Origin of the sequence: Porphyromonas uenonis 60-3 (assembly GCF_000174775.1) — a bacterium.
Classification (GTDB): domain Bacteria; phylum Bacteroidota; class Bacteroidia; order Bacteroidales; family Porphyromonadaceae; genus Porphyromonas; species Porphyromonas uenonis_A.
Genome location: NZ_ACLR01000170.1, coordinates 1 through 57,671 on the forward strand (window position 1 = coordinate 1; position 57,671 = coordinate 57,671).

General features: G+C 53.8%; 45 protein-coding genes and 2 pseudogenes (1 of these 47 running past the window's edge). 13 read left to right on the plus strand and 34 right to left on the minus strand.

Translation table 11 applies throughout. From position 1 onward, the window contains the following. The 4 genes and pseudogenes from PORUE0001_RS05345 to PORUE0001_RS05360 form a co-directional block, all read right to left on the minus strand. A pseudogene (locus PORUE0001_RS05345) lies at window positions 1-197 on the minus strand (IS110 family transposase); the annotation flags it as partial. A gap of 393 nt (window positions 198-590) precedes the next feature. Next, window positions 591-1,934 (minus strand): ABC transporter permease, encoded by a 1,344-nt coding sequence (locus PORUE0001_RS05350; RefSeq protein ID WP_007365479.1) that lies wholly within the window; start codon window positions 1,932-1,934, stop codon window positions 591-593. A 14-nt stretch (window positions 1,935-1,948) separates the two neighbouring features. Continuing rightward, complete coding sequence (locus tag PORUE0001_RS05355) at window positions 1,949-2,899, minus strand: ABC transporter ATP-binding protein (RefSeq protein WP_007365481.1); 951 nt, start codon at window positions 2,897-2,899, stop codon at window positions 1,949-1,951. 34 nt (window positions 2,900-2,933) lie between these two features. Further along, window positions 2,934-3,410, minus strand: a complete 477-nt coding sequence (locus PORUE0001_RS05360) for a type I restriction enzyme HsdR N-terminal domain-containing protein (RefSeq protein ID WP_007365500.1) — start codon at window positions 3,408-3,410, stop codon at window positions 2,934-2,936. 54 nt (window positions 3,411-3,464) lie between these two features. Between PORUE0001_RS05360 and PORUE0001_RS05365 the strand changes: the two genes are divergently transcribed. Next, complete coding sequence (locus PORUE0001_RS05365; RefSeq protein WP_007365478.1) at window positions 3,465-4,241, plus strand: AMP nucleosidase; 777 nt, start codon at window positions 3,465-3,467, stop codon at window positions 4,239-4,241. Between the two features lie 18 nt (window positions 4,242-4,259). Further along, window positions 4,260-5,309 carry a DNA polymerase III subunit delta gene (gene holA, locus PORUE0001_RS05370; protein WP_007365491.1) on the plus strand — a complete coding sequence of 350 codons (1,050 nt, stop codon included), beginning with the start codon at window positions 4,260-4,262 and terminating at the stop codon, window positions 5,307-5,309. A 420-nt stretch (window positions 5,310-5,729) separates the two neighbouring features. Here the strand turns inward: holA and mutL are convergent, their stop codons facing one another. The 13 genes and pseudogenes from mutL to PORUE0001_RS05435 form a co-directional block, all read right to left on the minus strand. Beyond that, on the minus strand, window positions 5,730-7,670 hold the full coding sequence (mutL, locus tag PORUE0001_RS05375) for a DNA mismatch repair endonuclease MutL (protein ID WP_007365511.1): 1,941 nt from the start codon (window positions 7,668-7,670) through the stop codon (window positions 5,730-5,732). 208 nt (window positions 7,671-7,878) lie between these two features. Then, a complete protein-coding gene (locus PORUE0001_RS05380) occupies window positions 7,879-10,005 on the minus strand; it encodes an OstA-like protein (protein WP_007365484.1) in 2,127 nt (708 codons plus the stop codon). A gap of 66 nt (window positions 10,006-10,071) precedes the next feature. Beyond that, a complete protein-coding gene (locus PORUE0001_RS05385) occupies window positions 10,072-11,490 on the minus strand; it encodes a peptidylprolyl isomerase (protein ID WP_007365490.1) in 1,419 nt (472 codons plus the stop codon). A gap of 25 nt (window positions 11,491-11,515) precedes the next feature. Beyond that, window positions 11,516-13,720, minus strand: coding sequence for a DNA helicase RecQ (recQ, locus tag PORUE0001_RS05390; protein ID WP_007365463.1), 2,205 nt, complete (start codon window positions 13,718-13,720; stop codon window positions 11,516-11,518). A gap of 100 nt (window positions 13,721-13,820) precedes the next feature. Continuing rightward, the gene (gene clpX, locus PORUE0001_RS05395) at window positions 13,821-15,140 is read right to left on the minus strand and encodes an ATP-dependent Clp protease ATP-binding subunit ClpX (protein WP_007365448.1); all 1,320 of its coding nucleotides are present in this window, start codon (window positions 15,138-15,140) and stop codon (window positions 13,821-13,823) included. Continuing rightward, a complete protein-coding gene (gene clpP / locus PORUE0001_RS05400) occupies window positions 15,124-15,840 on the minus strand; it encodes an ATP-dependent Clp endopeptidase proteolytic subunit ClpP (protein WP_039865680.1) in 717 nt (238 codons plus the stop codon). Before clpP ends, clpX begins: the two co-directional genes overlap by 17 nt. Before the next feature lie 143 nt (window positions 15,841-15,983). Further along, window positions 15,984-16,187 (minus strand): hypothetical protein, encoded by a 204-nt coding sequence (locus PORUE0001_RS10735; protein ID WP_007365504.1) that lies wholly within the window; start codon window positions 16,185-16,187, stop codon window positions 15,984-15,986. Between the two features lie 356 nt (window positions 16,188-16,543). Beyond that, the gene (locus PORUE0001_RS05410; protein ID WP_007365453.1) at window positions 16,544-17,236 is read right to left on the minus strand and encodes a hypothetical protein; all 693 of its coding nucleotides are present in this window, start codon (window positions 17,234-17,236) and stop codon (window positions 16,544-16,546) included. A gap of 865 nt (window positions 17,237-18,101) precedes the next feature. Then, window positions 18,102-20,201: pseudogene (gene recG / locus PORUE0001_RS05415) on the minus strand (ATP-dependent DNA helicase RecG); the annotation flags it as partial. A 23-nt stretch (window positions 20,202-20,224) separates the two neighbouring features. Further along, entirely contained in the window at window positions 20,225-20,977 is a 753-nt protein-coding gene (locus PORUE0001_RS05420; protein WP_007365461.1) for a 2-C-methyl-D-erythritol 4-phosphate cytidylyltransferase, read from the minus strand. Window positions 20,978-21,004: 27 nt separating this feature from the next. Further along, entirely contained in the window at window positions 21,005-22,315 is a 1,311-nt protein-coding gene (der, locus tag PORUE0001_RS05425; RefSeq protein WP_007365517.1) for a ribosome biogenesis GTPase Der, read from the minus strand. 76 nt (window positions 22,316-22,391) lie between these two features. Then, a complete protein-coding gene (gene era, locus PORUE0001_RS05430; RefSeq protein ID WP_039865682.1) occupies window positions 22,392-23,312 on the minus strand; it encodes a GTPase Era in 921 nt (306 codons plus the stop codon). Beyond that, complete coding sequence (locus tag PORUE0001_RS05435; protein WP_007365458.1) at window positions 23,284-24,306, minus strand: beta-ketoacyl-ACP synthase III; 1,023 nt, start codon at window positions 24,304-24,306, stop codon at window positions 23,284-23,286. Before PORUE0001_RS05435 ends, era begins: the two co-directional genes overlap by 29 nt. A 591-nt stretch (window positions 24,307-24,897) precedes the next feature. Between PORUE0001_RS05435 and PORUE0001_RS05440 the strand changes: the two genes are divergently transcribed. From PORUE0001_RS05440 to PORUE0001_RS05450, 3 genes are read left to right on the plus strand one after another with little or no spacing between them, the layout of a single operon-like run. After that, complete coding sequence (locus tag PORUE0001_RS05440; protein ID WP_039865695.1) at window positions 24,898-26,220, plus strand: PhoH family protein; 1,323 nt, start codon at window positions 24,898-24,900, stop codon at window positions 26,218-26,220. A gap of 34 nt (window positions 26,221-26,254) precedes the next feature. Beyond that, on the plus strand, window positions 26,255-26,746 hold the full coding sequence (gene queF / locus PORUE0001_RS05445) for a preQ(1) synthase (RefSeq protein WP_007365465.1): 492 nt from the start codon (window positions 26,255-26,257) through the stop codon (window positions 26,744-26,746). 12 nt (window positions 26,747-26,758) lie between these two features. Continuing rightward, window positions 26,759-27,655 carry a diacylglycerol/lipid kinase family protein gene (locus PORUE0001_RS05450; RefSeq protein WP_007365495.1) on the plus strand — a complete coding sequence of 299 codons (897 nt, stop codon included), beginning with the start codon at window positions 26,759-26,761 and terminating at the stop codon, window positions 27,653-27,655. Between the two features lie 127 nt (window positions 27,656-27,782). On the opposite strand, the gene PORUE0001_RS10890 is transcribed toward PORUE0001_RS05450, so the two are convergent. The 7 genes from PORUE0001_RS10890 to PORUE0001_RS05475 form a co-directional block, all read right to left on the minus strand. After that, window positions 27,783-28,550: a hypothetical protein gene (locus PORUE0001_RS10890; protein WP_007365485.1), complete on the minus strand. Its 768-nt coding sequence runs from the start codon at window positions 28,548-28,550 to the stop codon at window positions 27,783-27,785. Window positions 28,551-28,768: 218 nt separating this feature from the next. Beyond that, entirely contained in the window at window positions 28,769-29,179 is a 411-nt protein-coding gene (locus PORUE0001_RS10895; RefSeq protein ID WP_007365496.1) for a hypothetical protein, read from the minus strand. Beyond that, window positions 29,158-29,439, minus strand: coding sequence for a hypothetical protein (locus PORUE0001_RS10900; RefSeq protein WP_007365466.1), 282 nt, complete (start codon window positions 29,437-29,439; stop codon window positions 29,158-29,160). The genes PORUE0001_RS10895 and PORUE0001_RS10900 overlap by 22 nt, the downstream gene beginning before the upstream one ends. A gap of 377 nt (window positions 29,440-29,816) precedes the next feature. Then, window positions 29,817-31,049, minus strand: a complete 1,233-nt coding sequence (gene pepT, locus PORUE0001_RS05460; RefSeq protein ID WP_007365477.1) for a peptidase T — start codon at window positions 31,047-31,049, stop codon at window positions 29,817-29,819. Between the two features lie 15 nt (window positions 31,050-31,064). Then, window positions 31,065-32,327 carry an HAD hydrolase family protein gene (locus tag PORUE0001_RS05465; protein WP_007365519.1) on the minus strand — a complete coding sequence of 421 codons (1,263 nt, stop codon included), beginning with the start codon at window positions 32,325-32,327 and terminating at the stop codon, window positions 31,065-31,067. Window positions 32,328-32,338: 11 nt separating this feature from the next. Then, entirely contained in the window at window positions 32,339-34,147 is a 1,809-nt protein-coding gene (locus tag PORUE0001_RS05470; protein WP_007365476.1) for a hypothetical protein, read from the minus strand. A 43-nt stretch (window positions 34,148-34,190) separates the two neighbouring features. Further along, window positions 34,191-37,202, minus strand: a complete 3,012-nt coding sequence (locus PORUE0001_RS05475) for a tetratricopeptide repeat protein (RefSeq protein WP_007365510.1) — start codon at window positions 37,200-37,202, stop codon at window positions 34,191-34,193. Between the two features lie 622 nt (window positions 37,203-37,824). On the opposite strand from PORUE0001_RS05475, the gene PORUE0001_RS10085 reads away from it, so the two are divergent. From PORUE0001_RS10085 to truA, 6 genes are all read left to right on the plus strand, one after another. Beyond that, on the plus strand, window positions 37,825-38,052 hold the full coding sequence (locus tag PORUE0001_RS10085; RefSeq protein ID WP_004331567.1) for a 4Fe-4S binding protein: 228 nt from the start codon (window positions 37,825-37,827) through the stop codon (window positions 38,050-38,052). A 14-nt stretch (window positions 38,053-38,066) separates the two neighbouring features. Next, complete coding sequence (locus tag PORUE0001_RS05480; RefSeq protein ID WP_007365497.1) at window positions 38,067-39,146, plus strand: 3-methyl-2-oxobutanoate dehydrogenase subunit VorB; 1,080 nt, start codon at window positions 38,067-38,069, stop codon at window positions 39,144-39,146. Window positions 39,147-39,188: 42 nt separating this feature from the next. Then, the gene (locus PORUE0001_RS05485) at window positions 39,189-39,992 is read left to right on the plus strand and encodes a thiamine pyrophosphate-dependent enzyme (RefSeq protein WP_007365492.1); all 804 of its coding nucleotides are present in this window, start codon (window positions 39,189-39,191) and stop codon (window positions 39,990-39,992) included. 19 nt (window positions 39,993-40,011) lie between these two features. Then, on the plus strand, window positions 40,012-40,557 hold the full coding sequence (locus PORUE0001_RS05490; protein WP_007365513.1) for a 2-oxoacid:acceptor oxidoreductase family protein: 546 nt from the start codon (window positions 40,012-40,014) through the stop codon (window positions 40,555-40,557). 168 nt (window positions 40,558-40,725) lie between these two features. After that, window positions 40,726-43,179, plus strand: a complete 2,454-nt coding sequence (gene topA, locus PORUE0001_RS05495) for a type I DNA topoisomerase (RefSeq protein WP_007365501.1) — start codon at window positions 40,726-40,728, stop codon at window positions 43,177-43,179. Window positions 43,180-43,201: 22 nt separating this feature from the next. Then, on the plus strand, window positions 43,202-43,990 hold the full coding sequence (gene truA / locus PORUE0001_RS05500; RefSeq protein WP_007365482.1) for a tRNA pseudouridine(38-40) synthase TruA: 789 nt from the start codon (window positions 43,202-43,204) through the stop codon (window positions 43,988-43,990). A 529-nt stretch (window positions 43,991-44,519) separates the two neighbouring features. Here the strand turns inward: truA and PORUE0001_RS05505 are convergent. From PORUE0001_RS05505 to PORUE0001_RS05550, 10 genes are read right to left on the minus strand one after another with little or no spacing between them, the layout of a single operon-like run. Next, window positions 44,520-44,987 (minus strand): nucleoside deaminase, encoded by a 468-nt coding sequence (locus tag PORUE0001_RS05505; RefSeq protein WP_007365452.1) that lies wholly within the window; start codon window positions 44,985-44,987, stop codon window positions 44,520-44,522. Between the two features lie 3 nt (window positions 44,988-44,990). Continuing rightward, a complete protein-coding gene (locus PORUE0001_RS05510) occupies window positions 44,991-46,100 on the minus strand; it encodes a TlpA family protein disulfide reductase (protein WP_007365505.1) in 1,110 nt (369 codons plus the stop codon). 18 nt (window positions 46,101-46,118) lie between these two features. Continuing rightward, window positions 46,119-46,838: an SIR2 family NAD-dependent protein deacylase gene (locus PORUE0001_RS05515; RefSeq protein ID WP_007365470.1), complete on the minus strand. Its 720-nt coding sequence runs from the start codon at window positions 46,836-46,838 to the stop codon at window positions 46,119-46,121. A 41-nt stretch (window positions 46,839-46,879) separates the two neighbouring features. Beyond that, window positions 46,880-47,494: a ribonuclease HII gene (locus PORUE0001_RS05520; protein ID WP_007365471.1), complete on the minus strand. Its 615-nt coding sequence runs from the start codon at window positions 47,492-47,494 to the stop codon at window positions 46,880-46,882. 8 nt (window positions 47,495-47,502) lie between these two features. Then, window positions 47,503-48,729, minus strand: coding sequence for an aminotransferase class V-fold PLP-dependent enzyme (locus tag PORUE0001_RS05525; protein ID WP_007365515.1), 1,227 nt, complete (start codon window positions 48,727-48,729; stop codon window positions 47,503-47,505). A gap of 22 nt (window positions 48,730-48,751) precedes the next feature. Continuing rightward, window positions 48,752-49,633: a 1,4-dihydroxy-2-naphthoate octaprenyltransferase gene (gene menA / locus PORUE0001_RS05530; protein ID WP_007365486.1), complete on the minus strand. Its 882-nt coding sequence runs from the start codon at window positions 49,631-49,633 to the stop codon at window positions 48,752-48,754. Between the two features lie 33 nt (window positions 49,634-49,666). After that, on the minus strand, window positions 49,667-51,043 hold the full coding sequence (locus PORUE0001_RS05535) for an aspartate kinase (protein ID WP_007365487.1): 1,377 nt from the start codon (window positions 51,041-51,043) through the stop codon (window positions 49,667-49,669). Beyond that, complete coding sequence (locus PORUE0001_RS05540) at window positions 51,040-51,789, minus strand: cell division ATP-binding protein FtsE (protein ID WP_007365472.1); 750 nt, start codon at window positions 51,787-51,789, stop codon at window positions 51,040-51,042. Before PORUE0001_RS05540 ends, PORUE0001_RS05535 begins: the two co-directional genes overlap by 4 nt. Before the next feature lie 26 nt (window positions 51,790-51,815). Continuing rightward, entirely contained in the window at window positions 51,816-52,343 is a 528-nt protein-coding gene (locus tag PORUE0001_RS05545) for an NAD(P)H-dependent oxidoreductase (RefSeq protein ID WP_007365474.1), read from the minus strand. A 6-nt stretch (window positions 52,344-52,349) separates the two neighbouring features. Further along, window positions 52,350-53,039, minus strand: coding sequence for an outer membrane beta-barrel protein (locus tag PORUE0001_RS05550; protein ID WP_007365468.1), 690 nt, complete (start codon window positions 53,037-53,039; stop codon window positions 52,350-52,352). Between the two features lie 681 nt (window positions 53,040-53,720). Here PORUE0001_RS05550 and PORUE0001_RS05560 point away from each other — a divergent pair. Both PORUE0001_RS05560 and PORUE0001_RS05565 read left to right on the plus strand, forming a co-directional pair. After that, window positions 53,721-54,779 carry a restriction endonuclease subunit M gene (locus tag PORUE0001_RS05560; protein WP_198400681.1) on the plus strand — a complete coding sequence of 353 codons (1,059 nt, stop codon included), beginning with the start codon at window positions 53,721-53,723 and terminating at the stop codon, window positions 54,777-54,779. Then, window positions 54,776-57,671 carry the 5' portion of an Eco57I restriction-modification methylase domain-containing protein gene (locus PORUE0001_RS05565; protein ID WP_007365488.1) on the plus strand. 1,034 nt of this gene lie beyond the right edge of the window, so 2,896 of the gene's 3,930 nt are visible here — the first part of the coding sequence; its start codon is at window positions 54,776-54,778; its stop codon lies beyond the right edge, outside the window. The genes PORUE0001_RS05560 and PORUE0001_RS05565 overlap by 4 nt, the downstream gene beginning before the upstream one ends.

The window sequence follows — 57,671 nt, forward strand, 5'->3', positions numbered from 1 at the left end:
AAGAGCATGGTGTCGGTCTTGACTCCTCGACCAGCGTTCTTCTTGCTCCAAGAGACGAGGCTCCGGAACCCCTTAGGGTTGTTTTCTACAGTGGTGTAGGCGAGCTGCTGCTCGCTGTCTGATTCTGATTCGTAGCGAATCAGGGTGGCGTCCAGTTTTTCTTTGGAAACGTCGATGCCGATAAAGTGATATTCCATAACTTTGTATCTGATTATTGATAAGGACCAGCTAGGCTACATTAGGCTATTACTTTAATTAGGCTATAGGCCTCACTTTCTAATGAGTCTCAAGTAGCTGAACTCCAGAGGGTCTATAACAGACCTTAGGCTCGAAGCCTCGTAGGGACGATAGATTACCCTCTGGTTGCTGTCCTTACCTCACTACAACAAAGGTAAGAACAACCCGTTCAACTGACCTAATCTCGGGTCGATTTCTTTTCACTCTGCAAAGTTAAAGTAGGGACGCACGATCTGTGCGTCCGTTGTAGAACGTTCTTGACGATGTAGCTTTTGACGGGACGGACGCACAGATCGTGCGTCCCTACAAAGGGCTACACGACTCGCTTTGACAGAACTACAAGCGTTACTCGTCTAGATGCGGAGCCAGCTCCAGAGGTCACGTAGGGAGGGTTTCTTGCCCGTGAAGAGGATTCCGACACGGTAGATACGTGCGGCTAGCCAGGCGATGCCAAAGGCGGTGAGGTAGAGGAGCCCGATGCTGAGGATAAGCTCCCACGTGGCGACTCCATAGGGTAGTCGAACCATCATCACGAAGGGCGAAGAGAAGGGGATGATACTGCCCCAGAAGGCCATCGTGCCGTCGGGATTGTCCATGCTGCCCATAGCGATGTAGAAGCCGAGCATCATGACGAGGACGAAGGGCATCATAAACTGGCTGGCATCTTCGTCGCTCGAGACGCTCGACCCGATCGCTGCAAAGAGCGAAGCGTAGAGGAGGTAGCCCCCGATGAAGTAGACGAGGAGCATGATGATGAGCTGTACGAAGTTGATACTCTGTAGCACCTCTAGGCTAGACTGCATCTCGGTGACGGAGTCCATACTCATACCGCCTGCAAGACCACCCATCTGTGCGGGGTCTAGCTGTGAGAGTGCCGAGAGGTCGTAGACACCACCGACGGCGACAAGAGAGCCGACGACAAAGATAATTCCTCCGAAGATCAACCAGATAGCGACCTGTGTTAGTCCAACGAGGAAGACACCGACCATCTTTGCGATCATCATCTCTATGGGGCGAACGGTGCTGACGATGACCTCCATGATGCGGTTCTTCTTTTCCTCTAGCACACCGCTCATCACCTGTCCCGAATAGTTGGACATGAAGGCGAGGATGATACCCGAGAGGACCATCCCGATGACACCAGCTAGCGAGCCACTAGACTTAGCCTCCTCGCCCTTGGAGTCCCACTGATAGGTGGGCACGGAGATGGTGGTCTCCACATCGTTGATGATTTCGGGGAGTCCCTCTATATCGTACTGAGCGATGCGTTGCTCTTTGAGCCGCTCGGTAAAAGCATCATTGATGTAGCGAACGATACCGTCGGGGAGCTTCTTGTAGGAGTAAAGGCTCCAGCCGTTGGGATTGTTCATCAGCGTGTCTTTTATATAGAGGACTGCTGTGATTCCCTCTTCCTCGAGCTTTGCCTTGTCGGTATAAGCCTTGAGTGGCTCGGAGCTTGGAATGAAAGTGTAGTACTCGTTGTCGGCCAGTACGTCGCTATAGAGTCCCGTCTCGTCAATGACGGCGACGCGCTCGTCACTGAGCGAACTCATACTGACGTAGATAACGATAAAGAAGATAGCCGCAATGAGGATCGGGACGAGGAGGGTGGTGACGATGAAGGACTTCTTCTTGACACGCACCATGTATTCTCGCTCGATGAGTATGGAGAGCTTGGAGGGTGATTTCTTGTTCATAAGAGTGGGGCTGGTTAAAGGGTGGTCGTAGCGGGCTGAGCTTGAGCCGTGGTGGTACGGATGAAGATGTCTTGCATGGAGGGTATCTCCTGCGCTACCTCTAGGAGGTGCAGGTCGGTGGGAACCAGCTCAGCGAGAGCGCGTACGTCACGCTGCTGCGGGTCTTTGAGGCGAACGCGCATATCGTGTCCCTCACGCTTGATCTCGAGTAGCTCAATCTGTTGCTCGGTCAGAGACTCGACCCAGTTGGGACGATACCCCTCGCCTGCGATGAGTAGCGAAGCGATGCCCTCGAAGTGGCTTCGCTTGACTTCGGTCACGTTGCCACGGAGCACTACCTTACTCTGGTTGATGAGGGCTATGTCATCGCAGATCTCCTCGACGGACTGCATGTTGTGCGTGGAGAAGATGACGGCACAGCCGTTGTCTCGTAGCTCTAGGATCTCACGCTTGAGGAGCTCTGCATTGACCGGGTCAAAACCGCTAAAGGGCTCGTCGAAGATGAGTAGCTTGGGACGGTGAATGACGGTGCAGATGAACTGGACCTTCTGCTGCATTCCCTTAGACAGCTCCTCAACCTTACGGCGCCACCAGGGCATGATATCAAACTTCTCAAACCAGTGCTTCAGCTCCTGCTGCGCCTCCTGTCGGGAGAGTCCGTGCAGACGAGCGAGGTAGATGGCTTGGTCGCCGACCTTCATCTTCTTATAGAGCCCGCGCTCCTCGGGAAGGTAGCCGATATGGCGTATATCTTCGTAGGTCATCTCCTTGCCGTTGAGCAGTACGGTTCCGCTGTCGGCGAGGAGGATTTTGTTGATGATCTTGATGAGGGTACTCTTGCCAGCACCGTTGGGACCGAGGAGTCCGAAGACGCTGTTGGGCTGGACTTGTATGGAGACATCGTCGAGGGCGAGGTGGTTCTTGTATCGCTTGACGATATGCTCTGCTTCTAGTAAGTATGGCATGAGACTTTAGAGGTTAGAGGTTAGACTTTAGAGGTTAGACCTTTGAGGTTTGGAGTATGTCGAGGGCTCGCTGGTAGGAGGGTATCTCGGCGAGCGGTTTTGCCGTGGCGGTGGCGTAGTCTATCTGCAGGACGAGGTGGAAGAGCCCATTGGTCATCATCAGGAGCGGTGCGTGATAGTGCGCGTTGTAGCGAGAGATCTGGTTGATCGTCTCCTGAGAGAGTGGCACTTCGGGCGCCTTGCACTCGATGAGGGCGAGGACTTGTCCGCCTGGGCCGTAGATCATCGCGTCAAAGCGGTCTTGACGTATGGAGCTGGCGACGAGGCTCTCCACCTGTATTGAGAGGCGCGGGTAGCCTAGATGATCCGAGAGATAGTGCAGGAAGTGCTGGCGCACCCACTCCTCAGGGGTTAGAGCGACCATACTCTGACGATAGACGTCGTATATGACCGAACGCCCTGACTGCTCCTCAATAAGAGCAGGGTAGGAGGGTAAGTGGAGGGGTTTCATTAACTTTGCTTCGCACTACAGCTATTAGACGGTGCAAAGTTACCATTTCCACCAATGAAAACAAAGAAAGAGATTGCTACCAATTGGTTAACGAGGTACACTACACGGAGCCTCGAGGCGTTTGCACCACACATACTCCTGACCAACTTCACGAGCTACCTGCAAGCTTTTGCCAAGAAGATCGGCGAGCCGATCCTAGGCGAGAGCGCCTCGATGCCAAACTGTGGCAATGCGGATATGACGATGATACACATTGGCATGGGCAGTCCGAATGCGGCGACGATCATGGATCTGCTCTCGGCCATTGAGCCGCGGGCGGTGGTCTTCCTCGGTAAGTGTGGTGGGCTTAAGTCGCAGCTGACGCTCGGGGACTACGTCCTCCCGATTGCGGCGATACGTGGCGAGGGGACGAGCGACGACTATATGCCTCGTGAGGTACCGTCGCTCCCTTCCTTTAATGTGCTCAAAGCTTGTAGCAATGCGCTCCTCGAGGCGGGCATAACGTATGCCCCAGGGACGGTCTACACGACGAATAGACGGCTCTGGGAGCATGACGAGCACTTCAAGGAGTACCTCCGCACGACTCATGCGGACGCCATCGATATGGAGACGGCTACGCTCTTTACGGTGGGCTATGCGAACCGCATCCCTACGGGCGCTCTCCTGATGGTGAGCGATATGCCGATGACACCCGAAGGGGTCAAGAGCGACGAGAGCGATAGCTACGTGACAGCACACTTCGCCGAGCAGCATCTCCAGCTCGGCATCCGCACCGTCGAGAGCCTCCTCCAATCTCCCGAGGAGATGAAGAGCATTGTCTTTGACTGGTAATAGAGACATCAAACCGCTATGACTGAACTCGTACAGATTAGTGACCAAATCCGGTCGGGGCAACCGCTCCCGCCTCTCGTGCTTGGCTACGGAGAGGAGAGCTACTATATCAATCGCCTAGAGGAGCTGGTCGTCGAGAACTATATCCCTAAGGAGGAGCGCACGACCCAGCTGGTCGTCTACTTCGGCTCCGAGACGACCGCTCCTGAGGTCCTTCAGCAGGCGCAGACCTTCTCCATGTTTGCGCCGAAGCGTCTGATCGTCTTGCGTGATGCGCAGGATCTTAAGAAGAGCTCTGTCCTCAAGAAGCCGTACGGCATTGCCGAGCTGATACGCGATGCGACCACCTTTGCCGAGGGTACCACACTCCTTATATTATACCACGATGCGCTCCCCGCAGCTGCCAAGAAGAATGCGCAGGCGCTCAAGTCGCAGGTGGCGCTCATCGAGTCGGCACCTGTCAGGCGTGACAACGAACTAAGAGAGGCGATGATCCAGATGGCTAAGGGGCTAGACTTGGAGTTGGCTCCGCAAGCAATCTCGACGCTGATCGAGCGTGTCGGATACGATCTGGAGACGCTCTACTCGGAGCTGCAAAAGCTCTCCATACCTGCCAAGGGCGCTGGCGGACTCGTCTCTCGTGCCATGGTGCAGCAGGTGGTGAGCAAGTCGCGTAAGTACGGCCCCTACGACCTGCTCAATGCGGTGCAGCGACGCCGAGATGACGAGGCTCTGCAGATAGCACTCGCCATGGCGGAGGACGAAAAGCGGTACCCCGTTCCCCAGATCATCGCTTCGCTCTACGGCTTCTTTGCTAATCTGATGGTAGCGCACTATCTCCCATCCAATAGTCAGAAAAATATACAGGAGGCGCTCAACCTGAAGTATGAGTCGATGGCTCGAATGTACCAGTCGGCCATGCGTCTCTACTCCAAGCAGCAGACGCTCAACATCATCTCCGCCATACGACGTGCCGACGGTGACGCCAAGGGTGCCCACGGGGTCAACGCCTCGGCACGCACCATCTACCTAGACCTCCTGACGCAAATCTTTGCGCTGAAGTACTAAACGAACGCTCCCGCTCGTTGGAAATATCCTTCGAGCAGACACCTCCTCCCTTTCCGTTGATTACGATTTCTCCCGAGGAAATCGGAAATCTCCAGCGAGCAAACGGAAATTCTCCACGGAGCCGGGAAATAAAAGTTCGGAAGAATGAAATGAAACTTCGGAAGAAAGAAATCGAAGTTCCGAAGAATTTTTTTATTACTCCGTGGAGGATTTGCGTTTTCTATCGAGGCATTTTCGATTTCCTCGGGGGTGTGGTGTCGCGGTCCTTGGAGTGCGTTGAAGTGCCTCGGAGCCATCGGAGGGGTAACCCCTGTGAGGAAACACACGGAACGAGTAACTCCGTGTAGGGAGGCTCGGCCGAGCGTCACCTTTGCATCGTCTACTTATTAAGGAGCGAGATATGTTGGGCCTCAATGTGGGTTAGAACCACTTGTCAATCTCATCGGAGGTGAGCGAGACCATGATGGAGCGCCCGAGCGGGTCGAACTGCGAATTGGGCGTCAGGAAGAGGTCTGAGATAATCTGACTAGGCTGCGCGGCTCGTGCATGGAGCGTGTGGCGTACCAGTTCGATGGCTTGGCGGAGCGCTTCGCCAGAGAGGAAGAGCTGCGCTAGGATTTCTGCAGGGGGAAGTGTGGTATCCGTATCGTCTTTATCGACCTGATCCAGGTATTCACCGAGCGTTTTGGTGATCAAGTCGGCGACACCGATGGGGCGGAGTGGCTTGGGGACGGAGGTGATGAGGTAGACGTTTTCGTCTGGGTCTGCGGAGGCCTCTGCTTGTGGGGTGATCTCAAAGCCGATCTGCTGCAAGCTCTCGACCAACTCGTGATGGGTCGGGTAGAGGTCGCTGGGTAGTGACAGTTCCTCGGCAAAGAGTAGTGGCTGTGCTTGGTCAGGTTCGAGTGTGAGTGTGGCTATTTGCTGTTCGTAGTAGATGCGTAGTAGCGCACGCTCGATCTGTATGACGGCGAGGCGGTCGCTCATGGTGGTGAAGAGGTAGCGCTCCTGAAAGGTGTAGACCAAGTTGGAGCTATGGGGCACAGGCTGAGAGGGGCTAGCGGAGACCGTAAAGAGTGGATCCATCGCTGTGGGGGCTGCCTCAGTGGGTTGGCTTTCGGGAAGTGTTGATTCGCCTCGTCTCTGCTGGAAGTCGTCGATAAAGCTTTCCCAATGAGCGGGCGAGCCACTACTCATTGAGGAGAGCGGGTCGAGGGGCTTCTGGTCGTCCGTAGAGATAGCTTTAAAGGGATTGTACTCAGGGTCTATCTGTACAGGCGGTGGCTGAAGTGCAGTGCTACTCTGGCGTGTGGCATCGTAGGCTGGTATCTCAATGAGCTGATCGGTGCTAAAGGTGATAGCGGGCATAGCGCTGGTGGTGCTGAGGTGCTCTCGTAGCACTACCATGAGGAGCTTGAAGATGGCCTGCTCGTCGAGGAACTTGATCTCGGTCTTTGTCGGATGTATATTGACATCGATGCGACTGGGGTCCACCTGAAAGTAGATAAAGTAGTTGGGCTGGCTACCTGGCGCGACGAGGTCCTCAAAGACGTTCATGACAGCACGGTGGAAGTAGGGGTGCTTCATATAGCGTCCATTGACAAAGAAGAATTGCTGGGCTCCTCTGCGCTTAGCGTCTCGTGGCAAGGTGATGAAGCCCGAGACATTTGCCAAGGGACCCTGGTACTCGATGGGGATGAGCTGCTTGGAGTAGCTCTTGCCTAGGAGGTCTACGATACGATGCTGGAGGTCGCTCTTGGGGAGGTTGCGTATGAGCTTGCCCTCGGAGTAGAGTGTGAAGGCAATCTCGGGGTAGACCAGAGCAATCCGCTCGAACTGGCGGTAGATGTGTCGTAGCTCTGTCTCGGAGCCTTTGAGGAAGCGTCGCCGTGCGGGGACGTTGTAAAAGAGATTCTTCACCGTGATAGAGGTGCCTATCTCGGCAACGGTGGGTGCGGAGCTGATGACCTCAGAGCCGTTGATCAAGAGCTTGTAGCCTATGTCACTGTCGGCTTGTCGTGTGATCAGCTCGATCTGAGCTACAGCCACGATGGAGGCAAGAGCCTCGCCTCGGAAACCCATGGATCGGAGCGTGAAGAGGTCATCGACGGAGGATATCTTGCTGGTGGCGTGTCTCTCGAAGGCCATACGAGCGTCTAGCGGACTCATCCCGACACCGTCATCGATGACGCGCATGAGCTCTTTGCCAGCATCTTGTAACTCAATGGCTATCTGCGTGGCGTGGGCATCGATGGCGTTTTCGACCAGCTCTTTGAGCATGGAGGCTGGTCGCTGGATCACTTCACCAGCGGCTATCTGATTGGCGATGCTGTCGGGGAGGAGATGTATGATTTCGCTCATAGGAAGGAGAAGAGGGGTCCCTGTCTATAGTATAGTACCCAGATGACGAAGCCTAAGAGAATGAGCATAAGGATGCAGCGCAGGATGATCCCCGAGCGGGCGTAGTTGTCTATCCCTCGGTCTCGTTGCTTCTTAAGATGTCGCGTACCACCGTAGAGGCTCTCGGAGAGGGTGTCACGAAACTCTTCGCCAGAGCCATAGGCGGACTCTACTTGCTTGCCGTCTTCTTTGCTGGTGTCGTCGCTACTTCCTGCTGTGTCGGAGCCTTCGGCAGCTTCGAGCTCTCGTCTGATCTGCTCGATGCGTCGCTGGAGTTGCTCCTTCTTAGGATCCCAGTAGATGGGTTGGTGGTGGAAGGTGCGCGGTTTTCGCGGTCTAAATATGAGTCCCATGAGTATAGTGGTAAGAGGTGCATGTAGCTCTGCAACGAGTCTGCGAGAGACAGTACGGAGCTGGTGTCGCTCTCTAGTGGGCGACGAATGTAGACGGGAAGTGGCTCCACGGCTATGGCAGTCGTATCGGGTGATGCCGTATTCTTAGCTTTTGCTGGCTTAGGCTTCTCAATGGCTTGCTTGTATTCCTTATAGAAGGCTTGCCATGCGGCTAGGCCATCGAAGCCTTTGCTCATCTTGCTGTTTTGCCCCTGCAGTGTGGCGAGCGAGTCGGTAGAGGCTGGAGGCGCTGTGCGGTCGGGGATAACATCTTCGGGTGAGAGCGGACGCTTGTCGCCATGCCACTCGGCACCGCTCATCTGACGCAGTTCATCGGTGAGGTCTTGGATCGGGTGGATCGTTCCCTCGGCCTTGCCATGCCAGAGGATGTGGTCGAGCTTGTCATCGGTAATGTAGACATCCATCTGCGGGTTCTTAACCTGAGCCAGAGCGTAGTAGTGCTTCGCTTTCTCCTGTATGAGGTAGTAGCGAGATTCAACGTTGGAGCGGTAGAAAGCGTGGTCAAGGGTCCCCTCGCGAAAGTATGCTTGGATCGTATCGGCCTTGACACGATCCTGCTTAACGGAGTCAAGCCAGCGAACGCTTGACGCATTAAGCCAGGCGAAGGCGTGGTCGATCGTATCGTTGGCAAGGTGTGCATAAATGGTGTCGCCCTTGAGCTGGGTCGAGTCGTTCCACAAGATCGGAGAACCAAAGAGCTTGATGAGCGAGTCCAGGGAGAAGTAGTGCACCGAGTCCCCGATGGCCTGTATATCCTTGCGGTAAAGGCGTACGTTGTGGTAGCCTTTGGTGTACTTGACCTCTAGCGAGTCGGTAGCTCCTGGAGGCGGGGGCAGATTGCGCTTGATCCCCTCCATAATCTCGGCAGACATATATAAGGTGTCCTCCTCAGAGTAGTCCATGACGTAGGCTCGTCCTGTGGCATAGGTATAGCCGTTGTCTTGATCGAGATAGCCGTAGTCGCCGAAGTAGGTGGCCTTGTCTTTTTGGTTGTCTATCACCACGTCGTAGTAGGCCTGGCAGATCTCTCTTTTCTTGTCGTAGAGTATCGAGTCGCCCGTCATGGTGCCATCGGGATGGGTGACGAGAGAATGGTCGAGGAGGATGCTCTGCTCGGTGTCGGTATTGTAAAAGCCACGATCCGTCTCTATCGTGACTGAGTCGGTCGTCTCAATGATGGTGGGGCTAACGATACGGCAGATCGAGGTCTTCGTATTGTAGTGCAGGATGTCGGTGTCGAGGGTGAAGCGGTCGTTCTCTAGATGTACCTGATTCTGAAAGAGCGCTTCGTCAGAGCCCGTGTTGTACTCCCCGTAGACAGAGGTAAGCGTATTGATCGAGTCGGCGAGAGTACCGAAGTTGTCGTAGTAAGCGACCTTTTGGCTGCGATTGTAGAAGAGTCTTTCGGTAAAGAGGGTCGTGACATTCTTGGTCAATATCACATTGTCGTGGAGCTCCGCTAGAGTAGTCATACCGTCGTAGGTCATCTCTCCAGCGGTGATCGAGATCGAGTCACCCTCTTGTATCCGTACATGCCCGAAAGCGTCAAAGGAGTTGGTCACCTCGTTGAGATTGGCACTATCGCAAGTCATGATCCAGCTACCGTGCCTGAGGCGTACATTACCTGACAAGATGACGACGTCCGGGAGTATAGCTTGATCGTGGCTGAGGATGTCGGCGTGGTCTAGGATGATGAGACGCTTGCCACTCACCATCGTAGGGGGAGGCGCTGGAGCCTCTACCGTATGAGGCGAAGAGTGTAGCCATGCTGTCCCACCCCAGAGCGGTAGCCCCACGAAGAGGAGCAGAGCGACTGCTAGCAACCCGCTGAGGGTGAGTAGTAGTCGCCTTGTCGTGCTTGCTTCGTTAGGCTGATGGGACATAGACTCTTATAATCTAATGGGCAGAGATATGGATCCTCTATCGTCTTCCCAGAGGATGCGTCGGAGCTACTTCTTGATCCAACCTGGATACCTGAAGTTGCACTGCTGAAAGTCAGGGCTGATGCGTATATAAGTGCTCTTCTGATGCTGGACGATCCACTTGTCTATCTCCTTCTGCTTCTTATCCTGCAGGGCTAGTTGCTTGATAAGCTGAAAGTCGGTAGCCATATCAGCACGGTGCCCCGAGATACGCTGCTTGAGCTTAAGGAGAACGACCTGTGTATTGCCATTTGCATCCTGAGAAACGAATGCTGGAGAGACATCGCCCACCTGCATCTTGTCTACTTGGGAAGCATAGTCTTGCTGTAGCTCAGACATCGTAAAGAGAGCCGTGCCGTAGCGGTCACTCTCCTGGTTTTCGTTGAGGAGGAGGCCATAGTTGTTTTTCGTCTCTTCCACGTTGCTACATAGGACGACGGCATCGTCAAAAGTCGTTTTACCATTGCGCACCACTACAGCGACAGAGTCCGCCTTGCTGACGGCTTGCTGTAGTTTGTCAGGTGCAATGCTGGGCTTGAGAAGTATGTGGCGGAAGTTGATTGTGTTGTCACGCTTCTCAATCAGCTGTACGATATGGTAGCCCGTAGCGGTACGTATGATGGGAGATACCTGCTTGGTGTCAGACAGTGCGAAGACAACCTGTGCGAACTCAGGCTCTAGCGAACTACGAGCCACGAAGCCATACTCGCCACCACGTACAGAGGTGCGGGAGTCCTGCGAGTAGAGTCGTGCGATCGTAGAGAAGTCACGTTGCCCAGCCCGGATGTCCTCGGAGTAGCCTCTGAGTTGCTCTTTGATCTTGTCAATAGCTGCTAGCTCAATCTCTGGAGTAATCCTAAGCACCTGCACCTCAACAGCATCTGGTATGTAGGGCAAGCTGTCTTGTGGTATCTGAGCGTAGTACGAGCGAATCTCTGAGGGCGTGACCGTGACTCCCTGGATGATCTTCTGCTGCATCTGTCGAACGATCTCATTATTGACCGCCATGGTGCGCTGTTGCTCACGAATGCTTGAGTAGGGACGATTGAAGTACTCCTCGAGACGCTCACGAGAGCCGACTTGCTGTACGAGGCTCTCCATAAAGTTGTCCACAAATCGGTCTACCTTAGTATTATCTACCGAGATACTATCAATCTTAGCTTGATTGAGGAAGAGCATCTGAACCGCTAGTTGCTCCGTCAGGTAGCAGTCGGGATTTCCCTCGAGGTGCATCCCCTGAGAGCGCATGTAGAGCTTTTGGTTCTCTATCTCAGACTTGAGTATGGGCTCATCGCCTACGGTCCATATGACCTCATCAACGATCGATCCTCTGGATGCTTTGTGCTGTGGCGTTTGTGCCGTCAGGGAGAAGCTCGCCAGTAGCGACAAGAGGATGAACGGTATCATCCAGCGTACATGTGATGTAGATGATCTATAGATAGACATAAGAGTTGTATTGCTAATGTGGTCTTTATTGATTGCAGGAGTAGATGATCATAGCGAGTCGTAGCTCCGCCTCATTGTAGAAGTCTTCGTACTCGCTGATGAGATCGTCCAGGGTACACCCAGGGTGATCCTCTAGATACTCCTTTAGCTCGTCATAGCTATCCTCACCAAGCTCAGAGGTGATGAGGTAGTTGAGCTTTACCTTAGTGCCAGACTTGACGATGCGCTCCAGCTCTGTGAGCAGGTCGTCTGTGCTGATGGAGTGCGAGATAGCTATATCCTCAAGGATTATCTGACGGTCTAGTTGCTGCACGATAGAGATATGCTGCTTGGTATTGTTGGGCAGAGTGCGGATCTTGTAGTCCTCAGGTCGCTCTATCTCATACTCCTCGACATAGTTGCGTATGATGCGGACAAACTCCTCTCCATACTTGTCGGCTTGCTCTACATTGATACCCGAAATGTTTTTCAGCTCCTGTAAGGTTATGGGGTATAGAGTAGACATCTCCTCAAGTGCTGAGTCGGGGAAGATACCAGCCGTGCCGAGTCCTAGCTTGGTGCTCAGCTTCTTGCGTATATCCCTGAGTATGCTGTATAGAGCGGGGTCTGTGGAGGCCGTACGACCACGTCCACTAGATGCAGCGCTATCTACCTCATCATCATCGTCTAGATCATCGTCGTCATCGTCTAGATCCTCCGCATCGGGAGCGACAATCTTGAATGAAGTAGGCTTCTTGATAAACTTCTTACCACTCGGTGTGACGCTCAGGATGCCGTAAGTCTCAGTACTCTCGGTGAGGTACTGCAGCACCAATGCACGCTCTACGACTAGCTCCCAGATCTCTCGTGAGTAGTCTTCACCGATACCGTAGGACTTCAGCTTGTCATGATGAAAGTCCTCAATAGGGGCTGTGTCGCAACCTAGTATAACGTCGATGACGTGGTCCTTCTTAAATTGTTCTTTGAGCTCCAAGACCGTTTGGAGCAGTTGTTTCAAAAGCTCTTTCGCCTCCATCGTTTGTCTGTTTTTTGCACAATTGTCACACGCTCCACAGTTCTCCTGGTCATATCTCTCTCCGAAATAATAGAGCAAATATGCCCGTCGACACATGGGCGTGAGTGCAAAGGTAGAAGTTTTTGCGAGTAATTGCCTACCTATTTCCTGCTCGGCGATAGGTTTTCCCTGCATGAAGTTCTCCAGCTTCTGTATATCTTTCTCATTATAAAAGGCTAAGCAATATCCCTCGCCTCCATCACGACCTGCACGTCCTGTCTCCTGATAGTAACCCTCGAGGCTCTTAGGCATGTCGTAGTGTATGACGTAGCGTACGTCGGGCTTGTCTATACCCATGCCAAAGGCTATTGTGGCGACGATCACACGGCACTCCTCACTGAGGAAAGCATCTTGGTTTGCCGAGCGCTCCTTAGCGTCCAGTCCCGCATGGTAGGGGAGAGCCTTGATGCCGTTCATCTGGAGTAGCTTGGAGAGGTTCATCACCTTCTCACGGCTCATGCAGTAGATGATACCGCTCTTGTTAGGTCTCTTGCGAATGAAGCGGATGATGCGCGCATTGACGTCTTCCCCCTTTGGCTCTACGCTGTAGTAAAGGTTAGGACGGTTGAAGCTAGACTTAAATATATTCCCATCGAGGATGCCTAGATTCTTGCGTATGTCGTGCTCCACCTTAGGCGTCGCCGTCGCCGTTAGGGCGATGATCGGTCTGCGTCCTATCTCATCGACTACAGGGCGTATCTTGCGATACTCAGGGCGAAAGTCATGACCCCACTCCGAGATACAGTGCGCCTCATCAATCGCAAAGAAGGATATCTTGATCTTGCGAAAGAACTCAATGTTCTCAGCCTTGCCGAGCGACTCGGGAGCTACATAGAGTAGCTTTGTAGCACCCGCAGAGACATCTTGATAGACCTGATCCAGCTGAGCTTTATTGAGCGACGAGTTGAGTACGTGCGCTATGTCGTTAGATCCAGTCGTCTCTCGCAGGGCATCGACCTGATTCTTCATTAGAGCAATCAGCGGGGAGACGATGATAGCCGTCCCCTCCATGATGAGTGCAGGGAGCTGATAGCATAGGGACTTACCGCTACCCGTAGGCATCAAGACAAAAGTGTCGTGACCCTCCAGCAGGCTTTGGATGATCTCTTTCTGATTTCCCTTGAACTCTTCAAAGCCGAAGATCTTACTCAGTAGTTCTGTCAGATTGTGTGTCATGGTAAGTGAGATTGACCGTCAGGAGAGCTGTTGTATGTACTCTCCAAAAGGTGGATAACGATTACATAGAGAGATGCACAGGTTTGTGTCAGAGGTAGATTTAGTTTGCTAGAGAGGCAGTCATGCTCGGCGTCACCTTAGAGCGGGCATACTGCTCTGTGATACGTAGCGTCTTGCGCTTGAGAGAGGGTATCTCGTACATCGCATCGATCATGATCTTCTCCACGATCGAGCGTAGTCCACGAGCCCCCAGCTTAGTCTCGACAGCTATGCTGACGATATACTTAAGAGCGTCCTCGTCAAAGGTCAGCCGTACGCCATCCATCTCAAAGAGCTTCTGATACTGCTTCGTGATAGCGTTCTTAGGCTCCACGAGGATGCGCAGGAGCGACTCACTATCTAGAGCGTCTAGATAGGTGAGGATAGGCAGACGGCCTATGATCTCGGGGATCAAACCGTAGCGTCGTAGGTCTTGATGAGTAATGTGCGCCAGCAGATTGTTTTGGATTGTCTGGTAGTCCATCTGCTGCTCCTTATAACCCACCACACGGGTGTTGAGACGAGAGCCGATGATACGTTCGATGCCATCGAAGGCTCCTGCACAGATGAAGAGAATCTGCTGCGTATTGACCTGGATAAACTTCTGCTCTGGATGCTTGCGACCACCATAAGGGGGGACGTTGATGACGCTTCCCTCGAGCAGCTTGAGGAGACCCTGCTGGACCCCTTCTCCACTCACATCACGAGTGATGGAGGGGTTGTCGCCTTTGCGGGCTATCTTGTCGATCTCATCAATGAAGACGATGCCACGCTCTGCAGCTGCTACGTCGTAGTCACAGTTTTGCAGTAGACGAGAGATGATACTCTCTATATCTTCTCCCACATAACCCGCTTGCGTCAGAACCGTCGCATCGACCATCGCAAAGGGCACCTGTAACATACGAGCGATAGACTGCGCTAGTAGCGTCTTGCCACACCCCGTCGGTCCTACCATGAGGATGTTGCTCTTGGCAATCTCTACATCGTCCAGCTTAGAGCTCTCGTCACTCTTACCGTCCTTCTCTTGGCTAGCTAAGATACGTTTGTAGTGGTTGTAGACAGCCACCGAGAGATACTTCTTAGCATCGCTCTGTCCGATCACATAGCGGTCCAGATAGGCATCTATCTCCTGAGGCTTAGGTAGCGACTCATAGGTGAGTGGAGCAAATGAAGCGTTCTTGACTTTCTGCTTCTCCTGTTGAGTAGCGTCCAGCACAGGTGCAGAGACAAGCCCGTTCTGATAGAGCAACGTGTAGATCTGCTCAGCACAATCACTACAAATCTGTGCAGAGCCCTCGGCACCTATTAGTATAGGCACCTCGCTCTCAGGACGATTGCAAAAGGAGCATCGACGCTCTATCGAATTACTTTTCTTTGCCATCTGCCTTCTTCTCCTTAGCTGTCTGCTTAGTCGATGTGAGTACTTTGTCGATCATACCATACTCTAGCGCCTCCGAGGCGGTCATCCACTTGTCACGGTCGCTGTCTCGCTCGATCTCCTCGACAGAGCGACCCGAGTGATCAGCGATGATTTTGTAGAGCTCAGCCTTCACCTTGAGAATCTCCTTGGCAGCGATCTCTATGTCGCTCGCCTGACCCTGCATACCGCCCATCGGCTGGTGGATCATCACCCGCGAGTGGGGTAGTGCGTAGCGCTTGCCCTCGGCACCCGCTACGAGTAGGACAGCAGCCATCGAGGCGGCCATGCCCGTACACATCGTCGAGACATCACAGCCCACATACTGCATCGTATCGTAGATGCCAAAGCCCGCATAGACCGACCCGCCAGGACTGTTGATATAGATCGAAATATCCTTGCCAGGGTCTGCATTGTCTAGGTATAGGAGCTGTGCCTGGATCACATTGGCCGTGTAGTCGTTGACCTCCGTGCCGAGGAAGATGATACGATCCATCATCAGTCGGCTGAAGACATCCATCTGAGCCACGTTGAGCTGACGCTCCTCAATGATGGTTGGGTTGATATAGCCTGCAGAGGCAGTTATGTAGTCGTTGAGTGCATTCGTATTCATCCGAAGATGAGCGTGTGCATAGTGGACGAAGTCCTTATTATGGTCTGTCATATTGATGAAGCAGAGTTGTGTGAGTTACTATTTATAGGTTAAAGGAGCGAAGCCAAGCTTCACTTGCTAAAGGTTATAGCCAGGCAAGTCAACCTCACCTAGCTCAATCCAGAAACAAAGATAACGTTATTTCTGAACATACGCTACACCTCTCTCGTCGTAGATCCCGCAAATATCACGAGTAGCTGGTGTAGGGACGCACGGTGAGTGTTTAGCGGGAGGGCGTCCGTTGTGTCAAAGGTTACAGCGTCCGTTGTGTCAAAGCGAGACGTGTAACGGGTGTAGGGACGCACGATCTGTGCGTCCGTTGTGTCAAAGCGAGACGTATAACGGTTGTAGGGACGCACGATCTGTACGTCCGTTGTGTCAAAGCGAGACGTGTAACGGTTGTAGGAACGCTCGGTCGAGCGTCCGTTGTGTCAAGGCGAGACATATAATCTAGTCATCATACAAACCGGGAATCGTAACTTTTAACGGGGCCGGACGCACGACCGTGCGTCCCTACCCCAGGTTACACGTCCGATTACTCTGATACCTCAGATAGCTCTGATAAAAAGGACCTCGCAAGAGGTCCGACGCTTCGTAGCCGTCGGTCGTAGGGGTTACAGCCCCGAACGACCGATGGATAGACGAACGTGGTAGATGATCGACCCCTTGTGGGTCGGACTAGACGAAGCTTACAGTCCCAGTCAGAGCGCTCTTATTATAGAACTCTCCAGTTTTTCTTCTCTGAAATAGTTACGTCAGCATCGCTACAGCTGTTTTTATCCTTTTTCTTAGAGGAGCGATCTACTAGATAAATAATACCACAGTACATACCCCTTCGATTGGGAAGACTATTCACCAACTTGGTCATAGCCTTGCCTTTGATATAATTGCTGTCGCAAGCAATAATCCTCAATCTAGCACACCCAGAAATGTTCAAGTTGGTCAGCTTATTGTTGCTGCAGTAAAGCAGGTCCAAAGCGGTGTTCTTTGACACGTCCAAACTAGTCAGCTTATTGTCGTTGCAGTAAAGCGTTTCCAAGGCGGTGTTCTTTGACATATCCAAGCTCGTCAGTTGATTCCATGAGCAGTCAAGCAGTTTCAAGGCGGTGTTCTTTGACACATTCAAGCAGGTCAGTTGATTCTCATTGCAGTCAAGCTCTGTTACATCGCCTCGGATGGTAATCGTCTGGTTTTTAGTTGTGTAGAACTTGAAACCGTCCTCGCTCATTTCTCCATTCTCTAGAGCCCCCTCGATGGATACGTTGCCATTCGCTACGACTTTTAGTAAGATTGTCTCTCCGACTCTTTTGGAGGTGGTCATGGTGATGACGCCTTGGGCGAGGAGAGTGGTGGACGCTAGGAGCGTGCCGAGAATGGCGAAGAGCCAGATGCGTAGATGTTTGCTCATAATGTAGCTAGAGATTAGAAGTTAGAGATTAGGGGTTAGAAGTGGGGGGAGCGGTGAGGACTCGGCCGCGCGAGTTGTATTTTCTGCGAAGTTATACCTTTACTGGAAATTAAGCAAGAGGGGGGGAGAGGTTAGAAGTTATTGCTGTCTGATAAAAGTCAAAAAGGGCATACCGAGGGGGCTCAACCGCTGAATTGAAGCGGTTGGACTTTCTAGTTTTGATTTCCAAGCCCCCCTTTTGAGCAAAACGCCTTCTTGAACTCCAAATATTCCTGGTTTTTCAAGAGTGCCGTTTTTCAAACAAGTGTCCTTCAATGAGTAAATTGGCTGTTCGATAAAGATACGTAGTCTTTTTACTGTCTGATTAGCTCTACAGTAGAAGGAAATCCCTTATAACAAACATTTGATGGACTCTCTGCTATAATCAGAAATCTGACAAGCTGTAAACTCGGCTGTCCGATGAAGTAAACGACTCTTCTTCAGCTGAAAAAATTTTATCGGACAGCAATAAAAGAAGAGTAATCCGCTCCCTTATGGTCTGTTGAGATGAATGGAGACTACAAGGTGCTCTGTGCATCAGAGCTCACGCTTTGTGGTCTGCTGTGTTGCTTTTGTGGAGGCTGACTAACTAGGCGTTGCTTTACGATTGGCATCCCAAGCACCTTTAGAGACTGTTGCATAAAGGCGAATCGCTGTGTTGCTTTCGGGATTCGGCTTCGGTCACATACGGAGGTATGCTCCCTTCAGACCTCACCCTCAGCGCCTTGCGCTTCATCCTTTCTGCAAAGTCAGGACAATCTTGCCTGCAAGATTGGGAGACTGTTGACTTTTGCAACAGTCTCCTTTAATTAATAGGTGCTGGGGATTAGCTGATTTGTCCCCAGTGGTGGGCGTTGGGGTGGATGCGCTCGAGGTTGATGCGGTAGAGCTCTGTGTCGGGTTTGTCGAGGAGAGGGCTATAGTCGAGGAGGTAGTTGACATCTAGTCGTGTGAGGGCGAGGAGGTTGTAGTCTGCCACGGGGTCGGCTATGCTGATGCCCGCTAGGGTACCGCTCTGTCGTGTACCTTCCATCTGTCCGAAGCCTCGTAGACGCATATCCTCTTCCGCTATCTTGAATCCATCTTGCGTGGCAACCATTGTATCAATGCGTTGCTTGGCGTCGCCTTGCAAGTCGTCGGGCGTGACCAGGAGGCAGTAGCTTTTGTCGCCACCACGTCCCACCCGTCCTCGCAGCTGATGTAGCTGTGCTAGTCCGAAGCGCTGTGCATCGTTGATTACCATGACCGTAGCGTTTGGCACGTTGACGCCCACCTCGATGACTGTAGTGGCAAGGAGTATCGGCACCTCTCCCGAGGCAAAGCGCTCCATCTGCTCCGCCTTGTCCTCGGCACTGAGTCGTCCGTGAACGTAGACGACTCGCTCTTCGCCAAAGCGCTCCACATACTCCTTGTAGCCTACCTCAAGATTGGCAAAGTCAGACTCTTCGGTTCCCTCAATCATAGGGAAGACAACGTAGATCTGTTGTCCACGATTGATCGTTTCGTTGATGAGACTGTAGAGTGTTTCCTTCTTCTTTTCTGCTATCTGGACGGTTGTGATCGGTTTGCGCCCAGGGGGCATCTCGTCTATGACCGATACCTCTAGGTCGCCATACATGGTCATGGCTAGGGTGCGGGGTATCGGGGTGGCGCTCATGACGAGGATGTGGGGAAGGGTCAGCACGTTCTTGCCCCAGAGCTTGGATCGCTGGGCTACGCCAAAGCGGTGCTGCTCGTCGATGACGGCCATGCCGAGCTTGCGAAAGGCAACTCGCTCCTCTAATATAGCGTGTGTGCCGATCAAGATGGAGAGGCTACCATCGGCTAGTGCCGACAAGGTCTCACGTCGCTCTCTCGTCTTGCTGCTCCCCGTGAGGAGTGCGATGGATACATCGAGTCCCTCGACGAACTCGGAGATGGTTTCGTAGTGTTGCTGCGCTAGGATCTCCGTCGGGGCGAGCATGCAGGCTTGGTAACCGTTGTCTACGGCTAGGAGCATGGCAAAGAGTGCGACGAGAGTTTTACCACTGCCCACGTCACCCTGCAGGAGTCGGTTCATCTGTGCTCCTGAGTTGGTGTCCCGACGGATCTCACGGAGGACCCGCTTTTGCGCTCCCGTGAGGTCGTAGGGGAGTGCGTGGTATAGACTGTTGAAGAGCGGGCCCACCTGATCTAGTCGGTAGCCCTCGTAGCGCATGCGCTGCATGACGGCTAGGCGACGTAGGTAGAGATTGAGGTAAAAGAGTTCGTCGTATTTGAGTCTGAACTTAGCCACCTGCGCCTGCTCAACACTCTGTGGGTGATGAATCCATCTGATAGCAGTCTGGAGTGGCACCAGATGGCGGTGCGCTATGAGTGGCTCGGAGAGCGTCTCGGGGATAGAGAAGTAGGGGCTCTGGAGAAGCTGGTCGATGTAGCGCCCTAAGAATGCGGAGTCGATGCGGGAGCGCTTGAGTCGCTCGGTGATTCGGTAGATTGGTTGGTACCCTCCGACGGATGGGTTGGGCTTGTCTGCGAGCTTGATTTCAGGGTGTGTGATCTGCAGCTGGTTATTGAAGAGCTGTAGCTTGCCGTAGACGATATATTTGCACCCAGGGGTGAGTGAGCGCTGTATGTAGTCTTGCCCTTTGAACCAAACCAATAGCAACTCTCCCGTGTCGTCCATAAGTCGTGCTGAGAGATTGCTCTTGCGTCCCAAAGAGGGGGCGCTAAAGGGTTGTAAAATCCCCTCGACCTGCACCTCCGACATGGAGGGCATGAGCGAACCTATGGGGTAGATGACCCGACGGTCGGCGTAGCGGTAGGGGATGTGGTAGAGCAGGTCCCGATAGGTGTGTAGGTCTAGCTCTTCGGCTATTAGTTGCGCCCGCTTGGTGCCCAGTCCAGGCAGATCTGCTAGGGGTGTGGTCAAGAAGCTCATAGCAGTATGGGCAGAGAGAGGGGAAGGGCTTACCGACTCGAGAGTAGTCGCTGTGTAAGTCGCAGACGCTCCTGACGGGATGTGGTCAGGAGATGCTCGGCCCAGTAGAGTTGGTCAGGAGTAGTGATCTTGATATTCTCTGTGGTGTCAGGCACTAAAGCTAGGTCGCTGTAGAGCTGGTCATAGACAGAGCAGTCGTCGGTGAAACTCTCCTGATAGGGTTGCTGATAAGCCTCCTTGATGCGCTCCGACCAGAAGACTTGTGGCGTGCGTACCAAACGGTAGCGACTACGATCTACAGCTTGCGAAGGTTGTGCTCCAGCCCCTTCGTCGGGGTGGTAGCGTAAGCTCTCCGAGAGCTGTAGGACAGGCACAGCAGCACCTACACGCTGAGCCTCTTCGTAGCATTTGTCCACTACAGCCTTAGAGGCAAAAGGGCGCACCGCATCGTGGATGCCGACGAGTGTGCCGTCGGGTACGGTCCGTAGAGCCTTTCGCACGGTATCAAAGCGTGTCTTGCCAGCTACGGATAGCTGGATGCGGTCTGCCAAGCGCATCCGTTGTATCGCATCTTCGATGACGACCCAGTAGTCGTAGGAGACTCCTAGGATGATGAAGTCAGTATGGGGTAGCATCGCCTCGACTGTGTGCTGAAGAATTGTTTTGCCACCCAGCTTGATGTACTGCTTGGGTAGCTCAGCACCCATACGAACGCCCGATCCTCCAGAGGGGATGATGAGATATCTCTTCGTGTGATCTGACTCCTTTATTACTTGCTCCATATTTATAACAGGCTGTGAAGAGGAAGGTTACTTCTCTCTGAGGAAGACATTGATGGGAGTACCGCAAAAGTCCCAGTTCTTGCGGATTTGATTTTCGAGGAAACGCTTGTACGGCTCACGCACCCACTGAGGTAGGTTGGCATAAAAGGCAAATGTCGGCACCGCTGTGGGGAGCTGCTGGACAAACTTGATCTTTATGTACTTACCCTTGATAGAGGGTGGGGGAGTCTTCTCGATGAGAGGTAGCAAGACTTGGTTAAGCTCGTGGGTTGGTATGCGCGTAGAGCGCATATCGTAGACATGCTGCGCCATCTCGATCACCTTCAGGATGCGCTGCTTGTTGAGTGCTGAGATGAAGATGATAGGGAAGTCAGTAAAGGGGGCGAACCTAGCACGGATTGCTTCCTCCATGGTGCGCTGCACGGGCAGGCTCTTGTCCTCGACGAGGTCCCACTTATTGACGCAGACGACCAGCCCCTTGCTATTGCGCTGGATCACCCGAAAGATGTTGGCGTCTTGAGCCTCTATTCCTCTCGTAGCGTCAATGAGCATGATGCAGACATCGGCATTTTCGATGGCACGGATGGCACGAATCACCGAGTAGTACTCAAGGTCTTCGTTGACCTTGCCTTTCTTGCGGATACCTGCCGTATCAACTAGGTAGAAGTGCTGATTGTACTTGTCATACTCAGCAAAGATACTGTCTCGCGTGGTGCCTGAGCGGTCGGTGACTATGTTGCGCTCCTCTCCGATGAGGGCATTGAGGAGCGAAGACTTACCCGCATTCGGTCTGCCCACGATGGCAAAGCGAGGAAGCTCAAGGAGAGGCTCATGATTGCCCTCCTTGGGGAGTAGTCCTAAGATGTGATCGAGGAGGTCACCTGTCGAGGAACCGTTAATCGCAGAGATAGGGTGCGGGTCGCCTAGACCTAGGGAGTAGAACTCGGCAGCGTCGTTGTGCTGGGTAAAGTTGTCCGCCTTGTTCGCCACCAAGATGACAGGCTTGCTAGTCTGTCGGAGCATGAGAGCTATCTCGTCGTCTAGGTCCGTCACCCCGTTGAGAATGTCCACGACAAAGAGTATCAAGTCGGCCTCTTCGACCGCTATGCGGACCTGCTTATTGATCTCCTCCTCAAAGACATCATCACTGCGCAAAACCCATCCGCCCGTGTCTACAATCGAAAAGGTACGCTCGCACCAAGTGACGTGGCCGTACTGTCGGTCACGAGTCGTACCCGCCTCGTCTGTGACGATCGCTTGGCGAGAGCGGGTCAGACGGTTGAAGAGGGTACTCTTGCCCACGTTGGGGCGCCCTACGATGGCTACTAGATTACTCATAGCTTGATGTCTCTTATAGACTTCTTCTCTTAGTCTGCTTACTTAATATATAGGTGTGTCAAAAGCTACCCATCGTCTAGATGTCATAGCCAAACTGTGTCAATGCTTGATCGCTCTGACGCCAATCCTTATCCACACGAACTAATAGTGTCAGGTGAATATGCTTGTCAAAGAATCGCTCCAGATCCTTTCGTGCCGAAATGCCTAGACGCTTGATGGCGGAGCCTTTGTGACCGATGATGATCCCCTTCTGAGACTCACGCTCCACGAGGATTACGCAGCGCATGTCAATCCTATCGGGACTCTCGACAAACTCCTCCACGACGACTTCCACAGCGTACGGCACCTCCTGGTGATAGTACTGAAGTGCCTTCTCACGAATGATCTCCGAGACGAAAAAACGTGCTGGCCGATCGGTCAGAGCGTCCTGCTCGAAGTAAGGTGGCGATACGGGAAGTAGCTCCTCGATGCGCTTCTTGAGCGGTGCTAGGTTAAACTGCCTCAGTGCCGACACGGGGATAATCTCCGCCTGTGGGATGACACTGTGCCAGTAGTCCACCAGTTCCTCTAGATGCTTCTGTTCCGTCAGGTCTACCTTGTTGATGACAATGATGATCGGACAGGAGAGTCGCTGTACACGCTCCACAAAGTCGTGATGCTTGTCCCGCTCCTCCATCGTGTCGGTGACGTAGAGTAGCAGGTCGGCATCTTCTAGCGCCTGCTCCGAGTAAGCACGCATACGCTCCTGCAGCTTGTAGCTAGGCTGTAGCACACCAGGCGTATCGCTGTAGACAACCTGCATGCGATCGCTATTGACGATACCTAGGATACGGTGCCGCGTCGTCTGCGCCTTGCTCGTGATGATCGAGATGCGCTCCCCGACTAGGTAGTTCATCAGCGTCGACTTACCCACGTTTGGGTTGCCGACGATACTTACGAAGCCACTCTTGTAGCCCTCTGGCAAGGGGTTACTTGCGAGGTGCCGTAGCTCCGTCATAGCCCCAGACTAGATAGACAGCTCCCCACGTGTACCCTGCACCGAAGGAGCTTAGGATGAGCTTGTCGCCCTTCTTGAGCTTAGGCTCATACTCCCAGAGACAGATAGGTATCGTGGCGGAGGATATGTTGCCATACTTCTCGATGGTCACCATCACCTTGTCCATCGGCACTTCGGTATACTCCGAGACTGCCTGGATGATACGCATATTAGCTTGGTGAGGTACTACCCAAGCGACATCATCGTTGGTCAGATGATTGCGCTTCATCACCTCACGGCTCACACGAGCCATGTCGAGGACAGCGTTTTTGAAGACATGCTGCCCCTCCTGATAGACAAAGTGCTCACGTCGAGCGACCGTCTCAGCCGTGGCAGGGCTAGCCGAGCCGCCCGACTTCATGATCAGGTGCGAGCGTCCATTGCCGTCCGTCTTGAAGAGGGCATCCTGCACGCCTAGCGAAGTGTCTTCCGTACGCTCTAGCAAGACGCATCCCGAGCCATCGCCAAAGAGCGGACTCGTCTGGCGATCGGTGTAGTCGATTGCTGCGGACATCTTCTCCGTAGCCACTACGATCAGTCGCTTGTACTGCCCAGAGCGGATGAAGTTCGCACCCGTCTCTAGAGCGTAGAGCCAGCTAGGACAGGCCGAGTTGATGTCAAAGGTGAAGGCATGTCGGCACCCAGTCTCAAAGGCTACTATCGAAGCGGTCGAGGGGAAGTGGTAGTCGGCCGTATTCGTCGCTAGTATGATCCCCTCCACGGAGAGCGGGTCTATATCCCATCGCTCCAACATCTGGCGAACGGCTTGGATAGCAAGGTAGGAGGCACCGAGACTCTTGTCCTTGAGTATACGGCGCTCCTTGATGCCTACACGTGTCATAATCCACTCGTCGGTGGTGTCGACCATCTGCTCTAGGTCGGCATTAGTCAGTCGATCCTCTGGTAGGTAAGCTCCTACGGCAGTGATCATCGCATTGTATTGGGTCGAAATCATGTACTAGATACTACTCTGAAATGGTATTCAGTCGCTAAGGTAGTAAAAATCGGACAACCTAACATACACTCGGACCGAAATATGTCCGCAAGGATTGTAATTAAACACTATTTTACAGAGGTGGGTGGAGTCAACTTGCCTCTGTTTTTTTGTAATCTCTTGAATTTGCTGACTTTCTCAGGAGGAAATTGGGAATCTCCACGGAGCAAACGAAAAATTCTTCGGAACTTCGAAATCTTTCTTCCGAAGTTTCATTTCATTCTTCCGAACTTTTATTTCCCGGCTCCGTGGAGAATTTTCGTTTGCTCCGTGGAGATTCCCAATTTCCTCGGTAGAAAGCGGTCATTCCATGTAATTTCTAGAGGAAAGGAGTAGAATGCGTCCTCACTGTAAGTGCTGGTCATTTGTCATAAAATAACTAACTTTGGGACGAGCAAGAGACAAGCTCGCAAATACGAACTAGAAGAACAGACCAATATGCCAACCGCCAAAAAGAAGACCACCTCTGCCACGACAGAGCGTAAGGAGACTATTAGTAAGAGACCCTTTAAGATGAAGCCACGAGCCAAGGCCACGAGCCCAGCTACCGTCCTGTCGCATAGTAAGAACTTCGTCCTAGACACCAACGTTATCCTGCACGACTACGAGTGCCTGGATAAGTTTGAGGACAACGACATCTATCTCCCCATCGTCGTCCTAGAGGAGCTAGACAAGTTTAAGAAAGGCTCCGATCAGATCAACTTCAACGCACGTGCTTTCGTTCGCAAGCTTGATGAGCTGGCTGGCGCTGACTTCTTCGAGCATGGCGCTGACCTAGGAGAGGGGAGAGGGCGCCTCTACGTCTATCTAGGCAATAAACCCCACGAGCGTGTGGCGCATGCCTTTGGCGAAAACATCCCTGATCATAAGATCCTGAGCGCTACACTACACATCGCTGAGGCAAACCCCTCCGAGCGCACCATACTCGTGAGCAAGGACATCAACCTACGCATGAAGGCTAAGTCGCTCGGCATACCTGTGGAGGACTATTTCAACGATAAGGTGCCGACTTTTGATCTCTTTGACCAGGCTCAGCCGACCTTCGAGGGGATTGATGCAGAGCTTATCAACCGTCTCTACGACAATGAGCAGGGCATCTCACTCGACGAGCTGGACTTCGGCAGTAAGATACAGCCCAATGAGTGCTTCGTCCTCAAGAGTGATCAGAGCAGTGTGCTGGTGCGCTACAACCCCTTTGAGGCGATGGTGCGACGAGTCGATAAGTATACCCACATGGGCATCACGCCGAGGAATGCGGAGCAGGCCTTCGCCTTTGACGTACTGATGGATCCCAACGTGCTCCTCGTGGCGCTCTCGGGCAAGGCTGGTACGGGCAAGACGCTCCTAGCTCTAGCTGCAGCTCTCGACCAAGCCGACCACTACGGGCAGATTATGCTGGCGCGGCCTATCGTGGCGCTCGCCAATAAGGACCTAGGCGCTCTGCCTGGTACGGAGCAGGAGAAGGTGAGACCCTATATGCAGCCACTCTTTGACAATCTGAATGTGATCAAGTCTCAGATGAAAGGTGGCAAGCAACAGGCTGAGCTGGAGAAGCTACAGCAGGACAACAAACTGATCATCGAGGCGCTCGCCTATCTACGTGGTCGTAGCTTGGCGGATGCTATCGTAATCGTTGATGAGGCGCAAAACCTAACCCCGCACGAGGTCAAGACAATCATTACACGTGCTGGTGAGGGGACGAAGATGATCTTCTGCGGTGACGTGGATCAGATCGACTCGCCTTATCTAGACAGCCAGAGCAATGGTCTCGCTTACATGATCGATAGGATGCGTGGCGAGACGCTCTTCGCTCATGTTAACCTAATCAAGGGCGAGCGTAGCGAGCTGAGTGAGCTGGCTTCGCATCTGCTCTAATTCTAATATTGTAGATACCCCCAAAACCTCTAATATGAAAGAAACTACATCTCCCTCCACGGCTCGTGATGGAGCCGTCGAGGGGCTCTCCCTACTAGGCAATAAGCGCACAGTCTACGCACAGGACTATGATCCGAGTGTGCTGGAGGCTTTTGAGAATAGGCATCAAGACCGAGACTATCACGTACGCTTCGAGTGCCCTGAGTTTACTGCGCTCTGCCCGATCACGGGGCAGCCTGACTTCGCTACTATATATATAGAGTATGTCCCAGACGTGCGTATGGTCGAGAGCAAGAGCCTCAAGCTCTATCTCTTTAGCTTCCGCTCGCATGGCGCCTTCCATGAGGATTGTGTCAACATCATCATGGACGACTTGATCCGTCTGATGGACCCGAAGTATATCGAGGTGACGGGCGACTTCTCTCCTCGCGGAGGCATTAGCATTGTGCCCTTTTGCAATTACGGTCGCCCTGGCACTCCATACGAGGCGTATGCGCGTGAACGTATGCTCGCCTTCCACCACTAGATCGACTGCGGTATGAAAGGGGCTAAACGAAAGTACCTGACCATCATCAACCCGCACTCTGGTACAAGCCGTAAGACGAGTATCCCAGAGCTAGCTTACAACATCCTCTCTGAGAATGGTAGCGAGCTATACTTCGTCTACACCAACGAGCAGGGACACGTGGCGCAGATCATAGACGATGTGGCGACCCAGGGCTTTGATGTGGTGATCGGTGTCGGTGGTGATGGCACGATCAATGAGGTAGCCGATGCGGTACGCCCTACGGATATGGCGATGGGCATCATCCCGATGGGCTCGGGCAATGGATTGGCGCGCTCTCTAGACATACCGATGGATCCTGAGGGTGCGCTGGAGGTCATTCGCAAGGGGTATGTCAAGCGGATCGACTGCTGTGAGGCAAACGGGGTCCCATTCTTCGTTACCTTTGGCGTAGGCTTTGATGCGCAGGTGACGGCTAGCTACGATCAGAAGAGCTTTCGTGGCCCGCTCTCGTATATCATCTCGACGGTCGATCAGTTTATCAAGCACAAGTCCTCGCTCTATCGCCTCCATCTCAATGGCGAGGTGATCGAGCAGAAAGCCTTTCTCGTGACCTGCGCTAATGCGGATCAGTATGGCAACAACGCTATCATAGCTCCCGAGGCGGAGCTGGATGACGGGCTCTTTGATGTGGTGGTCATCCGCAACATGTCCTTACTGAAGGCTCCGCAGGTGGCGATCAACCTCTTTACCAAGAACATCAACGAGAGCGCCTCCATCGATATCTACCGCACCGACCATCTAATCATAGAGCGTGAGGAGGCGGACTATGCGCAGGTGGACGGCGAGCTCCTTGAGCTAGGTCGTCGCATCGAGATCACCATCCAGAAGCAACAGCTCCCCATCCTGGTCCCGCTGCTTAAAAGCTAACTCTCCCAAATGGAGCTCTAGCCCAAGCATTGATCTATAAAACAAGAGCCTGCCCGCTGGTTAGCGAGTAGGCTCTTGCTCTGCTTAGTGCACTGGAACTGTCGCAGACTGGCGACAGACTCCTTGCTTAGTGGTGTATGTAGCGAGTATTTAGGCGTATTTGTTTGCCTGGTTCGGGCTTGTAGTCATCGCCAGGCCAGAAGTCTGAGCCAAGCAGTGTGGAGCCCAGTCCCGTCAGCTTTACTACATGCAGAGAGATGGTGTGCTCTGCATTGTAGTAGTACCAATACTCGTTGCCGAACTGATCCTTGCCTAGACCAGTGTACTGGTAGCCTGCCTTCTCGAGGACTGCCCTGAGCTCCTTGTCAATACCCGTCTTGAATTGCTTGGTAGGGTTGATCGTTAGAGCACCCTTATTATAGACATTCATATTGTCCTTGGTAGCATTACTTGCGGCGCAGTAGTGATAGCCACTGATGGCAGCTGCTTTAAGCTTAGAGAGGCCCTTAATAGAGACCTCTAGGCGAGTAGAGGCATAGTCAATTTTGCCATCATCGCCTTTCATAGGAGCTCTGTAGGTGACATCCTCCCCCTTAGCCATCTCACTGGTGTAGATAGAGCCTGCGGGTGTCCCTGGGGTGGGCACATCAGCAGGGTTGAACTTCTCGCCAAAGTTGTAGGAGGGGAAGATGCTGGTGTCCTCTGCAACGTTAGGTGCGGACGGCTTCTTCTTGGCACTGAAGCTAAAGACGATACCCCCCTGTGTCTCTGTAATGAGGACTGTGTAGTAGTTATTTTCGCTACTGAAGGTGTTTCCACCGACGATCGTCTTAGCAGGCTTGCTAAAGCCATTGCGTACAAACCACAGGCCTACATCGGGGTTGCTCTCGACCATATCAATGGTGAGTGCATGGCTGAGCGCTAGGATGCCAGGCTCGTAGGTAGTACCATTGCTTGTGTAGCCCTGTGGGTAATAACTGACTATGCTGAAGTTACCCTTCTTCTTGTCCTTAGCTACGAAAGTCGCACGCTTAGGATCATTGAGCGACTTCTCCTGTCTGAGCCCTAGAGTAGCTTCATACTGACGGATCTCATCTAGAGAGGTCTCCTCAGCTAGCTTGCTGGCAAGGGGAAGTCCTGGAGTGTCTTGTCTAGGTCTACCTCGGCGACCGACCCTGGCATCGGAAGGAAGGAAAGCTGCGCATAGCCAGCTACTGCACCTCTTGATACGCCTACGATGAGGTTGCCCTTGCGATACATCGGAGACTTGCTGGAGCTTTCGTCCATAGCTTCAAAGCCGTCATTGATGGTCATTATGTCAAAATCCCGTCTGACATCGCCCTTCTGGTCGTAGACGAGTTGCTCATCAATGAGCACGGTTGAGATCTGTAGCTTACCCTCGCCAGAATTGCCGATGAGGTAGATGCGTAGAGGCTGCTTGCTACTCTTGTCTTGAGTGTTAAAGACGTAGTTCTTGAGGTTATTACCCTTTGCATCGGTGATTACTTTCTCCGTTTGTAGCACGGAGCCATGAGCTGCCTCCCACTTTTGAGAGGATGCTCTCCTGCCGTAAAGTCTACGAAGGGTATTGGCAGATGCTTTAGATTGCCATCAGCATCTAGCTCATAGATAGGCGTGTACTCGCCCTGCTGGATGGGATCCTCCTTGTTGGGGTCTTTCTTATTGGGATCGCCTCCATCATCGGGACAGTCTTGGTAACAACCGACCAGCCCAAAGCAAGTTGACATGATCAATGCGAGGATCAGAGAGATTTGTTTATTCATAGTTCTAACCTTGTTAGTTTATATATCAGCGCTGGCATAGAGACCAAATAGCGAAGGAAGGTACCCATAGCAGATGACTGTCGTCAATCTTCTGAAGAAATAGACCTCCCTTGCGAACAAAGATACAAAAAGAAAGAGAACTACGCTCGTCTGCTAAAAGGTTCCACCGCTGGAACCGAAGAGTTCCTCCGTTGGAACTAAAAAGTTCCAAGAGGGGAACTACTTTTGGAACTTGTAAGTGTCAAGAGGATAGTGCGATACGAAGAAGCTTTGACAGCGCCCTTTGGCAGTAAGGGGACGATGAAAAGAGATGTAGCCCGCTGGTAGGAGAGATTTCCTATTAGCGGGCTACACGTTTAATGTGTTGGGGTTGGCTTTTACTCTAAAGCTCCCGATGTGGCATAGCGACGGACTAGCTGCGTCACGATGGCTAGGCAGCGCTCCATAGCATCGAGCGAGCAGTACTCGTGGATGGAGTGGAAGTTGCCCCCGCTGGTGAAGATGTTGGGGCAGGGGATGCCTCGCTCCGAGAGGACCGCCCCATCGGTGCCGCCACGTATCGGCTGGATGATAGGCTTGACACCGACCGCCTCATAGGCTGCCACCGCATGCTCGATGACCTCTGGGTGCGGAGCGATGTAGTCGTACATGTTGCGGTACTGGTAGGAGACTTCGACCGCTAGCTGTGCGGCGTGTGGCTCTTCGTTGATCTGCTGAGCCACCTCTCGGATGCATGCTATGCGCTCCTCTAGGAGCTGGCGGTCGTGGTCGCGGATGATGTACTCAGCGGTTGCGGACGAGACATCTCCCGCCATGTGGCATAGGTGCAGGAAGCCCTCTCGTCCCTGGGTTACCTCGGGTCGCTCGTGCGTGTAACCTAGTCTGTAGTCGAGCTTGATGAGCGACTGGAGTGCGTGGCGCATCGTGTGGTAGGCACTGCCTGGGTGGACGTTGTGTCCTGTGGCGGTGATGCGTACGGAGGCTGCGTGAAAGCATTCGTACTCAAACTCGCCCTCAAGTCCTCCGTCGATGGTGTAAGCGTAGGTCGCCTGAAGCTGGCTCTCGTCAAAGGACTCTAGCCCTCGTCCCACTTCTTCGTCTGTCGTGAAGGCTAGTGCGATAGGTCCGTGCGCTAACTCGGGCTTGCTCTGTAGCTCCGCAGCGAGGGTCATCAAGATGGCGACGCCCGCCTTGTCGTCAGCTCCGAGGAGTGTCGTACCATCGCTCGTGATGAGCGTATGCCCCACATAGCGTAGCAGGTCGGGGTAGTCGCTGGGACTGAGTATGCTCCCCTTTAGCTGAATTGGCTTGCCGTCGTAGTTGGGGTGGAGACAGGGAGAGACCTTTTCGCCAGGAGCTTCGGGAGAGGTGTCTACATGAGCGAGGAGCGCGATGCGGGGAACCTTTTCGTAACCGGCCGTGGCGGGGATTTGCGCTATCACATAGCCCGCATCATAGCAAGTGGCAGGTATCTGTAGCGCCTCTAGCTCCGAGTGAAGCAGACGGAGCAAGTCCCACTGACAGGAGGTCGAGGGCTTCGTCGGACTATTTGGATCGGAGGTGGTGTGCACCTTTGCGTAGCGGAGGAATCGCTCTAGGAGTTGGCTCATAGTGTGTGCAGAGGCTTAGCGCTGCTTGAGGATACTATTGATGACGCGGCAGGTGGAGATGAGCTTACCGCTCTGGGTGGAGTAGATATCCACGTTCCAGACGTGGGTGCTGCGCCCCTTGTGAAGTATCGTGGCGACGCCGCGCACGGTGTCTCCGACGACTGTCGAGGAGACGTGGTAGCCACTCACCTGCATGCCGACTTGTATCTCGCCTTCGTTGGCTATAGCCACTGAACCTAGCCCCGCGAGGGTCTCGGCAAAGGCTAGCGAGGCGCCTCCGTGCAGGATGCCCATTGGCTGTCTCGTGCGACTGTCCACGGGCATCGTGCCAGTGACATAGCCCTGCGCTATCTCTGTGCAGCGCATGCCGAGCGCTCCCATGAGTGTGTTGGGCATGATAGCGTTGGCATCTTCTGGGTCAAAGGGAACCCCATCGTAGCGCAGCTTGATCTGCTTGGTGATCATGTGGGCTAAGCCCGCAGCATCGCAAGAGGTGGTGATATAGTCGGCGCAACTCTTGAGTGGCTCGGGAGCGTTTGCCATAGCTACGCCTAGTCCAGCGCGCTGTACCATGGCGACATCCTCTAGGGTGGTGCCGACGGCGATGATGTTTTGCTGGTTAAGGTCTAGTCGGTCTAGGATAAAGTCCAGCGCACCCCGCAGGCTGACGCCAGAAGCCACGATCGAGAGCTCATTCATCGGCTCATCGTAGAGGGTGGCGGTCAAGGTTTGCTCGGCTTTGAGCCGTTCGCTCAGCTTCTCCAGTCGATCCTGTCTGGCTAAGATGAGCGCTCTAAAGATTGGTTCGGAGGGCGCTTGGAAGGATTCGTCCGCTTCGGCCAATTCCAAGATCGGCATACCCCAGAGCTTGGCGAGCTGTAGGACACGAGGCTGATGGGTCTTGGTCGCGTAGAGCGCTTTCTCGCCAATGAGTGCGAGCGTGTAGTCGCTATTCACCAGCTCGTAGAGACGAGTGAGCTCGGCGGGGCGGAGTGGGCGAGAGGCCAGCTCACGACCCGTGCGACAGTTGTGAACGCGTGCGCCTAGATGGGAGATGATGTAGCCACTATTGCGTGGTAGTTGCAGCTGCTCGGAGAGCTTCAGGAGACTAGTCATAGGCGCTTCGCTGGCGATCGCCACACGTAGAGCGTACTCCTCCTGCACCTCTAGGAGAGCTTCGCGGTCCTCTAGCGCTATCTGCCCATTGCTCCCGAGCAGACAGTCACGGTCTTTGATGGCGAGGAACTTATAGCCACCACTCTTTGCTTGATCTGTCATAGGACTCCTTATTATAATGCGGACCAGTTAAACTGTACCCCGATGCGCCCGCTGTAGGGCTGCTTCATATTGTAAGTACCTAGTCCATAGTACTGACTGTCGAAAGTGGCAAAGAGCGTCCACATATCCGTCAAGCGATACTGCGCTGTCACCTCAGCGGTAAACCTTGTGAGCGAAGCCCACGCTGCGCCCTCACGAAGCCCAGTCTTGGGAGCCTGAGCGGGGTGAAGGATCTTTGGTGAGAGGCAGGTGTCGTAGTAAACCACCCCACGAAGGTCTAGGCGACGCATAGGACGGACGGCCAACTTCGCATAGCTCTGGAAGTAAGGCTTGGGGACGCGGACGGAGAAGTTCGCCTGACGGTTGAACTGCGCTCCGAGGCTCAGCTCACACACCTTTGCGATGACCGTAGAGAGGTCTAGACCTGCGTAGAAGATGTCTAGCTTCGTGTAATCATTGCGCTGCGACTGTAGCCATGAGCAGTAAAGCTCTTCGCCAGTGTAGTAGGGTAGGAGGTTGAAGCCGTAAGTGCGGCCATAGTGATCGTACCCGCCGTACAGCTCGTAGGTGCCAGAGCCGAGCTGGAGCTTGACGCCTGTGCGGGAGCCGAGCTGCTGACGCTCAGGTCTAGGCAATGCGTTGAGCATGACACCTGGTATGCGAGCTAGGTAGTCAAAGGGGAGGACATCTTGTATTCCACCTGAAGCCCGCAGGTACCACTCCCAGCGCCTCTGATCAGAGAGCGACAGACGAACCTCTGGGTAGACCAGCACCTCTTGGTTGGCAAAGTCCACGCCGACACCGCCTGAGAAGTCTAGGTCGGCAAAGTTAACGAACCCACGATAGCGGAACTGCGGGTGTGCCCTTAGGAGAAAGAGCTGTGAGGGCTGACTCGTGCGGATGCGCATATCGGCGCTCAGTCCGAGAGACCAGTCTTCAGAGAGCTGCACAGCGGTAGCTCCATCAGCGTCAATCGTATGTAGATATTCGCTAGCCAGGAGGTCGCCTGGGGCTGGGCTAGGTAGTGAATGGTATAGGAAGGCGTAGCGTGCACCAAGGTCAAAGGTCCAGTTATGCGCCTGGAGGTTCTCTATGCGACCCGTTAGGCTATACTCGCGTAGCTTGTCTTGCCAACGGGTGCGGTCCAGTAGGGGGAGCGTACCCATCTGCATTCTATGCTGCGTAGGGGTGTGCGCAAAGATGTGACTACGGATGCCTCCCTGCAGCTTGACGGTGCTCTCCTTCCAGTGATAGCTGTAGCCTAGGACTCCCTCGGTAGCGTGGCGGTACATCTCCGTCTGTCGGGGAACTTCCTCAAGGTAGTGATAGTCTGGATCGGACTGGTCCATAGGTCCATGCACGGAGCGGTTAGGCCCGTTCTTGCTGAGCGTGAAAAGCTCCGAGCGATGCGTCAGATCGAGAGAAAGGACATTGTGCTTGCTCCCAAAGTGCCACTGCCCCGCCAGATCCCCACCGAAAGCCGGTGCAAAGCCTCCGAAGAGCCGAGCCATGATCCCATTGTAAGGCTGAGGCACCTCACGGGCAAAGCTAGACAGCTGAGGCGTCGGCGCTGGCGAGAGGGTAGGTGTGAAGTCTCTCGTGGAGCGAGGTGTGGCTGGGTTGTAGCGCTCTATCTGAGGCTTCGTCAGAGGTATCAGCGTAAAGATAGGATTGGTGTCATCTATCTGTCTCACCTTTTCGCTCACCACGGTGACCTCACGGCTGATCGTGTCACGCTTGGCGGGAGGGGTGGGCTTTTGAGCTAAAGCTGGGAGCAGACTGCTGAGCAGTACTGGGAGAAGTATGTATAGTCGTTTCATCGATGATAGGCTTAATCGTGAGAAATGGAAGGCGAGAGGCGCATTAGCGAGCCGTACTTTGGCGAAGCTGTGCGAGCTTCTCTGTGGCGCGCTGACGTATCGGCGAAGTCTCGTCGGTGTAGTTCTTGAGCAAGCTCTCTAGGTATAGTCTTGCCGTGTCGGGATCCCCCTTGGCGAGGTACCAGTCGGAGAGCGTTATGATCGTCTCAGCAGATAGATCGGGGTCTGGGTAGGCTTCGTTGACCAGCTTGTCCAGTAGCTGCTTCGAGTAGCTTTGCTGCACCTTGTTGGAGACGTAGTACTGAGCTAATAGGAGCGTCCCCTGACTGCCAGCGTAAGTCCCTATGCGAGCGACAAGAGGCTTTAGCAAAGATTCGATCTGGTTGCCACGACCTGTCTTCAAGTAGCTGGTAGCTAGGCGACAAGTCAAGAGGTCTAGTTGCTCTTGGCTCCATCCCTTAGCTTTGTCTAGCTGAGGGGTTACGACCTTGATGACCCACGCATACTGTCCTGCGTGGAGTGCGCTCTCAGTAGCTGAGAGCAGTGTCGTCTGATAGCTCGCAGGGGCTAGCGGTAGTGTGAGTAGCTCTTGCTGCAAAGGCAATGCCTGCGCAAAGGCTCGCTGATGAAGGCGGATCGTAGACATCCTTTGGAGCAAACCAATGTGTAGCTCCTGCGACAGTTGCTTGCGACTGGGGTAGATGCGCTCATAGAGTGTCAGAGCGTCTGCCTCCTTACCAGCACGTTCGTAGAGATCGCCCAAGTAGTAGTGCGCTAAGAGCGAAGAAGCACCTTGTGGCTTCAGGGCTAGGTACTCCTTGAGCAAGCGCTCTGCCTGTGGCTGTCTGGACTGGTAAGCACGCTCGGCCGTCTCGAAGGAGATGCTCATCGCCTCGCTCTCGTTGATGGCATAGCTGCCGCCGATGCTATTGGCGTACTGGACAAACTCAGTGGAGCGTCCCTCCTCGATGTAGATACTCTTCAGCGCTTCGTAAGCTTGCTTCGCCTCGCCACTCTGTGGCGCCTCTGCGAGGAGCGCCTTGTAAGTCTCGATGGCTCGGTTCGTTTCGTTCCTATTATAATATAGTAGTGCCAACTGCAAGGCAGCCTTGCGCCCATACTCGCTCTGCGGGTACTCCTGCGTCAGGCGTGTGAAAGTTCCGATAGCCTCCGCATGCTGTCCGTACAGTTCCATAGCTCGTCCCTGATCATACATAGCGCGAGGCTTGTAAAGGCTGTTCGGATGGCGAGCGATCAATTTATCAAGTGCAGCTATCTGCGCCTTGTAGTCCTTCTTGAGACCCTCAATGTCGGACAGCATATAGAGCGCATAGACCTGATTGTCAGGAGCGATCCTGTAAGCCTCCTCGTAGTAGCGTACGGCAGGTGTGTAGTGTCCCTGCATATAGTGCGCATCGCCTAGGCGAGCGTGGACATCCGCCTGCAGCGTATTATCGAGCGTGCCCTCTTGGAGTAAGATAGAGAGCGTCTGCGTGGCAGCACTGTACTGCTTCTGCTTGATCTGACTGTAGCCCAGTAGGTAGCGAGCTATCTGTAGCTGTGCGCTAGTAGCTGTGCGCTTATTGAGGATAGCAGTGAGGGCTTGTGAAGCACGCTTGTAGGCTCCCTGCTGAGAGAGGAGTTGCGCCCCTAGTAGCTCCGCTTCAGTGTGGTGTGTGGAGCGCGTGCCGAGCCCTTGCGCTTGCTGGTTGTAGTGCTGTGCTAGGGCTAGGTCGCCCGCCTGTTGCGCCTGCTGTGTGAGCTGATTCAGCAGATAGCACTGCGCCTCTACAATAACGGGCGAAGGATTCTTGATACGTCCTATCGAGGCTAGACTAGTCAGGTAATCGGGGCTGCGGTAGTAGCTCTCAATGAGGAAGTGCTCCATCGCCTCACGGTGTGCCGACTGGGCGAATGTATTGAGAAACTCCTCGCAGAGCCTCACCTCCTGACCAAACGACCCGCCCGCCTTACTGCGCATCAGCAATACCTGCTCATAGATGGCAGCTTCACGGATCGTAGGAGCTACAGCTCTATCTGCTGCCACCTGATAGGAGGCCAAAGCTTCGGAGTAAAGCCCCATATCTCTACGAGCACGGGCTAGGTAAAGGTTGGCCACCCCGCTCGTCTCCGCATCGCCACGGGTCGCTAGGAGTAGATGCGGGATCGCTTGCTCCGTGCGCTCCGTCTCCATGTAAGCCGCTGCGAGGATAAGTTGGTCTTCGGGTGTTAGGGCATTAGCCTTTTGCTCTGCTAGTGGAGCGAGACGCTCGATAGCTTTGCTCGGCTCCTCCAGACGATACCACGCGTTTGCCTCTAGGATCTGACTCTCCGTGCGCTGCTCCTCCGAGAGGCGTGCCGTAGCAAGTGCCTCGGTGTGCGTGAGCACCGACTGATAGTTTTGCCGATAGAGGGCTATCCGCGCCAGTCCTAGACGAGCGTCATACTGCAGGTCGCCCTGATCCTGTATCGGGAGGAGCGTGCGCTCAGCCTTGTCTAGATTGTTTTGCGCTATGTATAGTTGCGCTAGATAGAGCCTAGCCACATCGCCCCAGTAACCTCCATTGTCAGCAGTCAACTCAAAGAGTCGCTCGACCTGATCTACAGAGCGACCAGACAGTAGGAGCGCATAGGCCATCTTGACCTGCCACTCGCTCCGCGCCTCACGTGTCAAGGTGCGCTCACGCACCTGCTCTAGCGTATGGCGAGCACGATTGTACTCCTTATTATATAGGTAGTGTGTGGCACGAGCTATGCGCGCTATCTGCGCCTGACGGGAGACGGGCTCTCTGGTGATATACTCCTCCAGCTCGGCTGCAGCACTCGGACGACCCAGCAGATGCGCCCCATAAGTGGCAAACCACCCATCCGCCTCGCTCAGACGTCGTGTAGAAGAGAGGAGCGTCATGGTGCGTAGGGGCGAGCCAGCTGCGAGAGTCACCTCGATGGCATGCTGCTCGGTGGGTCTGCTAAAGGTCTCTTGCGCCTGTAGTGGATAGGCTAGTGGCAAGCTACCACAGAGCAGTAGCGTATATAGGTATCCTTTGTAGTTCATCGGTAGTAGTCTTATCTGATGGGGGGCGAAGTCCTCTGGATACGCCCAATCGATTCTAACGCAAATCTACTGAAATAACTCTTGAGGGCAAAATATAGTCAAGCCTGACACCTGATACAAGATGACTTCATCGATGGCACTATCAAGGAAATCGGACAATTCCTCGGTGGAGATTGTTGATTATCCTGCGAGGAAACGAAAAATTCTTCGGAACTTCGAAATCTTTCTTCCGAAGTTTCATTTCATTCTTCCGAACTTTTATTTCCCGGTTCCGTGGGGAATTTTCATTTGCTCCTTGGAAATCCACGATTTCCTCGGTAGAATTTGGAATCAGCGGAGATGTAGGAGTCACTGTGGAGTGAGGTTAGAGCGCTATATAGCGAGGATCTAGCCATATTTTCCAGGTTTGTCACTGTATGTAGCTCCTAGAGGGGAGGATTACAATGCCACTTTCAGGACTCTCTACGGATAATATATCTAGAAAGCAATCTTTTTCGCTACCTAATGGTAGGTATTCAAAATATTATTCGTAACTTTGAGGGCGAAGAACTAATTGTATCACGGTACTCGACTTTTATCCGTTGAGATGAGAGGGGGTACAACAATCTATAAAGTACTACACATGGCAAAATTTAGAGGAGCAATCGTAGTCAACGAGCAGCGCTGCAAGGGGTGCAACCTCTGCGTTGTAGCATGCCCTACTACGAGTATCTCGCTTCACCCTGATGAGGTGAACGATAAGGGGTATCACTACTGCTACATGAGTAGCCCCGAAACGTGCATTGGCTGCGCAAACTGTGGCGTGGTTTGTCCCGACGGTTGTATCAGCGTCTATAAAGTAACCCTTTAATCCTAATAGCTATCATGGCAGAAGTAAAACTGATGAAGGGCAACGAGGCCCTGGCACACTCGGCAATCCTCAACGGACTGGATGGCTATTTCGGATATCCTATCACACCTCAGTCTGAGGTCCTCGAGACTCTTATGTCGCTACGCCCCTGGGAGAAGACTGGCATGGTCGTCCTACAGGCTGAGAGCGAGGTCTCTTCTATTAACATGGTATACGGAGGTGCTGGCGCTGGTAAGCGTGTTATGACCTCCTCCTCTAGCCCTGGTATCAGCCTTATGGCTGAGGGTATCAGCTACATCGCTGGTGCTGAGCTACCTACTCTGATTGTCAACGTCATGCGTGGTGGCCCTGGTCTAGGTACGATCCAGCCAAGTCAGGCTGACTACTTCCAGACCACTAAGGGTGGTGGTCACGGTGACTACCGCCTCATCGTACTAGCTCCTTACTCTGTACAGGAGATGGTAGACTTCGTAGGTCTCGGTATGGATCTAGCATTTAAGTATCGCAACCCCGTCATGATGCTTAGCGATGGTATCATCGGACAGATGATGGAGAAGGTGGTACTACCCGATCAGAAGCCTCGTCACACCGATGAGGAGATCGCTGCTAGTTGCCCCTGGGCTACTACGGGTCATACACCTGACAAGCGTGCTATCATCACTTCTCTCGAGCTAGACTCAGCTGTGATGGAGCAAAACAACCTACGCTTCCAGGAGAAGTATCGCAAGATCGAGGAGAACGAGATCCGCTACGAGGAGACGATGACGGAGGATGCTGACTACGTACTCGTAGCTTTTGGCTCTTCTGCACGTATCTGTCAGAAGGTCGTTCAGGTGGCTCGCCAAGAGGGTCTCAAAGTAGGTCTCGTACGTCCTATCACGCTATGGCCTTATCCATACGAGGTGATTTCCAAGCTCGCTGAGCGTGGTGTCAAGGGCTTCCTCTCTGTCGAGCTCAACGCTGGTCAGATGGTCGAGGATGTCAGACTAGCCGTCAACGGCCGTTGCCCTGTAGAGCACTTCGGACGTATGGGTGGTATGCTATTCTCTCCAGATGAGGTCCTCAACGCTCTGCGTACGAAGCTCGTCAAGTAAGCTTACCCTCTTATCAATAACCAGTAATAGACAACGAATATCATGGATATAAAGGATATAACCAAACCAGAGAACTTGGTATATCAGAAGCCAAGTCTGCTCAATAATAATACGATGCACTACTGCCCTGGCTGTAGCCACGGTGTCGTGCACAAGCTGGTTGCAGAGGTCCTCGAGGAGATGGGCATGGGCGACCAGGCCGTCGGTATAGCTCCTGTGGGCTGCTCCGTCTTCGCATACAACTATATAGACATTGACTGGCAGGAGGCTGCTCATGGACGTGCGCCCGCTGTCGCTACTGCTATCAAGCGTCTCTATCCTAATAAGCTCGTCTTCACCTATCAGGGTGATGGTGACCTAGCTGCTATCGGTACCGCTGAGACGATCCACGCTGCAAACCGTGGTGAGAACATCGTCATCATCTTCATCAACAACGGTATCTATGGTATGACTGGTGGTCAGATGGCTCCTACCACACTACTCGGTATGAAGACTGTCACCTGCCCTGATGGTCGTACACCTGAGCTCAACGGCTACCCACTCGTCATCTCTAAGATCCTCTCTGAGCTAGACGGTACTTGCTACGTCACACGTCAGAGTGTACACACGGCTGGTGCTGTTCGCAAGGCTAAGAAGGCGCTACGCAAGGCTTTTGAGAACTCACTCGCAGGCAAGGGTACCAGCGTCGTTGAGTTTGTCTCAACCTGCAATACGGGCTGGAAGATGACTCCTGCTAAGGCTAATGAGTGGATGTCGAAGTTTATGGTCGACAAGTACGCTCTCGGTGACATCAAGGATGTCGAGTCTAAGGGTAGCAACGACGAGGTGGTTACAATGAAAATCTAATCAGACGAAAGGAACAACTATGAATTACGAAATAGTCATATCTGGCTTCGGAGGTCAGGGTGTACTCTCTATGGGTAAGATCATTGCTTACTCTGGTATCATGGAGAATAAGGAGGTATCCTGGATGCCTTCTTACGGACCTGAGCAGCGTGGTGGTACGAGTAACGTCACGGTCATCGTCAGCGATGAGCCTGTGAGCTCACCCGTTGTCAACGAGTATGATGTCGTCATCGTGCTCAACCAACCATCACTCGACAAGTTCGGTCCTCGTGTCAAGAAGGGCGGTATCCTGATCTACGACCCAGCTCTCATCCAGCACAAGTCTGATCGCAAGGACATCAACATCTACGAGGTCCCCGCTACGGAGCAGAGTATGGAGATGGGTAATGACAAGATCTTCAACATGATCATACTCGGTGGTATGCTTAAGGCCGCTCCTATGCTAAAGCTCGAGAGCATCATCGCAGGTCTTAAGAAGTCTCTGCCTGAGCGTCACCACAAGCTGATCCCCCTCAACGAGGAGGCTATTAAGCGCGGTATGAATAGTCTGAGCAAGGTCAACTAATCTAGGGAGACCCGCACACACTATATAATATAATGTCAAGGCGTCCGCCGATCTACTCGTTAGATTGACGGACGCCTTTCTCTTTTCGGCTAAAGCGTTCGTTTCCTTATAAAAGAGTACCTTTGCACCGATTGAGACTGAGGCAACGGTCTCAGATAGCGTGAGAATATGGCAAAGCAGAAGAACTTAGTAATAGTAGAGTCCCCCGCAAAGGCGAAGACGATTGGCAAATTCCTCGGAGCTGACTACAAAGTGCTCTCGAGCTATGGACACATACGTGACCTCAAGCCGAGCAGCTTTAGTGTAGACGTGGAGCACCACTTCGCACCCATCTATGAGATCCCCGCAGATAAGCAGCGTCTCGTATCGGAGCTTCGCAAAGCGGCTAAGGCGAGTGACGTCGTCTGGCTCGCATCCGATGAAGACCGCGAGGGAGAGGCGATCGCTTGGCACCTTTATCATGTGCTAGACCTACAGAACAAGGAGACACACCGTATCGCATTCCATGAGATTACTAAGAGCGCCATACAGCACGCCATACAGAACCCACGCTCGATCAACGAAAACCTCGTAGATGCTCAGCAGGCGCGCCGTGTCCTAGATCGTATCGTAGGCTTTGAGCTCTCGCCAGTCCTCTGGCGACGTGTCGGCCCCTCGCTCTCGGCTGGACGTGTGCAGAGCGTAGCCGTGCGTCTCATCGTAGAGCGGGAGCGCGAGATACTAGCCTTCCAGCCCGAGACCTCTTTTGCCATCTCATCTCGCCTAGAGACCAAGGGCGGAGAAACCTTTACTGCGACACTCCCTGACAACCTTCCCTCCGAGGAAGCTGCTCGCCAACTCATGCAGCGAGCTATCGATAGTCAGTCCACCTTTGCTGTGCAGCAGGTTGAGCAGAAGCCTGGGCGTCGCTCGCCATCGGCACCATTCACCACGAGTACGCTCCAGCAGGAGGCTTCTCGCAAGCTCGGTATGAGCGTTTCCAACACGATGCGTGTGGCGCAGGCTCTTTACGAGCGAGGTCTCATCACTTACATGCGTACCGACTCGGTCAATCTCTCCAGCCTCGCACTCCATGATGCCGAGACAGTAATCCTAGAGCAGTGGGGCGCCGACTACTATCAGCGCCGACATTACCACGTTAAGAGCAAAGGAGCGCAGGAGGCGCACGAAGCTATTCGCCCGACCTATCTGCGCAATGCCACGATACAAGGGACCAAGCAGGAGCAAGCCCTCTACGATCTCATCCGCAAGCGCACGCTCGCTAGTCAGATGGCCGACGCACGCATTGAGCGGACGATCGCGCAGATCGCTTCGCAGGGTGCAGAGCCCGTACGTCTAGAGGCTCGTGGCGAGGTCATCGTCTTCGACGGCTTCATCAGCGCTTACACGGAGAGCCGTGATGATGAGGAGGATACTAGTAGCAATGAGCTTCCCAAGCTGAAGGCCGGAGACCTGCTACAGCTACGAGAGATAGAGGGGCGCCAATCCTTTACCAAGCCCAAGCCCCGCTACACCGAAGCATCCCTCGTTCGCAAGATGGAGGAGCTAGGCATCGGTCGCCCGTCTACTTACGCACCGACGATTCAGACGATCCAAAACAGAGATTACGTTCGTCGTGGCGAGAGCCAAGGCGAGAGTCGCGCTGTGCTGTACCTCAGCTGGCAGCACAGCGCAGGAAATACAACTATCCAGTCGCACCAGCAGAAGGAGCGCTACGGTGGCGACCGTGGACGGCTGGTCCCCACTGATATGGGCATTGTGGTGACCGACTTCCTGACGGAAAACTTTTCCCGTGTCGTGGACTACAACTTCACGGCCGATGTCGAGGAGCGCTTTGACAAAGTTGCCGAGGGCGAGGCCCAGTGGCAGGATCTGATTGGAACGTTTTACGATAAGTTCCACCCGATGATCGAGGAGCAAAGCCAGTCAGGTGCCAAGCGCTATACAGGCGAGCGTCTGCTCGGCACCGATCCCGTCAGTGGCAAACCAGTTATCGCGCGCATCGGTCGCTACGGTCCGATGGTACAGATCGGAGAGGCGCCCGACAATGATCTGCCCGAGGCGGAGCGGGAGCGCTTGAAGCCACGCTTCGCCAGTATCCCCAGCAATCTGCTCATAGAGACCATCACGCTAGAGGAGGCGCTGAAACTCTTTGATTTGCCTCGCACGGTCGGTGAGTTTGAGGGAGGTGACGTAGTCGCTGCCGTAGGTCGCTTCGGCCCTTATCTACGGCACAAAGGAGCCTTCACCTCAATCCCCAAGAGCAGTGGCCTGACGCCCGAGGAGATAACGCTCCAGGAGGCGATTGAGCTGATTGAGGAGAAGCGTCGCAAGGACGCTGCCAGTCTGCTCAAGAGCTTCCCCGAGGACCCCGACATTGCAATCCGTGACGGACGCTGGGGCGCTTACATCAAGGCGGGCAAGAAGAACTACAAGCTCACCAAGGAGCAGAAAGCTGACCCCACGAAGCTGACATACGCCGAGGTCGTCGCCATCATCGCTGAGCAAGACAAAGAGACCCCGAAGAAGGGACGTACCACGACGAAGAAGACTACAACGAAGAAGGCGACTACCACTGCCAAGAAGGCGGCGCCTAAGCGTAGTGCAGCCTCTAAGTCTTGATAGCTCCCCACCCTCAAAAGCCATGGAGGCTCCCATACAGCGTGTATTCCTCGAGGTAGCTTACGACGGCACCAACTACTGTGGCTGGCAGGTACAGCCCCGTGGTGTTTCGGTGCAGTCTGAGCTAGAGCGCGCCCTGTCCATGCTCTTTCGCCAGCCGATCTCGGTCACGGGAGCTGGTCGCACAGACGCTGGGGTGCACGCCTACAGTATGATGGCACATGCCGACCTTCCGATCCCGCACCCACCGCTAGCACAGATACAGAGAGGCTTGTGTGGCATACTGCGTGGTGGCATATCCGTTCGCTCTGTCACGCCCGTCATCCCGACAGCGCACGCCCGCTTTGACGCTACCTCACGAAGGTATCACTACTACATATCGGCTTGTAGCAACCCCTTCTGGGGTGACTACTGCTGGGAGCGACGCACGCTCCCCGATATGGAGCTGATGAACGAAGCTTGTCGCCACTTCATCGGTGAGCACGACTTCACCTCCTTTAGCAAGTTACACACGCAGACGAAGCACAATCGCTGTACCGTCTACACAGCGCATTGGGAGCAGGTCGAGATGCCTGGTCTCTGGGATGCGATGCGCTACGAGGTGTGTGCCAATCGCTTCCTCCACGGCATGGTGCGTACGATGGTTGGGACGCTCCTTGAGGTGGGCTACGGACAGCGCACACCAGACTCTATCGCAGAGCTGATCCAGAGAGAAGACCGCACGCTAGCCGGCTCGGCAGCTCCAGCCCGTGCGCTCTTCTTCGTCGAGGCCACCTATCCCGACTCGATCTATAGCCTAGATCCTCAGTAAGAGCCTCATCGGCTACACACGCTCTCGTCACATTCACTTCCTAAAAACAGCTCTTCAAGGGTTGTCGTACCTACGGCAACTCCCATGTCGTTTGCGCAAATTCCAGTTTCTTCCGCATGAAACTCCAGTTTCTTCCGTATGAAACTCCAGTTTCTTCCGTATGAAACTCCAGTTTCTCTCGTATGAAACTCCAGTTTCCCCCGTATGAAACTCTAGTTTCACCCATATGAAACTTTAGTGCCAAAGGGGGATGAAACTTTAGTTTCACTAGGTGAAACCAAGGTTTGGCGTGGTTTTGCTCCGACGGCTCAGAGGCATTCGTCGCGTACCGCTCCAACCAAAGGCATAAAGGTCAAAACAAAAAACGGCCACAAGAGTGACCGTTCTCCGTTCAATAACTATTTAATTGATGATTCCTACAAGCTACCTCTTGGTCTAGTACACTTATCGGAGTAAGAATATCAAGTGCACTTGGAATTTCTCTGTAAATAGGGGCATTTATCAAGTATACTTGAAAATTCTGGAGCGGTTAGCGAGAGCGGCGCTTGCGCTGGAAGTAGGAGACCATCAGTTCGCGGCACTCCTCCTCACAGACACCTCCCATGACGACACTCTTGGGGTGGGGGAGCGTACTGCTGTAGCGCATGTAGCCGCCCTTGGGGTCAGCAGCGCCATAGACGATACGTCCTATCTGTGTCCATCGCAAGGCACCCATACACATGGGGCAGGGCTCGACGGTCACGTAGAGCGTGCACTGCGGGAGGTACTTGCCTCCGATGGCTGCAGTGGCCTGCGTGATGGCAAGCATCTCGGCGTGTGCCGTGGGGTCGTTGAGCAGCTCAACTTGATTATGACTCTTTGCTAAGATGCGTGTGCCGACCGCTATGACAGCTCCGATGGGCACTTCGTCAGCTTCGTAAGCTACGAGAGCCTGCTGGAGGGCTAGCTGCATCATGCGCTCGTCTAGGAGTGGATCTATGGGAGGGAGCCCAGTCATACCTTAGCGATGATAGATTGACTCGAGCGTGTCGAAGAGCTCGGCACCACGTAGGGAGCGTGCGGAGATTGTCCCGTCGGGCGCTATCAGCATGATCTCGGGGATGCTATAGATCCCGTAAGTGATGGATGTATGGGCGGTAGGCTCATAGAGTTGTGGCCACTGGAGCTGGTACTCGGACTGTAGCATCTTTAGATTGTACCGATCGTCCCAGAGGAAGATGCCGACCATGTTTAGTCCGCGCTCATGGTAGATTTTGTAAGCTTTGATCAGGTTAGGCATCTCGTCTAGGCAAGGTTTGCACCAGCCAGCCCAGCAGTGCAGGAGGGTGTAGCAGCCTGGGAGCAACTGCTCGGATAGGGAGGTCGTATCGCCCTCTAGTGTCTCTAGGGGAAGGTCTATGATGGGGGTGCCAGGAGCAGTACGGTAGAAGTTGTCTACGGTGCTTAGGTAGAGATCTATCTCTTTATTCTTCAAGACGAGGGGTCCCATATGGCTTCGCACGAAAGGCGCCGTCTCGAGGAGGCTCTCATAGTTGATCGTCAGGAGCATTACCGAGGCGATGATTCCGACGGGGTCGTTGGGGTGGCGCAGGCAGTAGTCTTTAGCCAGTGCGGTGTAGTTGTCGATAGCGGACTTAAAGCCTTGATCGAAGGCGTCATAGAGCGCACTGTCGGGCGGTACGTTGGCCAGCTTTCGCTTGAAGTCTCCTCCCAAGCTGTCGAGGGAAACGTAGAGGCGGTCGAGCTCTTGATTGAGATAGTCACCCTCGATTAGTCTACGCTTGATGAAGTCAATAACGAGTGGCTGTGTCGAGAGGACGATTGGGATAGGTTGCTCTCCAGTTATCTCTAGGTAAGCGATGTCTTGGCCCATGCTGTCCACATAGTCTCCCTTGAGGTGAAACTCCCCTTTGTACACAAAGCAACTGTCGATGGTTTTACCGTCTAGAGTCAACTTGAGCAAAGGCGGGTCGGCACCTTCCTGCGCATCGGTGTATCCTGATATGTGGTATCTCTGTTGCTTGTGGCAACTGCAGAGGAGGCTCAGCACAAGGATGAGGAGCAGGAGGAGTGTCCTAGAGAGGCGTCGCTGTGTGGTGTGAGTAGACATGAGCGGAGGAAAGGACTATTACGACTGAGGCATCAAGATGTCGAGCAACTCTTTGACCCCTTGCGTGGCAACCTTCTGAATGTGTGTGACATGAGCGATGCCGTGCGTATTGACCTCTTTGGGATCAATGAGGTAGATGGGAGTCCCGTTGGGAACGTAAGCGAGGAGGCTCGCAGCGGGGTAGACATTGAGCGAGGTGCCGACGACCACCATAATGTCTGCCTGGCTTGCCTCACGGATGGCTGGCTCGATCATGGGGACTGCCTCGCCAAACCATACAATAAAAGGTCTCAGCTGCGACCCGTCGGGAGCGAGATCGCCCACATGCAGGTCGGGATGCTTGGGATCGACGGGGTAAGTCTTCTGGGTATTGCGCACGGAGCAGTTTTTCATCAACTCGCCATGGAGGTGGATCACTTTGCTGCTGCCAGCACGCTCGTGGAGGTTGTCCACATTTTGCGTCACGACGGTCACATCGTACTGACGCTCCAGCTCGGCCAGTCCATAGTGTGCCGCATTGGGCTCGCAGCCTACATAGTCACGACGACGAGCATTGTAAAAGTCTAGCACCAACTGAGGATTGCGTACGAAGCCCTCGATGGAGGCTACGTCCTGGACGGGGTAGTTCTCCCACAGCCCGTCACTATCTCTAAAGGTGGATATGCCACTCTCGGCACTGACGCCAGCACCGGTGAGGATGACCAGCTTGCGCTTCGCTTGATTGCTTGGATTAGTCATAGTGTCTGTCTTTTTTATAGTGTGCGCCTAAGGTACGAAACTTATTTCTCAAGGTCAAATAAGGGCTCGGGCTGCAAGAGTTGAAAGCCCTGTCGGTGTAATGGACAGGAGCCGTGCTGGCGGATCCCCTCACGGTGCTGCGCTGTCGGGTAACCTTTGTTTTGCTCCCAGCCGTAGTGCGGGTATTCTAGCGCTTGCTGTGTCATATACTCGTCTCGGTGCGTCTTGGCAAGGATAGAGGCGGCAGCGATGGCTAGATAGCGGTCGTCGCCCTTGACGATGGTGTGGTACTCAACCTCGTCGGGGCGTGGGTCGTAGTAGTTACCATCGATGAGCAGACGCTCCGGTGTGCAGGACAAAGCCTCGATGGCGCGCTGCATGGCAAGCATAGAGGCATGGAGGATGTTGATCTGCTGGATCTCCTGAACGGTTGCCACGCCCACGGCCCACGCTGTGGCGTGCTCCTCGATGAAGTGGCGTAGCTCTTCGCGTTGCTTTGCGGTGAGCTTCTTACTATCTCGCAGATGCGGGTGGTCTAGCGTGTCGGGCCAGATGACTGCTGCCGCGTAGAGGTCGCCAGCGAGGGCTCCTCGTCCAGCCTCGTCACAGCCGCACTCGATGAGTCCGTCCGATGCGTAGCGATGTAGTAAGGACATAGCCACCTTTAGCCTAGCATGGTGAGCGCACGGTGTAGCGCTTTCGCAAAGATCTCTAGATCCTCGTGCGTGTTGTACAGACCGAGGGAAGCTCTGATCGTGGCGTGGTGTCCCATACCCTCGATGAGCGGGATGGCGCAGTGATGGCCCGTGCGGAGTGCTACACCCTGCTGGTCTAGGAGCAGACCGAGATCGTAAGCGTGTGCCTGATGGCTGATGAAGGTGACGACGGCTCCCTTGCTAGGGGCGGTACCGAGGATCTCAAGCGAAGGCTCCTGACTGATGATCTGCGTGAGATGCTCTAGGAGCTCGGTCTCGTAAGCGTGGATGCGGTCCAGGCCTATAGCGGAGATGTACTCAACGGCTGTGGCGAAGGCGTGCGAGCCGATGAAGTCGGGCGTACCTGCCTCAAACTTGTACGGCAGTTCGTTGAAGGTGGTCTCCTCAAAGGATACGTGCTCGATCATTTCGCCACCATACTGGTAGGGCGGTATCTGCTCAAGGAGCTTGCGCCGTCCCCATACGATGCCAATGCCTGTGGGGCCGTACACTTTGTGAGATGAGCAGACGTAAGCGTCGATGCCGAGCTCCTGCACATTGACCGACATGTGGGGCGCGGACTGTGCTCCATCGACGATGATGATGGCGCCTTTGTCGTGGGCCAGACGAGCTAGCTGTGCGATAGGATTGACCGTGCCGAGGACGTTGCTCACATGTGCCACGGAGACGATCTTAGTGCGGTCGGAGAGTAGCGCCTCAAAGGCGGGGAGGTCCAGCGAACCGTCCTCTAGAAGCGGAGCGACACGCAGATGCGCTCCTTTGCGTAGGCAGAGCTGTTGCCACGGCACGAGGTTAGCGTGGTGCTCCATGGCGGTGATGAGCACTTCGTCATCGGGACCGACGAGCGTTTCGCCAGCCGTAGAGGCTAGCAGGTTGAGCCCTTCGGTGGTGCCACGTGTGAAGATTACTTCGTTAGGGTCGGACGCACCGATGAAGTGTGCCAGCGTGGCACGCGCAGCTTCGTGACGATCGGTCGCCTCACGGCTAAGTTGGTAGACGCCTCTGTGGACGTTGGCGTTGTATCGTGTGTAGCCCTCGGTGATAGCATCGATGACCACTTGGGGCTTTTGTGTAGTGGCACCGCTGTCTAGGTAGACCCAGCCAGGCTGCGCTGAGGCGTAGTGCTGTATGAGCGGGAAGTCTAGACGATATGAGGAGAGGTCTGTGGAAGACATAAGGATAAGAGAAATGTTTTGACTAAAGCAACAGCCCGTCAATCAGATAGGCTGCTATATGTACGACGGCTAGCAAGACGACCCCTAGGGAGGTGCGCCTGAGCACAGCGTTGAGCTGGCTGCCAGTCACATGGATCATCTGACGGTATACGGATAGCGCGTAGAGAAGGTAGGGGAGGAGTAGGACGATGCCCCAGATGTTTCCCTTGAAGGCAACGATGGAGAGGAGCCATGCGAGGAGTATGTTGGCCAAGTAAAACTTCGGGGCGAACTCTTGGCCGAGACGTACGATGCTCGTTCGCTTATTGTTTTTGCGATCCTCCTCGTAGTCTCGGTAGTTGTTGACCACAAGGATATTGACCGCCACCGCTCCCATGGCTGTTGCCACGAGAAAGCTCTGTGTCGTGACCGCTCCTGTCAGCAGGTAGTAAGTGGTTATCACAGCGACCCAGCCGTAGAAGGTCATCACCGCCACGTCACCTAGCCCAAGGTAAGCGAGCGGGAAGGGGCCACCTGTGTACATCCAGGCGAAGAGTATGATGAGCGCCCCGAGGAGTAGTAGCCATGGGCTAGTCAGCAGGCAAAGGGTCACCCCCGACACGGCTGCGATGAGCCCCCAAAAGAGAGCCACCCCGATGATGTCACGCTCTCGCAATTGACCCGAAGCGAGCGGACGGCTAAAGCCTACGCGCTCCTCGCCATCAGCGCCACGCTTGAAGTCGTAGTAGTCGTTGCAACAGTTCGAAAAGGATTGCGCCGACAGCCCCACGACAAGGCAGAGCGTCCCGATGAGCCAGTTAGAGTCGCCCTGTAACCAAGCCAAAGCGATGGCAACGGCTATCGGTGCTAGCGAAGCTGGCCAACTGTACGGTCGTGAGACCGAGATGAATTGCTTGAGGGTCATAACGTAGAGCGAGTGTCTCCAGGCTACACTTTATTATAGTACCTCTGGTCCTGGCGTACGCAGATGAGCGAAGAGGTGATCCGAGAGATAGACCATCGCACGCTTCTTCTCTTCCGTTGCGATGACTAGGTCAATGCTGTTGCTGCTAGTCCCATAACAGATAAGCCGTACAGCGACATCGTCCACCGCCTCGAGGATACGCGCCTCAAAGCCTATGCGATGCCAACCCATATCTCCGACAATTGCCAGGATCGAGAGGTCGCTCTGCACGGAGCCCTCTGCCCAGGGAGTCATCTCCTTGATCAACGTATCTATAGCCCCCGAGTCCTCCTCCGTGACGATGACGTAGCCATCGCCCGAAGCCATCAAGATGTCCGGCTCTATGTGCAGACGGTGCATAGCCTCCGTCAGCGTAATGAGGAATTGCCCCGTAGAGACGTCGCTATTGCTCAGATGTTTCAGCAGAAGCGTCACGACACACATCCCGTCCTTTGCCGAGATTGCTTTGATCATATCTCTGTTTGTCACATGAGATATGAGCGTGCCAGGGGCCGAGGGGTCGAGCGTGTTGAGCAGTCGCACTGGGATACCCGCACGTCGTGCTGGCTCGATGCAAGCAGGGTGCAATATCTTAGCACCGCAACGCGCTAGCTCGGCTGCCTCGCCAAAGCTCAGACGACGCACTGGCGACGTCATATTGACCACCCGCGGATCGTTGTTGTGTAGCCCGTCAATGTCGGTCCATATCTGTATCTCCTCAGCTTGTACCGCCTCGCCAATGAGCGTAGCGCTGTAGTCGCTTCCGCCACGACGTAGGTTGTCCACCTCGCCGAAAGCGTTGCGACAGATGTACCCCTCCGTGAGAAAGAGCGCCTCCGCATCGCGCACCCCCTCGACCATCGGACGCAACCGCTGAGCGATGTACTCGATGTCTGGTCGTCCCTCGTGAGTAATGCGCATGAAGTCTAGCGCCAAGAGCTTGTGCGGTGTGATCCCCTCGTAGAGCTGTAGCGTGAGCGCCATCAGAGCGGTACACATCATCTCTCCGCAGGCGAGGATCTGCTTCTCGTCGTTGTGGGTAAAAGCCTCGTTGAGCGTCTGTAGCAAGAGGCTATCCAAGATTGGGGTCAAAGCCTCCTCCGCCAGTTGCTGGTGTAGCTCATGCCCCGCAAAAAGCTCCGGCACCACATTGTCTATGTAGCGGCTGCGGAGCATCTCCACATGACGGGTCGCACGGTCACGCTCGCCAGAGGTAATCAGCTGCGTCAGCGTCACGAGATCGTTCGTCGTGCCTGCCATAGCCGAGAGTACCAGCGTCTTGCGCCCTGGTATACATGCCACTAGATGCGCTACCGAGCGTATGCGATCTGGTGAACCGACAGAGGTGCCGCCAAACTTCAGTACGATCATAGCGCTACTTCAATAGGATCTGTAAAAGGCTCAGAGCTAGTTCCCTCAACTTGCTCTAGGGTAGGGGATAAGTCAATGCGCTCCAGCGTACGACTCTCCAGGTTGATATGGTATCTCGTAGCGGGTAGCTCCTGTATGAGCGTCTCATTGTGCGTGCTCATCAGCACTGCTACGCCCTCCTTAGCCAGGGACTGGATCAGTTGACCGATCAGTAGCGACGTCTCACTGTCTAGTCCCGTCGTAGGCTCATCAAGTAGGATCAGACGTGGACGTACGACTAGGGCACGCGCTATGCAGATACGCTCAGCCTCGCCACCGCTCAGCTCGTGCGGGTACTTGTAGTGCTTGCCCTCCATGCCGACCTGCTTCAGCGCCTCCTCGATACGCATAGCACGCTGCTCTCGCTTTTTCACTCCCACAGCACGCAAGACGAAGTCTAGGTTGCCCTGCACCGTGTAGTTATATAGGAGCTGCGCCTGTGACTGGAAGACGATCCCCAGCGAGCGCCTCAGAGCTTGTCGCTGACGTACGGACATGCGGTGCAGGTTGTAGTCCAGCACTTTAGCGACGCCTCCCTTAGGCGCCAGCTCGCCATAGAGTAGCTCTAGAAGCGAACTCTTGCCACTCCCCACGGGTCCCGTAAGGTAGGCAAAGTCCCCCGCTTCGAGCGATAGTGTGACGTCTCGTAGTAGTTCATGCTCCTGGCGTGATACCGTGACGCCCTGTAGGTCAATGATCGTACTCATAAGTGGCTAACGTCTAGATTAAATGTTTACTGTAGCGCAAAGCGCAGATACGCCTCGCAGTTTGCTGGCAACCTCTCGGCGACCGTATCGCTATAAGTATCGTAAAAGGCGTGATGCCCTATATAGTCAGCTCGTGCGAAAGCTGCTAGCCCCTCATATGGTGTGAGGAAAGTCGCTAGCGTATGCTTTTGAGATCCGCCCTCGCAGAAGTTTGCCTCAGCGCTACCGCATGAGACAGCAACACCGAGCTGACGACCAACCCATGCGTCGCCCCCCTCACCGAAGGCCCAGCCCTCGCCAAAGACCTCGTCAGTCCACTGCTTCAAGATCGCTGGAGCGGAGTACCAGTAGAGGGGGAACTGTAGTATCACACGATCGTGACGCTCCACGAGCGCACGCTCATGCGCCACATCTATAGGCGTCCCCGTGGGGTAAGCGTCACAGAGGCTATGTATCGTAGCGTGCCCCGTGAGCGCCTCCATCCAAGCTTTGTTGATGACAGAGTGCTCCAAGTCGGGGTGCGCTACGATGATCAGCGTATTATGATTCTTCATAAGGACTTAGAATGTAAAGCCAGCACCGAGATAGAAGGAGGTATTGCGCATAGCCTTCTGACCAAGCTTCTCTATCTTGGGATCATTCTTCTCAAGCTTCAGTTCATCGACGAAGCCCAAGTCAGCACCTAGCATACCGTACCACGAGCCGAAGGTTACCTTAGCCTTAGCACCCAGACCGATGTCGTAGCGCTTGAGCTTGGCGCTATCCATTCCGAGGATACCATCCTTGTAGACGTTGTAAGTCTTCTGGATATCGTCTAGGATCTTGCCCTGGCTAACGGTCGCTCCTAGAGCGTAAGCAAAGTAAGGACCAGCCTCTATGGAGCAACCGATGCGAGGCGTCACGTTCAGGCGCACACCCACGTTGATGGGGATCTGCATATAGTGGCTGTAAACCTTGATGTCGCCACTCTTCCCCATCAAGTCGAGGACTGTATACTGATTTCCCTTCATCGCAAGAGATAGTCCCGTGCCGACGTACATCATCTTGCCCACGTTGACATCCAGTCCAGCACCGAGACGGTAGCCGACGAAAACCTTGTTTTCAGAGACATCTTGGAGAGTCTTGGCTTGTGAAAGGTTAAAGAGCGGAGCTGCGTCAACGTAGATACGCAGAGGCATCTGAGCCTGCGCCGTGCCACCGAGAGCGCAGAGCGCCACGAGTGAAAGTAGTAGTGTACGTAGTCTTGTCATAGTAGTATATGTATAAGCTAAAGTTGCAATTACTCCTCAAAAGTACAACAATCTTGCGAGATGAGTAACGATGAGACGTGTACCCCGCCGTGGAAACGCTCGGTCGATACGTGTAACCCGCTGTGGGGACGCACGGGAGTGTCTAGCGGGAGGGCGTCCGTTGTAGTACAGCAAGACGTGTGACGGTTGTAGGAACGCTCGGTCGAGCGTCCGTTGTGTCAAAGCAAGACGTGTAATCCGCCGTATGGACGCACGGGAGTGTCTACAAAGGGTTACACGTCCCGTGTGACCCCCACAACGGGTTACTTGTCCGATCCCTCCGACCTCTAACCTCTAATCTCTCATCTCTAACCTCTAATTTCTCATCGTCTAACCTCTAACTCCCTCAATGCACTTCGAAACCCTTCGACACCCTAGACCCCACACCTCCGAGGAAATCGAAAATCTCCAGGGAGCAAACGAAAATCCTCCACGGAGGCATAAAAAAAATCTTCCGAACTTTGATTTGCTTCTTCCGAAGTTTCATTTCATTCTTCCGAACTTTTATTTCGGCCCTCCGTGGAGAAAATTCGTTTTCTATCGAGCTATCCGCAATTTCCTCCGTAGGCGACGAAAACTAGATCAGTTCGGACACGCTACTCTCTTCTTTTAATGTTATCTTTGCAGAGTAGTACGACAGCTATGGCACAAAATAAGATTGAGGTAGACATATTAGAGGACAAGCTCCCCACGTCTCTCCTAGAGATACTCCTGCAGGATCACACTACGGAGAAGAATATCTTTTGGGCTTGCAATGACTATGAGGAGCTCGGGGCGGGTTACGCCTTTTCCGACCCCATCACCCTAGGCTCTATCCGGGGGGAGCATGGGCGGGTCATCATGCCCCGTGTTATGAAGCATCGTGACCTGAAGCGACGTCGTACCAAGGAAAAGGCGGAGATATTTACCCCAGCGTGGGTCTGCAACCTACAGTGTAACTGTGGCGACGATGGGTACCTCGCTGAGGGGAGCAGCTTCAACTACAATCTAGATGCCGAGGGTCGTGAGTGGGAGGCTACGACTGAGCCTATTCGCTTTGCCGAGGGGGTGACGTGGCAGGACTATATCCTTAGGACCTGTATGGAGATCACCTGTGGCGAGGCCCCTTACTTGGCCAGTCGCTACGATGCAGTCACGGGTGAGACGATACCTATATACAAGCGCATCGGGCTCCTCGACCGCAAGCTACGTGTCGTCGGCGAAAACGTCTCAGACCGTGCCGACTGGCTCGTCTGGGTGACTAAGTCCTTCCAGAGTGTCTACGGCTACGAGTGGCAGGGGGACAATATCCTCCTAGCTCGTGAGAATATGCTCTACACCTTCATCGAGTACTATCGTGACCGCTGGGGCGAGGAGCCTACGCTGGAGGAGCAGACGGAGATCGCAGAGGTCATAGCGTGGAATATTTTCCAGATGGATGGTCTCAAGTTTGTCATCCCTAACTCCTGCCATGAAGAAGTGCAGCACTCAGGTCTATTCGAGGCAGATGTCAAGCGTGTCCCTTGTCCTGGCTGTAAGAAGAATGACCCGCTCCTGCACAACGGCATCTATGCCAAGATCAGAGATTGGCAGCAGGATGGAGTGCTTCACCTCGTCGATGTCTATCGCCAAGGCAAGGCACGCAATGAGCGTGAAGCAATGGAAGCTAAGAAGGCGGAGGCGGAGCAACGTCAATCAAAGCAACGTAAGAAGAAGCAATGAGTGAAGAACTGATTGATACGTTAATTATTGGGAGGGTAGAACCTTATATTTACGCTTTCTCGACGGAGAGTGTACCCAACTATCTCAAGGTTGGGGATACTTACCGACCAGTCTTACAACGGCTGGATGAGTGGAGACGCTACTTCCCCAATTTGCGTTCTCGCTATAGTGCCGTAGCTAAGGTCGATGAGGAGACCTACTTCCGAGACTTTGCGGTGCATCGCTATCTAGAGCATCAGTTACAGCGTAGTCGGTTGCGTCCGAGCGACCTGTCTGAGGAACTTTACTACTCGCGGGAGTTCTTTCGAGAAGCTACGGAGGAAGACCTGCGCCAAGCGATGGCAGACATTGAGCAATCTTATGAGCGTGGAGAGGGTCGGTATGATTTCTTCAAGTTTGAGGAGAGTCGTATTCCTGTGAAACACACCTATAAGCGTACAGAGAGCTTTGAACCACGACCAAACCAGCGGGAGACAATCGAGCGATTTAAGAAGGCCATATCACAAGGGCGTAGCAACCTGCTGATGTATGCGGTGATGCGCTTTGGTAAGAGCTTTACCTCGCTCTGCTGTGCGGTTGAGATGCAAGCGAAACTTGTCCTTGTGGTCTCTGCAAAGGCAGATGTCCGCGAGGAGTGGAAATGCTCAGTCGAGAGCCACGTGAAGTTTGCCGAGTACAGCTTCCTAGACAAAGACAAGCTCATGGAGAGTGAGACAGTTCTAGAGGATACGTTAGCTACAGGGCGTGCCGTAGTCTTCTTGACGCTACAAGACTTGATGGGTAGTGAGATCAAGCAGCGTCATCATGCACTCTTCGACCGTGAGATAGATCTCCTACTCATTGATGAGACTCACTATGGAGCTAGAGCCGCAGAGTATGGTCGTGTTCTGAAGCTCAACAAGAGAGAGCTCAAACAGGAGACTTACGAGCTGGACAGTGCTGAGCAGTACGATGATTGTACAGAGCTAAAGCAACTGCGTAGCCGTGTCCGTATTCACCTATCGGGGACTCCTTATCGCATCTTGATGGGGAGTGAGTTTGAGGCGGAAGATATTATCGCCTTCTACCAGTTCTCAGACATTGTCGAGGAGCAGGCAGAGTGGGACCGTGAGCATATACTCTCGGATGAGGTGAAAGAGTGGGACAATCCCTACTACGGCTTCCCCCAGATGGTGCGCTTTGCCTTCCTACCTAATGAAAGCTCGCTACGTGTTATGGAGACATTGCGGGCAGACGGCTATGAGATGGGTCTGTCAGAGCTCTTTCGTCCTCGCTCTATCTTGCGAGACAATAAGGAGGGACGGCACCGCCTATTCGTCCACGAGGATGAGATCTTGGAGTTTTTACAGGCGATTGATGGCGTGCAGAAGGATGCGCATCTATTGCCTTTCCTTGATTTGGAGCAGATCAAGCGAGGGCAGATGTGTAGGCATCTCGTTTTCGTCTTACCCTACAGAGCTTCGTGCGATGCCATGGAGCATCTATTGACGGAGTATAAAGAACTCTTCCGCAATCTATCTGACTACACCATAGTCAATATAGCTGGTGTCGATGATCCCAAGCGATATTGTAGCACCGAAGATGTCAAAGCTCAGATAGCTGACTGCGAGAGAAAGGGCGAGAAGAGTATCACCCTAACGGTCAATCGTATGCTAACGGGTAGCACCATCCCTGAGTGGGATACGATGCTCTATCTCAAGGATTGTGCCTCGCCACAAGAGTACGACCAGGCTATCTTCCGACTTCAGAATCAGTACATACGGACGCTGACGACAGAGGATGGCTCGGAGCAGGTCAAGTACAATATGAAGCCTCAGACGCTTTTGGTAGACTTTGACCCGCAGCGGATGTTTCGCCTACAGGAGCAACGAGCGCAGATCTACAATGTCAATACGGATCAAGCTGGCAATAAGAAGCTTCAGGAGCGCATTGAGACGGAGCTACGCCACTCGCCGATAGCTACAATCGGAGCCGAAGGCTTACAGCGTGTAGAGGCTAGTGACATAATGGATTCCGTGCGCTCCTACAGTGCTGAGCGCAGTGTGATGGATGAGGCTACCGAGATACCGATAGACTATACGCTACTGGCTGACGAGCGGATGCGCTCTGTCATCTCGCAGCTGAATCCGATAGATGCCTCTAAGGGAATAGAGATACAGGCGGTCACGGGCGAGGAGAGCGAACTAGAGCTAGAGACACATGACACGCCTAAGGGAGGCGGTGCTACCTCTACGCAGGTAGCTCCCTCCGCAGAGACTGATGAAGGTCGCTTGCTGGGCAAGCAGTTGGCGACTTACTATGCGCAGATACTCTTTTACGCTTTTCTGACAGAGACTCCAGTCTCCTCGCTAGAGGATCTGATAGCTTCGATCAGTCAGGGTGCAGACAATAAGCGCATAGCACGCAATGTGGGGTTACAAGCCTCTATCCTACAGATCATACAGACCGTGAGCAATCCTTTTGTCTTGCGAGCTCTGGACTATAAGATTGCGAATATCAACACGCTGATGAGTGACACGTCGCTTATCCCGAGTGAGCGTGTAGCTGTGGCGATGAAGAAGTTCGGACGACTCTCCTCATCGGAGATAGTCACGCCACAGGCTGTCGCACTAGAGATGATCGATGCGCTAGACGAAGGTGTCATCACGTCAGAGACACGTATATTAGACATAGCGTCCAAGCAGGGCGAGTTTACCAGAGCTTTGGTCAGCAGGTTTGGCATGGCAGTCGGACGCAATGTCTATGCTCTCCCCACCTCCACGGTGAGTTACGAGTTTACCCTCAAGGTCTATCGTCTCCTCGGATTAGACACCGACCATGTCATTTCAGACTTTACGACCTATGATATCCTTGATAAAGAAAAGAAAGACAGAATCATGCAGCAACTCATAG

Coding starts and splice junctions, on each gene's coding strand:
- pepT (WP_007365477.1), bottom strand. CDS start 31,049: ATGAGCCAACTCCTAGAGCGATTCCTCCGCTACGCAAAGGTGCACACC.
- PORUE0001_RS05550 (WP_007365468.1), bottom strand. CDS start 53,039: ATGACAAGACTACGTACACTACTACTTTCACTCGTGGCGCTCTGCGCT.
- PORUE0001_RS05465 (WP_007365519.1), bottom strand. CDS start 32,327: ATGACAGATCAAGCAAAGAGTGGTGGCTATAAGTTCCTCGCCATCAAA.
- PORUE0001_RS05380 (WP_007365484.1), bottom strand. CDS start 10,005: ATGTCCCATCAGCCTAACGAAGCAAGCACGACAAGGCGACTACTACTC.
- PORUE0001_RS10900 (WP_007365466.1), bottom strand. CDS start 29,439: ATGAATAAACAAATCTCTCTGATCCTCGCATTGATCATGTCAACTTGC.
- PORUE0001_RS05355 (WP_007365481.1), bottom strand. CDS start 2,899: ATGCCATACTTACTAGAAGCAGAGCATATCGTCAAGCGATACAAGAAC.
- PORUE0001_RS05545 (WP_007365474.1), bottom strand. CDS start 52,343: ATGAAGAATCATAATACGCTGATCATCGTAGCGCACCCCGACTTGGAG.
- PORUE0001_RS05470 (WP_007365476.1), bottom strand. CDS start 34,147: ATGAAACGACTATACATACTTCTCCCAGTACTGCTCAGCAGTCTGCTC.
- menA (WP_007365486.1), bottom strand. CDS start 49,633: ATGACCCTCAAGCAATTCATCTCGGTCTCACGACCGTACAGTTGGCCA.
- PORUE0001_RS05385 (WP_007365490.1), bottom strand. CDS start 11,490: ATGTCTATCTATAGATCATCTACATCACATGTACGCTGGATGATACCG.
- era (WP_039865682.1), bottom strand. CDS start 23,312: ATGACGGAGCTACGGCACCTCGCAAGTAACCCCTTGCCAGAGGGCTAC.
- PORUE0001_RS05420 (WP_007365461.1), bottom strand. CDS start 20,977: ATGGAGCAAGTAATAAAGGAGTCAGATCACACGAAGAGATATCTCATC.
- queF (WP_007365465.1), top strand. CDS start 26,255: ATGAAAGAAACTACATCTCCCTCCACGGCTCGTGATGGAGCCGTCGAG.
- clpX (WP_007365448.1), bottom strand. CDS start 15,140: ATGGCAAAGAAAAGTAATTCGATAGAGCGTCGATGCTCCTTTTGCAAT.
- topA (WP_007365501.1), top strand. CDS start 40,726: ATGGCAAAGCAGAAGAACTTAGTAATAGTAGAGTCCCCCGCAAAGGCG.
- PORUE0001_RS05515 (WP_007365470.1), bottom strand. CDS start 46,838: ATGACTAATCCAAGCAATCAAGCGAAGCGCAAGCTGGTCATCCTCACC.
- holA (WP_007365491.1), top strand. CDS start 4,260: ATGACTGAACTCGTACAGATTAGTGACCAAATCCGGTCGGGGCAACCG.
- der (WP_007365517.1), bottom strand. CDS start 22,315: ATGAGTAATCTAGTAGCCATCGTAGGGCGCCCCAACGTGGGCAAGAGT.
- PORUE0001_RS05365 (WP_007365478.1), top strand. CDS start 3,465: ATGAAAACAAAGAAAGAGATTGCTACCAATTGGTTAACGAGGTACACT.
- mutL (WP_007365511.1), bottom strand. CDS start 7,670: ATGAGCGAAATCATACATCTCCTCCCCGACAGCATCGCCAATCAGATA.
- PORUE0001_RS05505 (WP_007365452.1), bottom strand. CDS start 44,987: ATGACTGGGCTCCCTCCCATAGATCCACTCCTAGACGAGCGCATGATG.
- PORUE0001_RS05510 (WP_007365505.1), bottom strand. CDS start 46,100: ATGTCTACTCACACCACACAGCGACGCCTCTCTAGGACACTCCTCCTG.
- clpP (WP_039865680.1), bottom strand. CDS start 15,840: ATGACAGACCATAATAAGGACTTCGTCCACTATGCACACGCTCATCTT.
- PORUE0001_RS05520 (WP_007365471.1), bottom strand. CDS start 47,494: ATGTCCTTACTACATCGCTACGCATCGGACGGACTCATCGAGTGCGGC.
- PORUE0001_RS05435 (WP_007365458.1), bottom strand. CDS start 24,306: ATGATTTCGACCCAATACAATGCGATGATCACTGCCGTAGGAGCTTAC.
- PORUE0001_RS10890 (WP_007365485.1), bottom strand. CDS start 28,550: ATGGTCGAGAGCAACCCCGATGTAGGCCTGTGGTTTGTACGCAATGGC.
- PORUE0001_RS05350 (WP_007365479.1), bottom strand. CDS start 1,934: ATGAACAAGAAATCACCCTCCAAGCTCTCCATACTCATCGAGCGAGAA.
- PORUE0001_RS10085 (WP_004331567.1), top strand. CDS start 37,825: ATGGCAAAATTTAGAGGAGCAATCGTAGTCAACGAGCAGCGCTGCAAG.
- PORUE0001_RS05410 (WP_007365453.1), bottom strand. CDS start 17,236: ATGAGCAAACATCTACGCATCTGGCTCTTCGCCATTCTCGGCACGCTC.
- PORUE0001_RS05475 (WP_007365510.1), bottom strand. CDS start 37,202: ATGAACTACAAAGGATACCTATATACGCTACTGCTCTGTGGTAGCTTG.
- PORUE0001_RS05535 (WP_007365487.1), bottom strand. CDS start 51,043: ATGATCGTACTGAAGTTTGGCGGCACCTCTGTCGGTTCACCAGATCGC.
- recQ (WP_007365463.1), bottom strand. CDS start 13,720: ATGACACACAATCTGACAGAACTACTGAGTAAGATCTTCGGCTTTGAA.
- PORUE0001_RS05490 (WP_007365513.1), top strand. CDS start 40,012: ATGAATTACGAAATAGTCATATCTGGCTTCGGAGGTCAGGGTGTACTC.
- PORUE0001_RS05450 (WP_007365495.1), top strand. CDS start 26,759: ATGAAAGGGGCTAAACGAAAGTACCTGACCATCATCAACCCGCACTCT.
- PORUE0001_RS05480 (WP_007365497.1), top strand. CDS start 38,067: ATGGCAGAAGTAAAACTGATGAAGGGCAACGAGGCCCTGGCACACTCG.
- PORUE0001_RS05485 (WP_007365492.1), top strand. CDS start 39,189: ATGGATATAAAGGATATAACCAAACCAGAGAACTTGGTATATCAGAAG.
- truA (WP_007365482.1), top strand. CDS start 43,202: ATGGAGGCTCCCATACAGCGTGTATTCCTCGAGGTAGCTTACGACGGC.
- PORUE0001_RS05560 (WP_198400681.1), top strand. CDS start 53,721: ATGGCACAAAATAAGATTGAGGTAGACATATTAGAGGACAAGCTCCCC.
- PORUE0001_RS05360 (WP_007365500.1), bottom strand. CDS start 3,410: ATGAAACCCCTCCACTTACCCTCCTACCCTGCTCTTATTGAGGAGCAG.
- PORUE0001_RS05540 (WP_007365472.1), bottom strand. CDS start 51,789: ATGAGTACGATCATTGACCTACAGGGCGTCACGGTATCACGCCAGGAG.
- PORUE0001_RS05525 (WP_007365515.1), bottom strand. CDS start 48,729: ATGTCTTCCACAGACCTCTCCTCATATCGTCTAGACTTCCCGCTCATA.